The organism is Roseomonas fluvialis (assembly GCF_022846615.1).
Taxonomy (GTDB): domain Bacteria; phylum Pseudomonadota; class Alphaproteobacteria; order Acetobacterales; family Acetobacteraceae; genus Neoroseomonas; species Neoroseomonas fluvialis.
This window is the reverse complement of the sequence record NZ_AP025637.1, coordinates 1786987-1842276: the sequence shown is the minus strand read 5'-3', so window position 1 is coordinate 1842276 and position 55290 is coordinate 1786987. Positions and strand designations below refer to the sequence as shown.

The 55290-nt window shown below is 70.9% G+C and carries 55 protein-coding genes and 1 tRNA gene (2 of these 56 cut by a window edge); 17 read left to right on the top strand and 39 right to left on the bottom strand.

Annotated features, from left to right (window positions below; all coding sequences use genetic code 11):
- From recQ to cydD, 5 genes are all read right to left on the bottom strand, one after another.
- Positions 1–432, bottom strand: partial view of a DNA helicase RecQ gene (gene recQ / locus MWM08_RS08995; protein ID WP_244459107.1) — the start only. The gene continues 1374 nt to the left of window position 1, outside the view; only the first 432 of its 1806 coding nucleotides appear in the window; its start codon is at positions 430–432; its stop codon lies beyond the left edge, outside the window.
- Positions 432–812, bottom strand: coding sequence for an OmpA family protein (locus MWM08_RS08990; protein ID WP_244459106.1), 381 nt, complete (start codon positions 810–812; stop codon positions 432–434). Before MWM08_RS08990 ends, recQ begins: the two co-directional genes overlap by 1 nt.
- 67 nt (positions 813–879) lie before the next feature.
- On the bottom strand, positions 880–1836 hold the full coding sequence (locus tag MWM08_RS08985; RefSeq protein WP_244459105.1) for a radical SAM protein: 957 nt from the start codon (positions 1834–1836) through the stop codon (positions 880–882).
- Positions 1837–1906: 70 nt separating this feature from the next.
- Complete coding sequence (gene cydC / locus MWM08_RS08980; RefSeq protein WP_244459104.1) at positions 1907–3577, bottom strand: thiol reductant ABC exporter subunit CydC; 1671 nt, start codon at positions 3575–3577, stop codon at positions 1907–1909.
- Positions 3577–5253 (bottom strand): thiol reductant ABC exporter subunit CydD, encoded by a 1677-nt coding sequence (cydD, locus tag MWM08_RS08975; protein ID WP_244459103.1) that lies wholly within the window; start codon positions 5251–5253, stop codon positions 3577–3579. The genes cydC and cydD overlap by 1 nt, the downstream gene beginning before the upstream one ends.
- A gap of 96 nt (positions 5254–5349) precedes the next feature.
- On the opposite strand from cydD, the gene MWM08_RS08970 reads away from it, so the two are divergent.
- Both MWM08_RS08970 and MWM08_RS08965 read left to right on the top strand, forming a co-directional pair.
- On the top strand, positions 5350–6243 hold the full coding sequence (locus MWM08_RS08970; RefSeq protein WP_244459102.1) for a polysaccharide deacetylase family protein: 894 nt from the start codon (positions 5350–5352) through the stop codon (positions 6241–6243).
- Position 6244: 1 nt separating this feature from the next.
- On the top strand, positions 6245–6778 hold the full coding sequence (locus tag MWM08_RS08965; RefSeq protein ID WP_244459101.1) for a lipocalin family protein: 534 nt from the start codon (positions 6245–6247) through the stop codon (positions 6776–6778).
- A gap of 4 nt (positions 6779–6782) precedes the next feature.
- Here MWM08_RS08965 and MWM08_RS08960 read toward each other — a convergent pair whose 3' ends face one another.
- The 3 genes from MWM08_RS08960 to MWM08_RS08950 all read right to left on the bottom strand — a co-directional run bounded on the left by MWM08_RS08960 (position 6783) and on the right by MWM08_RS08950 (position 10048).
- Complete coding sequence (locus MWM08_RS08960; RefSeq protein WP_244459100.1) at positions 6783–8384, bottom strand: hypothetical protein; 1602 nt, start codon at positions 8382–8384, stop codon at positions 6783–6785.
- Positions 8385–8453: 69 nt separating this feature from the next.
- The gene (locus MWM08_RS08955; RefSeq protein WP_244459099.1) at positions 8454–9302 is read right to left on the bottom strand and encodes a GNAT family N-acetyltransferase; all 849 of its coding nucleotides are present in this window, start codon (positions 9300–9302) and stop codon (positions 8454–8456) included.
- Entirely contained in the window at positions 9299–10048 is a 750-nt protein-coding gene (locus MWM08_RS08950; RefSeq protein ID WP_244459098.1) for an SDR family NAD(P)-dependent oxidoreductase, read from the bottom strand. Before MWM08_RS08950 ends, MWM08_RS08955 begins: the two co-directional genes overlap by 4 nt.
- 123 nt (positions 10049–10171) lie before the next feature.
- On the opposite strand from MWM08_RS08950, the gene MWM08_RS08945 reads away from it, so the two are divergent.
- Positions 10172–10597 (top strand): PaaI family thioesterase, encoded by a 426-nt coding sequence (locus MWM08_RS08945; protein WP_244459097.1) that lies wholly within the window; start codon positions 10172–10174, stop codon positions 10595–10597.
- 7 nt (positions 10598–10604) lie between these two features.
- Here MWM08_RS08945 and cysQ read toward each other — a convergent pair whose 3' ends face one another.
- The gene (gene cysQ, locus MWM08_RS08940; protein WP_341482863.1) at positions 10605–11387 is read right to left on the bottom strand and encodes a 3'(2'),5'-bisphosphate nucleotidase CysQ; all 783 of its coding nucleotides are present in this window, start codon (positions 11385–11387) and stop codon (positions 10605–10607) included.
- An 84-nt stretch (positions 11388–11471) separates the two neighbouring features.
- Here cysQ and cysD point away from each other — a divergent pair, with 84 nt between their 5' ends.
- Entirely contained in the window at positions 11472–12437 is a 966-nt protein-coding gene (gene cysD / locus MWM08_RS08935; RefSeq protein WP_244459096.1) for a sulfate adenylyltransferase subunit CysD, read from the top strand.
- Position 12438: 1 nt separating this feature from the next.
- Positions 12439–14304 (top strand): sulfate adenylyltransferase subunit CysN, encoded by a 1866-nt coding sequence (cysN, locus tag MWM08_RS08930; RefSeq protein WP_244459095.1) that lies wholly within the window; start codon positions 12439–12441, stop codon positions 14302–14304.
- Positions 14305–14319: 15 nt separating this feature from the next.
- On the opposite strand, the gene MWM08_RS08925 is transcribed toward cysN, so the two are convergent.
- The 7 genes from MWM08_RS08925 to rpsD form a co-directional block, all read right to left on the bottom strand.
- Positions 14320–15288 (bottom strand): hypothetical protein, encoded by a 969-nt coding sequence (locus MWM08_RS08925; RefSeq protein WP_244459094.1) that lies wholly within the window; start codon positions 15286–15288, stop codon positions 14320–14322.
- The gene (locus MWM08_RS08920; protein ID WP_244459093.1) at positions 15288–16145 is read right to left on the bottom strand and encodes a hypothetical protein; all 858 of its coding nucleotides are present in this window, start codon (positions 16143–16145) and stop codon (positions 15288–15290) included. Before MWM08_RS08920 ends, MWM08_RS08925 begins: the two co-directional genes overlap by 1 nt.
- Complete coding sequence (locus tag MWM08_RS08915; protein ID WP_244459092.1) at positions 16138–17436, bottom strand: NAD(P)/FAD-dependent oxidoreductase; 1299 nt, start codon at positions 17434–17436, stop codon at positions 16138–16140. Before MWM08_RS08915 ends, MWM08_RS08920 begins: the two co-directional genes overlap by 8 nt.
- On the bottom strand, positions 17433–18323 hold the full coding sequence (locus MWM08_RS08910) for a DMT family transporter (RefSeq protein WP_244459091.1): 891 nt from the start codon (positions 18321–18323) through the stop codon (positions 17433–17435). Before MWM08_RS08910 ends, MWM08_RS08915 begins: the two co-directional genes overlap by 4 nt.
- 79 nt (positions 18324–18402) lie before the next feature.
- Positions 18403–18924, bottom strand: a complete 522-nt coding sequence (locus MWM08_RS08905; protein ID WP_244459090.1) for a cysteine dioxygenase family protein — start codon at positions 18922–18924, stop codon at positions 18403–18405.
- A gap of 654 nt (positions 18925–19578) precedes the next feature.
- On the bottom strand, positions 19579–20172 hold the full coding sequence (locus MWM08_RS08900; RefSeq protein WP_244459089.1) for a class I SAM-dependent methyltransferase: 594 nt from the start codon (positions 20170–20172) through the stop codon (positions 19579–19581).
- Between the two features lie 118 nt (positions 20173–20290).
- Positions 20291–20908 carry a 30S ribosomal protein S4 gene (gene rpsD / locus MWM08_RS08895; RefSeq protein WP_244459088.1) on the bottom strand — a complete coding sequence of 206 codons (618 nt, stop codon included), beginning with the start codon at positions 20906–20908 and terminating at the stop codon, positions 20291–20293.
- A gap of 202 nt (positions 20909–21110) precedes the next feature.
- Between rpsD and MWM08_RS08890 the strand changes: the two genes are divergently transcribed.
- Positions 21111–21311 carry a hypothetical protein gene (locus MWM08_RS08890; protein ID WP_244459087.1) on the top strand — a complete coding sequence of 67 codons (201 nt, stop codon included), beginning with the start codon at positions 21111–21113 and terminating at the stop codon, positions 21309–21311.
- Here the strand turns inward: MWM08_RS08890 and MWM08_RS08885 are convergent.
- The 10 genes from MWM08_RS08885 to MWM08_RS08840 form a co-directional block, all read right to left on the bottom strand.
- Positions 21308–22129, bottom strand: a complete 822-nt coding sequence (locus tag MWM08_RS08885) for an RNA methyltransferase (protein ID WP_244459086.1) — start codon at positions 22127–22129, stop codon at positions 21308–21310. The two genes, MWM08_RS08890 and MWM08_RS08885, sit on opposite strands and share 4 nt — an antisense overlap.
- Positions 22126–22491, bottom strand: a complete 366-nt coding sequence (copM, locus tag MWM08_RS08880) for a CopM family metallochaperone (RefSeq protein ID WP_244459085.1) — start codon at positions 22489–22491, stop codon at positions 22126–22128. Before copM ends, MWM08_RS08885 begins: the two co-directional genes overlap by 4 nt.
- 61 nt (positions 22492–22552) lie before the next feature.
- Entirely contained in the window at positions 22553–23974 is a 1422-nt protein-coding gene (cysS, locus tag MWM08_RS08875) for a cysteine--tRNA ligase (protein ID WP_244459084.1), read from the bottom strand.
- 148 nt (positions 23975–24122) lie between these two features.
- Positions 24123–25457: a glutamate--tRNA ligase gene (gltX, locus tag MWM08_RS08870; protein WP_244459083.1), complete on the bottom strand. Its 1335-nt coding sequence runs from the start codon at positions 25455–25457 to the stop codon at positions 24123–24125.
- A complete protein-coding gene (locus MWM08_RS08865; protein WP_244459082.1) occupies positions 25454–25759 on the bottom strand; it encodes a hypothetical protein in 306 nt (101 codons plus the stop codon). Before MWM08_RS08865 ends, gltX begins: the two co-directional genes overlap by 4 nt.
- Positions 25756–26088, bottom strand: a complete 333-nt coding sequence (locus MWM08_RS08860; protein WP_244459934.1) for a hypothetical protein — start codon at positions 26086–26088, stop codon at positions 25756–25758. The genes MWM08_RS08865 and MWM08_RS08860 overlap by 4 nt, the downstream gene beginning before the upstream one ends.
- Before the next feature lie 44 nt (positions 26089–26132).
- Positions 26133–27803 carry an NAD+ synthase gene (locus MWM08_RS08855; protein WP_244459081.1) on the bottom strand — a complete coding sequence of 557 codons (1671 nt, stop codon included), beginning with the start codon at positions 27801–27803 and terminating at the stop codon, positions 26133–26135.
- A 34-nt stretch (positions 27804–27837) separates the two neighbouring features.
- Positions 27838–28713, bottom strand: coding sequence for a DMT family transporter (locus MWM08_RS08850; RefSeq protein WP_244459080.1), 876 nt, complete (start codon positions 28711–28713; stop codon positions 27838–27840).
- A gap of 18 nt (positions 28714–28731) precedes the next feature.
- A complete protein-coding gene (locus MWM08_RS08845; protein ID WP_423816044.1) occupies positions 28732–29913 on the bottom strand; it encodes a beta/alpha barrel domain-containing protein in 1182 nt (393 codons plus the stop codon).
- Between the two features lie 53 nt (positions 29914–29966).
- Entirely contained in the window at positions 29967–31346 is a 1380-nt protein-coding gene (locus tag MWM08_RS08840) for a class II 3-deoxy-7-phosphoheptulonate synthase (RefSeq protein ID WP_244459079.1), read from the bottom strand.
- Between the two features lie 106 nt (positions 31347–31452).
- Between MWM08_RS08840 and MWM08_RS08835 the strand changes: the two genes are divergently transcribed.
- Positions 31453–32619: a serine hydrolase domain-containing protein gene (locus MWM08_RS08835; RefSeq protein WP_244459078.1), complete on the top strand. Its 1167-nt coding sequence runs from the start codon at positions 31453–31455 to the stop codon at positions 32617–32619.
- Positions 32620–32623: 4 nt separating this feature from the next.
- Here MWM08_RS08835 and MWM08_RS08830 read toward each other — a convergent pair whose 3' ends face one another.
- Positions 32624–33835 (bottom strand): MFS transporter, encoded by a 1212-nt coding sequence (locus tag MWM08_RS08830; RefSeq protein ID WP_244459077.1) that lies wholly within the window; start codon positions 33833–33835, stop codon positions 32624–32626.
- 1 nt (position 33836) lies between these two features.
- Entirely contained in the window at positions 33837–35213 is a 1377-nt protein-coding gene (gorA, locus tag MWM08_RS08825; RefSeq protein ID WP_244459076.1) for a glutathione-disulfide reductase, read from the bottom strand.
- A 199-nt stretch (positions 35214–35412) separates the two neighbouring features.
- Here gorA and MWM08_RS08820 point away from each other — a divergent pair, with 199 nt between their 5' ends.
- The gene (locus tag MWM08_RS08820; RefSeq protein WP_244459075.1) at positions 35413–35739 is read left to right on the top strand and encodes a hypothetical protein; all 327 of its coding nucleotides are present in this window, start codon (positions 35413–35415) and stop codon (positions 35737–35739) included.
- Positions 35740–35826: 87 nt separating this feature from the next.
- Here the strand turns inward: MWM08_RS08820 and MWM08_RS08815 are convergent, their stop codons facing one another.
- Complete coding sequence (locus tag MWM08_RS08815) at positions 35827–36279, bottom strand: MaoC family dehydratase (protein ID WP_244459074.1); 453 nt, start codon at positions 36277–36279, stop codon at positions 35827–35829.
- The gene (locus MWM08_RS08810; RefSeq protein ID WP_244459073.1) at positions 36276–37754 is read right to left on the bottom strand and encodes an NAD-dependent succinate-semialdehyde dehydrogenase; all 1479 of its coding nucleotides are present in this window, start codon (positions 37752–37754) and stop codon (positions 36276–36278) included. Before MWM08_RS08810 ends, MWM08_RS08815 begins: the two co-directional genes overlap by 4 nt.
- A gap of 116 nt (positions 37755–37870) precedes the next feature.
- Here MWM08_RS08810 and fahA point away from each other — a divergent pair, with 116 nt between their 5' ends.
- Genes fahA through MWM08_RS08795 form a run of 3 tightly spaced genes read left to right on the top strand, consistent with a single transcriptional unit; the run spans position 37871 to position 40917 of the window.
- Entirely contained in the window at positions 37871–39148 is a 1278-nt protein-coding gene (gene fahA / locus MWM08_RS08805) for a fumarylacetoacetase (protein WP_244459072.1), read from the top strand.
- 24 nt (positions 39149–39172) lie between these two features.
- Complete coding sequence (locus MWM08_RS08800; RefSeq protein ID WP_244459071.1) at positions 39173–39961, top strand: cyclase family protein; 789 nt, start codon at positions 39173–39175, stop codon at positions 39959–39961.
- Between the two features lie 5 nt (positions 39962–39966).
- Positions 39967–40917 (top strand): tripartite tricarboxylate transporter substrate binding protein, encoded by a 951-nt coding sequence (locus MWM08_RS08795; RefSeq protein WP_244459070.1) that lies wholly within the window; start codon positions 39967–39969, stop codon positions 40915–40917.
- Here MWM08_RS08795 and glmS read toward each other — a convergent pair whose 3' ends face one another.
- Positions 40918–42741, bottom strand: a complete 1824-nt coding sequence (glmS, locus tag MWM08_RS08790) for a glutamine--fructose-6-phosphate transaminase (isomerizing) (protein ID WP_244459069.1) — start codon at positions 42739–42741, stop codon at positions 40918–40920.
- Positions 42741–44156 carry a bifunctional UDP-N-acetylglucosamine diphosphorylase/glucosamine-1-phosphate N-acetyltransferase GlmU gene (gene glmU, locus MWM08_RS08785; protein ID WP_244459068.1) on the bottom strand — a complete coding sequence of 472 codons (1416 nt, stop codon included), beginning with the start codon at positions 44154–44156 and terminating at the stop codon, positions 42741–42743. The genes glmS and glmU overlap by 1 nt, the downstream gene beginning before the upstream one ends.
- 115 nt (positions 44157–44271) lie before the next feature.
- Between glmU and MWM08_RS08780 the strand changes: the two genes are divergently transcribed.
- A complete protein-coding gene (locus MWM08_RS08780) occupies positions 44272–44919 on the top strand; it encodes an HAD-IA family hydrolase (RefSeq protein WP_244459067.1) in 648 nt (215 codons plus the stop codon).
- Here MWM08_RS08780 and MWM08_RS08775 read toward each other — a convergent pair.
- Positions 44897–45706: a DUF3108 domain-containing protein gene (locus tag MWM08_RS08775; RefSeq protein ID WP_244459066.1), complete on the bottom strand. Its 810-nt coding sequence runs from the start codon at positions 45704–45706 to the stop codon at positions 44897–44899. The genes MWM08_RS08780 and MWM08_RS08775 overlap by 23 nt on opposite strands.
- A 90-nt stretch (positions 45707–45796) precedes the next feature.
- Here MWM08_RS08775 and MWM08_RS08770 point away from each other — a divergent pair.
- Positions 45797–45871: transfer RNA gene (locus MWM08_RS08770), tRNA-Val, on the top strand.
- Positions 45872–46123: 252 nt separating this feature from the next.
- Here the strand turns inward: MWM08_RS08770 and MWM08_RS08765 are convergent.
- From MWM08_RS08765 to MWM08_RS08750, 4 genes are all read right to left on the bottom strand, one after another.
- Positions 46124–46738: an EF-hand domain-containing protein gene (locus tag MWM08_RS08765; protein WP_244459065.1), complete on the bottom strand. Its 615-nt coding sequence runs from the start codon at positions 46736–46738 to the stop codon at positions 46124–46126.
- 109 nt (positions 46739–46847) lie between these two features.
- Entirely contained in the window at positions 46848–48236 is a 1389-nt protein-coding gene (locus MWM08_RS08760) for a M20 family metallopeptidase (protein ID WP_244459064.1), read from the bottom strand.
- Positions 48237–48249: 13 nt separating this feature from the next.
- Positions 48250–49218 (bottom strand): D-2-hydroxyacid dehydrogenase, encoded by a 969-nt coding sequence (locus tag MWM08_RS08755; protein WP_244459063.1) that lies wholly within the window; start codon positions 49216–49218, stop codon positions 48250–48252.
- 82 nt (positions 49219–49300) lie between these two features.
- Complete coding sequence (locus tag MWM08_RS08750; protein WP_244459062.1) at positions 49301–49612, bottom strand: hypothetical protein; 312 nt, start codon at positions 49610–49612, stop codon at positions 49301–49303.
- A 305-nt stretch (positions 49613–49917) separates the two neighbouring features.
- Here MWM08_RS08750 and MWM08_RS08745 point away from each other — a divergent pair, with 305 nt between their 5' ends.
- The 3 genes from MWM08_RS08745 to MWM08_RS08735 are packed head-to-tail and all read left to right on the top strand — an operon-like array spanning position 49918 to position 53055.
- Positions 49918–51084: an acyl-CoA dehydrogenase family protein gene (locus tag MWM08_RS08745; RefSeq protein ID WP_341482862.1), complete on the top strand. Its 1167-nt coding sequence runs from the start codon at positions 49918–49920 to the stop codon at positions 51082–51084.
- Position 51085: 1 nt separating this feature from the next.
- Positions 51086–51919 carry an HAD family hydrolase gene (locus MWM08_RS08740; RefSeq protein ID WP_244459061.1) on the top strand — a complete coding sequence of 278 codons (834 nt, stop codon included), beginning with the start codon at positions 51086–51088 and terminating at the stop codon, positions 51917–51919.
- 5 nt (positions 51920–51924) lie between these two features.
- The gene (locus tag MWM08_RS08735; RefSeq protein WP_244459060.1) at positions 51925–53055 is read left to right on the top strand and encodes a CaiB/BaiF CoA transferase family protein; all 1131 of its coding nucleotides are present in this window, start codon (positions 51925–51927) and stop codon (positions 53053–53055) included.
- Here the strand turns inward: MWM08_RS08735 and MWM08_RS08730 are convergent, their stop codons facing one another.
- On the bottom strand, positions 53056–53847 hold the full coding sequence (locus MWM08_RS08730) for a transglycosylase SLT domain-containing protein (protein ID WP_244459059.1): 792 nt from the start codon (positions 53845–53847) through the stop codon (positions 53056–53058).
- Positions 53848–54240: 393 nt separating this feature from the next.
- Positions 54241–55113: an N-formylglutamate amidohydrolase gene (locus MWM08_RS08725; RefSeq protein ID WP_244459058.1), complete on the bottom strand. Its 873-nt coding sequence runs from the start codon at positions 55111–55113 to the stop codon at positions 54241–54243.
- 101 nt (positions 55114–55214) lie between these two features.
- Between MWM08_RS08725 and MWM08_RS08720 the strand changes: the two genes are divergently transcribed.
- Positions 55215–55290 carry the beginning of a flagellar motor protein MotB gene (locus tag MWM08_RS08720; protein ID WP_244459057.1) on the top strand. It continues 980 nt past the right edge of the window, so only the first 76 of its 1056 coding nucleotides appear in the window; its start codon is at positions 55215–55217; its stop codon lies off the right edge, out of view.

The following is a 55290-nucleotide window of genomic DNA, read 5'->3' as shown; positions in this document are numbered from 1 at the left end:
GCAATGCGCTTCATCGACCGCGAACAGCGCGATCGGCAATTCGTCGAGCCGCTGCAGCGTGCCATCCAAGGTAAGCCGCTCGGGAGAGACATAGAGCAGCTTCAGCCGCCCGCCATGCAGGTCGCGCAGCACGCCGCGCGCCTCATCCGGCGGCAGGTCAGAATGCAGGGCGGCGGCGGCCACGCCCTGCTGGCGCAAGGCGGCGACCTGGTCCTCCATCAGCGCGATCAGCGGCGAGACAACCACGCCAACCCCGGCCCGGCACAGCGCCGGCACCTGGAAGCACAGGCTCTTGCCGCCGCCGGTCGGCATGAGCACCACGCCCGACCCGCCGTCGGCGGCGTGGCGGATGATCTCCTCCTGCCGGCCGCGGAAGCCTTCGTGGCCGAAGACCCGGCGGAGGACCTCGGAGGGATCCTCCAGCGCGCGCATCAGCCGCCGGCGCGGATCTCAACGCGGCGGGACTCGGTGGCGACGGATTCGAAGGGCACCGGCCCGCGCGCCACGATACGCACGCGATCGCGCGCCACGCCGTTGCTGATCAGGAGGTCCGCCACATGCTGCGCGCGCGCTTCCGACAGGGTGCGGTTGTAGGCCGCGCCGCCCGCGGGGCCGGCGAAGCCGACCACCACGATCGGGCCGCTGGTGCCGCGCGCCCGTTCGGCGGCACCCCGCACCACGGTCTGCGCCTCGGCATCGAGGGTGGCGCTGTCGGCCGTGAAGAAGACCGACACCGTCTGCATGGCGGCCTGCGGTGCGCAGGCCGCGGCCAGCGCGGCAGGGGCGGCGGCGAGGAAATGGCGGCGGCGCATCGGGACGACTCCGGGGTTCGCGATGACCCTAGGTCGCGCGAAGTCCCTGGTGGCGTCAACCGCCGCTTCAGCGCGAGCAGGCGGCCCCGCCCAGCACGCAGAACTTCGCGCAGTGCGCATGGTTCAGCGCCACCGGGCGCGCGGCCTCCGCCAGCGTCGCGCCCAGTTCGAAGGCCGGGTCATGCGGCAGCAGCGTGCAGGCCACGACCGCAGGGCGGTCTTCGCCGCGGCGCTTCACCACCATGCGGGCGGACGCGCACATCATGCGGTCGGGAGATTTGCCCAGGATACCCCAGCAGGCTTCGGTGATCTCAGGGACATCGACCTCGGCGTCCATTTCGGGAAACAGCATCAGCGCCACCGGGTCGGCCGCGTCGATCGGCACGCCATGCGCGGCGAACAGGGCGGCGTAGCCGGCACGCATCGCGGCTTCGTCCCCGCCGAAGCCGGCGCGGCCGGCGACATGGACCCGGAAGCCCTGCTGCGCCAACCAGACCAGGCCTTCCATGGTGCGCGCGAAAGTGCCCTCGCCACGCTCGAGGTCATGCAGCGCCGCCTCGTGGTGGTCGATCGACACACGCAGCGTCAGAGCGTCGCCGAAGGCCTCGCGCAGCGTCAGCAGCGCCTGCGCGTGGTTCATCATTGGCTTCATGGCATTGGTCAGCACCAGCGCGGACAGCCCGCGCCCGAGCACATCGCCCAGCATCGCCGGCAGGTCGCGGTTGAGGAAGGGCTCGCCGCCGGTGAAGCCGACCTCCTCGAGCGGTGCGCCGATCGCCGCGGCCTCATCCAGGTAGCCCCGCACCTCCTCGGCGCGGATGTAGGACAGCGCGTCGTTCTTCGGGCTGCTCTCGATGTAGCAATTGCGGCAGGTGATGTTGCACAGCGTACCGGTATTGACCCACAGGGTGCGCAGCGCGACCAGGCCCACGACGGCGCGGCGTTCGCCCTTCGCGGTCAGGGCCGGGTCGCGAAACTTCGCCGGGTCGAGCCGCTTCTGCGCAATCGCCATCGGTGCCGTCATCAAGCCGCCCCTCTCATCGCCATGCTGCGCAGGTCGGGTTCGCTGCCGGATCCGGCAAGGTTACGCACCCTCATCCGGCCGCCGGGATGGCGCGCCCGCCGGCCAGGCGCAGGATGCGCGTGGGGCGCTCGACGCCCAGCAGATGGTGCTGGATCAGGATGACGCTGCGCCCGCCCAGCGCATCGTCCAGCGTCTCGAGGAAGGCGCGCTCGGTATCCGCATCGAGGCCCGCCGCGGGCTCGTCCAGAATGACGATCGAGGCGGGCGCGAGGAGCGTGCGCGCAAGCGCCAGCCGCCGCGCCTGCCCGCCGGAGAAGCGCAGCCCGCCCTCCCCGCACATGGTTTCGAGCCGGTCGGGCAGCGCGCGCACCACCTCGCCGACCTGCGCGCGGTCAAGTGCCGACCACAGCGCGGCGTCGTCCGCGGCGGGTGCGGCGAGACGCAGGTTGGCGGCAATGGTGTCGTCGAACAGCCGGGCATCCTGGGTCAGCCAGGTGACGCGACGGCGCAATTCGGCGGCGGGCAGTGTCGCGATGTCCACCCCGCCCAGCGTGATCCGCCCGGCCTCGGGCTCGGCCAGCTTCAACAGCAGCGCGGCCAGCGTGGACTTGCCCGAGCCGGACGGCCCAAGCAGCGCGATGCGTGCGCCCTCCGGCAGTTCGAGGTCGAGACCGTCGAAGACCAGCGGCCGGTCATCCGCCCAGCGGAAGCGCAGCCCGGTCACCCGCAGCGCATGGCCGGCGGGCGCCGCCGCGGGTGCGACGGGATCGGGCACGGGTTCGGGCGTGTCCGCAGCCTCGAACAGGCGGCGCGCACCGGCGCCGGCGGCGGCCATGGCGGCGCCCGCGCGGGGCATGAGGCCGAGTGCCTCGGCCGCGGCGATCGCGAGGAACACGCCCATCAGCCCGGCTGCAAGGCCCTGCTGCCCCGCGATGAGCGCCCAGCCGAGCGCCCCCAGCAACGCCACCTGCACCAGCAGCGACCCGGCGGCCCCGCCCCAGGCGGCGCGCCGCGCGAGGTCGCGCTGCGCAGCAGCCAGCGCCTCACCTTCGGCCGACACGCGGGCGCCCGCCCGGGCCTCGGCATTCGCGGCCAGGGTATCCTCGATGCCGCTCAGCGGATCGACCACGGCGTTGCGCAGGCTGCCCTGCGCGCGCGCCACATCGTTGCCCGCGCGCGCCGCGGCGGGGGCCAGCAGCAACGGCAGCAACAATGCCGCGGCCAGCGGCAGCGCCAGCAGCGCGGCCAGCCCGGCATCCGCCGCGCCCACCACGAAGACGATCGCGACCACGACCGCCAGGGAGGACGCCGCCGGCACGATCACGCGGAGGTACAGCCCGTCGAGCGATTCGACATCCGCCACCAGCCGGCCCAGCAGGTCGCCGGCCTGGCGCAGGCCGATCCCGCGCGGCAGACGTGCCGCGAGCCGCGCGAAGAACCAGACACGCATGTCGGCGAGCGCGCGGAACGTTGCCTCGTGCGTGACAAGGCGTTCGAGATACCGCGCAACCGGGCGGAACAGCATGACCGGGCGCAGCCAGAGCAGCGCGGCGAAGCCCAGGCCCGCCAGGGCGAATGCGCCCGCTTCGCCCGCCGCGACCGCGCCGCCCACCACTCGCCCCGCCAGCACCAGCAGGGCCACGCCGGCCAGGGTGGAGGCGACGGCCGCGACCATGCCGGCCAGCAGCCACCAGCCGCGCCCGCGCCACAGACCCAGCACACGGATCAGGTCGCGCAGCATCAATTCCCCGCCATGCGGTCAGCCGCGTCCCGCCCGGCCGAGAGCTGCAGCACCTTGCCGAAATACCCCCGCGCCGCGCGGGCATGGGTGGCCACGATCGCCGTACGCCCGACACACAGGCGGCGCAGCGCGTCCAGCACCACCGCTTCCGTCCCTGGGTCGAGATGCGTGGTGGGTTCGTCGAGCAGCACCAGCGGCGTGTCGCGCAGGAAGGCGCGCGCCACGGCCACACGCTGCGCCTGGCCGCCGGACAGGCCGAAGCCGCCCTCGCCGACCAGCGTGTCGAGTCCGGCGGGAAGGCCGGCGGCGAATTCCATCACCTGCGCGGCGCGGGCCGCGGCCTCGATCGCGGCATCGTCGGCATCGGGGCGGGCGAAGCGGATATTTTCGCGGATCGTGCCACGGAAGATGTGCGCGCGCTGGCCGACATACGACGACAGGCGCCGCAGTTCGCCCGGCGCAAGCAGCGTGATGTCGTGCCCGTTGATCGCGACGCGCCCGCCATCGGGCCGGCGGAAGCCCATCAGGATCCGCAGGATGGAGGTCTTGCCCGACCCCGATTCGCCGGTCAGCAGCAGCGTCTCGCCCGGCAGCACGCGGAACGACACGCCATCGAGCGCGGCCGGACGCGAGGCATCGTAGGACAGGCGGACCTCGTGGAACGTTACCGTGACCTTGGGCGGCACTTCCTCGAGCAGCAGCCCCTGCGGGCCGGGGGCTTCGAGCAGCGGTGCGAGGTCGGCCGCCGCGCCGCGCGCGGCGAGTTGTTCGTGATAGGCGCCGGCGAAGGCCCGCAACGGCGCAAAGAAGACCGGCACCAGCAGCAGGCAGAACAGCGCGGTGACGGGTGCGGGATGCGTTCCCGCCACCAGGTGTCCGTGGCGATAGGCCAGCGAGGCCAGCGCGATGCCCACGATGAGTTCCATCGCGCCGGTCGAGATGAAGGCAAGGCGCAGCACGCGCATGGTCCGCGCACGAAGTTCCTCGGCCGCGGCGCCGAGTCGCTTCGCCTCGGCGTCTTGCTGGTTCAGCAGCACCAGCACCGGCAGGCCGCGCATCCGGTCGAGGAAGCGCCCAGACAGGCGCTGCAGCGCGGCGAATTGGCGGCGGCTCGCGACGCCCGCGCCGATGCCGCTGATCGCCTGCGCGACCGGCACCAGCAACCCGGCGCCGAGGAGGATCATCCCGCTGACCGGGTCTGCCAGCGCCGCCGCGCCGGCGATCAGCAGCGGTGCCAGCATCGCCAGCGCCGCCGCCGGCAGCCAGCGAGCGAAGTAGCCCTCCAGCGCCTCGATCCGTTCCACCACCAGGGCTGATTTCTCGCCGACCGCGCGTTCGTCCTGCGGGCCGGCCGCAAGCAGGCGTTCGAAGACCGCCGCGCGCAGCCGCGCCTTGGCATCCTCGCCCACCGCGACCTGGGCGCGTTCCTGGGCAATCGCGAGGCCGGCCATCAGCACCGCCAGGACGGCGGCGGCCGCGAGTTCGCCCCACCCCGCCTCGGCGCGGCCGAGCAGCGTGGCGAGCAGCCGCGCGACAAGCAACGCCTGCGCGATGCCGCAGGCGGCGATGCCGAGGCCGAGCAGGATCGGCGTGCGAAGCCGGGCGCGTTCGGACCGTGCCTCACGCTTCAACAGCGCGGCGGCGGCGGCCTCCGCGCCCGCCGGAAGGGAAGCCATGGGATCAGATTAAGGGATCGTTCGCCGCACCGCCACGGGGGGTGCCTTGTCGGCCCGCTGGACCGGCCCCATCACGGGTCCAGCAGGAGGGCTGACATGCTGCCGACCCACGGGCGCTACGACTACCACGACTGGCCGACGCGCCGGGCCTATGCCTGGCCGGGTGAGGCGCGGCTGGCGGTCTACTTGGGTTTGAACCTGGAGCACTTCGCCTTTGGCGAGGGGCTGGGGGCGGAACTTGCACCCGGCGGGCCGCAGCCGGACGTGCTGAACTTCGCCTGGCGTGACTACGGGAATCGGGTGGGCGCATGGCGGCTGCTGGGGCTGCTGGACGAGCTCGATCTGCCTGCGACCGTACTGCTGAACAGCGCCATGTACGACTATGCGCCGGCGCTGGTCGCGGCGCATCGCGCTCGCGGGGACGAGATTGCCGGCCATGGCCGCACCAATTCCGAACGCCAATCCGTCCTGTCCGAGGCCGAGGAACGCGGGCTGATCGCCGCGAGCACCGCCGCCATCGCACACCACGAGGGTCGCGCTCCGCGCGGCTGGCTGTCCCCCTGGATCGCCGAGAGCCACACCACGCCCGACCTGCTGGCCGAGGCCGGCTACGCCTATACGCTGAACTGGTGCGCCGACGACGCGCCGATCTGGATGCGCACGCGCGGCGGGCGGCTGCTTGCCATCCCCTACCCGCAGGAGGTCAATGACATCCCCTCCATCGTCGGCCGCAAGGATGGCGCGGAGCAGTTCGCCGACATGGTCGTGGACGACTTCGAGGAACGGCTGCACCAGACGCGCGACGGCCTGGCGCAGGTGATGGGCATCGCGCTGCATCCCTACCTGGTCGGTCAGCCCTACCGGATGCGGCACCTGCGCCGCGCGCTGACGCATCTTTCGGCGCGGCGCGACGTTGTGTGGTTCACCACGGCGGGCGGCGTGCTGGACCATGTACTGACGCTGCCGCCCGGCACGATCCCCGGAGAATGACATGCGCCGCGCCCTGATCGCCCTCACGCTTCTGCTGGCCGCCTGCGGTGGCGAACCAGGTCCCGACGCACCGCGCACCGTCGGGCAGGTGGATCTCGCGCGCTATGCCGGGACCTGGTTCGAGGCAGCGCGCTTCCCGACCTCCTTCCAGGACAGCGCGCGGGTGCGCTGCGAGGATGTGAGCGCCACCTACACGCCGCGGCCGGATGGCGAGGTCACGGTCGTCAACCGCTGCCGCAACGCGCTGGCGGGCGGGGCGGAGCGCGTGGCCGAAGGGGTCGCGCGCAGCGCCTCGCCGGGCAATGACCGGCTGCGCGTCAGCTTCTTCTGGCCATTCTTCGGGGATTACTGGGTGATCGGGCTCGACCCGGACTATCGCTGGGCGGTGGTCGGCGCCCCGGGGCGCGACTACCTCTGGATCCTGTCGCGCACGCCGGAGATCGCGCAGGCCGATTTCGACGCGGCGGTCGCGATCGCGCGGCGCGAGGGCTTCGACACAACGCGGCTGCGGAGCACCGCGCAGGGCGGCGCATAGCGCGCTAGCGCCGCCGCGCCGGCTCGACCACCAGGTCGAAGGCGCCGGGACCGCCGCCCAGCACGCCCGCGCGAACGAAGGCCTCACCCTTGCGCGCGGCGTCCACGACCAGGCGCGAGGCAAGGCCGCCGCCGCCGTCATCATCCTCGGCGAGCACGCGCCCGGACTCGTCGAGGATCTCGAGGATGGTGTCGGTCCCGTCGCGCAGCCCCTCGGTGCGCACCACCAACGCGCCGGGCGGCAGGCGGAAGAAGGCGGATTGCCCGCGGCGCAGGCGGATCGCCACGCCGGCGCCGGGTTCGATTGGCCGCGCCGCCGCGGCCGCGCTGATCGAGGTCGGGAAATCCGGCGGACCCTGGTTGTCGGCCTCGACGGCCAGGTCGAAGGACCCGCCGCCATCGCCAAGCAGCCCGGCGCGCACGAAGAGCGGCCGCGGGTCGCCGCCAGCGACCTCGATGCGCGAGGCAAGGCCGCCGCCGCCGTCATCATCCTCCGACAGAACGTTGCCGTCAGCGTCGAGCAGCGCGAGCACGGTATCGGCGCGGCGCTGGAGATTGCGCGTGACGACCGCGATATCGCCATCCGGCAGGCGGAAGAAGGCGGTCTGGCCGCGACGCAGCGTGAGCGGCACCGACTGGCCGACAGCAAGGGCGGGGGCGGCATTCGCCTCGCGGATGCTCGCCGGGAAGGCGGGCACGGGGGGCGATGTGTCGGGCAGCACCACCAGGTCGAAGCTGCCCGTGCCGCCCAACAGGCGTGCGCGCACATACAGCGGCCGGCGCTGTCCCGAGGGCACTTCGATGCGCGAGGCGAGTTGTTCCTCGCCGCCGTCGTCATCCTCGGTGATCTCGCGGCCATTGGCATCCAGCAGCGCAAGGGCCGTGTCGGTACCGGCCGAGAGGTTGCGGGTGATGACCACCAAATCCTGCCCGCCCGGCGGCAGGCGGAACCAGGCCTCGGCGCGGCCGCGCAGGCGGATCGTGACCGCCTGTCCGATGGTCATCGGAACCTGCCCGGCGGCCTCGGTGAGCGTTCGCGGCGCGCCGGATGGCTCGGCCGGCGGGGCCTGGCGCAGGAGCACTTCGAACTGGCCGCCGGCCTGTTCCAGCACGCCCACGCGCAGGAACAGCGGGCCGGCCTGGTCGGCGCCGATCTCGATGCGCGAGGCGAAGCCTTCCTCGCCGCCGTCGTCATCCTCGCCCAGGATGCGCCCCTGGCGGTCGACCAGCGCCATGACGGTGTCGGTCCCCTGGGCGAGGTTGCGCGTCAGCGCCTCGACGTCGCCGGCCCCTTCGGGCAGGCGGAAATAGGCCACCTGGCCACGGCCGAGGTCGAGCTTCACCGGCGCACCCACGGTCAGGGCCGGTCCGGCCGCAGCCTCGGCGAGGTCGAGCGCGACGGACACGCCACCGGTGATGGGTCGCGCCTGTACGAGTTCGATCGCGGGAGCCAGGCCCGGCACAGCAGTCGCGACAGGCGCGCGCTGGGGTGCCGCAGACGCCGTGCCGAGCGCACCCGCCGTGCCGAGCGCCGCGAGCAAGGCCGCCGCCGGCAACAGGGCCGAACTGGCCCGGGGACCGGCAAGCCGGTCGTGGCGCTGGGTCATGGGTATGCTCCGTGCTGTCGCCGAGTGGAGAGCGCTAGACCCTGCGGGTCGGCACGGTCAACCGCAGCGTCAGCCGAGTTCGAAACTGGTGATGCCGTAGATGCGATCGATCGGCAGCGCAGGTGCCACGCCGGCATACATGCGCGCGGTCTCGAACGCCGGGGTCATGCCCGCGGCGACGGCCATGGCCACGGCATCGGCATTAGGTTCGGGCAGGTCGAGGAATATCGGCCCGGGCGGGGCCGCCCGCAGCAGGGCGGCGAAGATGGCGCGCCCGGTGGCGCCGTCCTGGGCGAAAAGCGGGCCGATCTTCGAACCCTCGCGGCAGGGGCGCAGCACGCCCAGCCCAAGGACGCCGCCTGGCCCCGTCGCCACGCGCGCGACATGGCCCGGCGCGGAAAGCCAAGCACCCAGGAAGCCATCGCGCGCGGTGGGGAAGAAGTGTCGGTCGAAGGCGGCGACCGCGGCAAAGGGCAGATCGGCGGCGGGGCTGATCGCGGGGGCGTCCTGAACGTGCGGCGCGTGCGGCCGCGCGGCCCCGTAGCGGATGTTCCGATGCAGCAGCGCGAAGCCCGAGCGCCGGTAGTTATCCTGCTGCGCCACCACGCCGTCGAGCCCGACGGTGCCCGGCTGCAGGCGCGCCATCGCCGCGCGCCACAGCGCCAAGCCATGCCCGCGCCCACGATGCTCCGGCCGCACGATGTAGAAGCCGAGAAAACCGAACGCGTCGCCGTATCGCACGGCGGAGACGCAGCCCACCGGCTCGCCCGCCAGTTCGGCCAGCAGGAAGCCGTCCGGGTCGGCGGCGAGGAAGCAGGCGGCGTCAGACAGGCCAGGGTTCCAGCCCTCCGCCGCCGCCCAGTCGAGCGCCAGGGCGAGATCCTGGGGCCGCATCCGGCGGATGGTCGCGGTGGTCAATGCATCACGTCCCCGCCATTGGGCGACAGGCACGCACCCACGTAGAAGTCGCCGCCAGGGCCGGCCAGCAGCAGGGCGGTGGCGGCGATCTCCTCCGGCCGGCCGAGCCGCCCGGCGGGCAGTGCCGCTTCGATCGCCGCGCGCCATTCCGGCCCGCGCGATTGCGTCAGCGCGGTATCGACCGGCCCGGGTGCAATCGAATTCACGCGCACGCCACGCGGGGCTGCTTCCAGCGCGAAGGACCGGGTGAAGGACAGGATCGCGCCCTTGGCCGCGGTATAGGGCGTAAGGTTCGCCGCGCCCTTGAAGGCCAGCTGCGACGACAGCGTGATGATCCGCCCACGCCCCCGCGCCGCCATGCCCGGATAGACCGCCTGCGCGGCAATGACCGTGTGCATGAAGTGCACATCGAGGATGCGGCGGAAGGTCGCCTCCGGCAGGGTCTCGAGGGGCCCGCGCAGGTTCATCCCGGCATTCGCCACCAGGATGTCGATGGGGCCGAGGGACGCTTCCGCCGCGGCGATGAAGCCGCGCAGCCGGTCGCCATCGGCGACGTCGAAGGATTCCGCATGGCAGCGACGCCCCAGGGCCGTGACCGCCGCGGAGGTCTCGGACGCGCCTTCGGCGTCATCCAGGTGGCAGAAGGCGACATCGGCGCCGGCTTCGGCGAAGGCACGCACGATGGCGCCGCCGATACCTCGGCTGCCGCCGGTGACGATCGCGACCTGGCCGGCGAGTTGCGTCATGTCCCTGCCCTTTCGATGCAGCGCCCTTGTTCGCGCATCGCCGCGGCGGCGGCAACCTGGGCCGCGTGGCGCCACGGTCCGGCATGGGGCAGGCTGCGGCACGACCGAACGGGACCCCGCCTGATGACCGACGACACCCCCGAACCCGCGGCCATACAAGCCATCGTGCATCGTGGCGTGCCGCTGGCCGCCGCCTGGAGCATCGAAGTGCTGGCGGCCGCGGGCGGCAGCGCGACCTGTCGGCTGCCCTGGCAGGAAGCGCTGCTGCGCCCCGGTGGGACGGTCTCGGGCCCCGCGCTGATGGGTCTCGCGGATGTGGCGATGTGGGCGGCGTTGCTCGGCGTCACCGACGGGCGGGACGAGAGCCTTACGACGAGCCTGACCATCCACTTCCTGCGTCGCCTGCCGCCTGGCCCGGTGATCGCGGAGTCGCGCGTGCTCAAGCGGGGGCGGATCATCGTGGGCGAGGTGCTGATCCGCTCCGAGGGTTCGGGCGATATCGCCGCGCATGTGACCACCAGCTGGGCGGCCGTTGTGCCGCGCGCCTGACCGCGGTTCAGCGCTGGCCGCCCCAGGCGACGAAGCCGCCGTTGCGCCAGGCCGCGCCAGCCTTGCCATAGCGGAAGGCCGCGCCATCCGGGCAGACCACGCGCCCGCCGGCGGCTTCCAGAACCGCCTGGCCGGCGGCCGTATCCCACTCCATGGTCGGGCCGAAACGGGGATAGACATCCGCCTCGCCTTCCGCGACCAGGCAGAACTTCAGCGAGGACCCGACCGAGCGCAGCCCGGCGACCGGCAGGCCGCCGAGGAACGCTTCGGTCTGCGCATCGCGATGCGACCGGCTCGCCACGGCGACCAGGCCTGAGGGATCCGGCCGGCGCACCGCGATCGGTCGCATCGGCGCGCCATCCGGGCCGCTGGCCGTGGCACCGGCGCCGAGCGCGCCGAGCCACAGCCGCCCGAGCGCCGGCGCATGCACCACGCCGGCGACCGGCACGCCGTCGTCGATCAGCGCGATGTTCACCGTGAATTCGCCATTGCCGGATATGAACTCGCGCGTGCCATCGAGGGGATCGACCAGAATGAAGGGCCCGTCCGGCGCGGCGTCGGCGCGGACCGCATCCTCCTCGGACACCACGGGCAGGTCTGGGCAGGCGGCTGCGAGGCCGGCCAGGATCGCGTCATGCGCCGCGACGTCGGCCTGGGTGAGCGGGCTGCCGTCATCCTTCGCCGCGACGCGTGCGGCACCATAGAAGGACATGATGCGCGACCCGGCATCCTGCGCGATCGCGGCGAAGTGTTCCGCCAGGCGGTGGCGCAGCGACGTGTCGGTCATCATCGGCGCGGCTCCGGCCCTGTCCTGGCGCAGAACTTGCGCGGGTCGTGTCGCCATGGGAAGAGCCCGCCATCGCTGCAGCGCGCCATGGGCCGCTGCACCACGACGCATCTGGAGCCCGAGGGGTCCGTGACCATCACCACACGCAAGGCCGCGCTGACGCCGCATCTGGCGCGGCTCGAGGCGGAATCCATCGCGATCATCCGGGAGGTCGCCGCGTCCTTTCGCAAGCCCGTGATGCTCTACAGCATCGGCAAGGATTCCGGTGTGATGCTGCACCTGGCGCTGAAGGCCTTTGCGCCCGGCAAGCCGCCCTTTCCGCTGATGCACATCGACACGACGTGGAAGTTCCGGGAGATGATCAGCTTCCGCGACGCCATGGCGAAGCAGGTCGGCATGGAACTCCTGGTCCATACCAATCCCGACGGCATCGCGCGCGGGATCAACCCGATCGCGTCGGGCTCCGCGCTGCACACGCAGGTGATGAAGACCGAGGCGCTGAAGCAGGCGCTCGATCTGCACGGCTTCGACGCGGCCTTCGGCGGCGCGCGGCGCGATGAGGAGAAATCCCGCGCCAAGGAACGCATCTTCTCTTTTCGCGGACCGGGCCATTCCTGGGACCCGCGCGCGCAGCGGCCCGAATTGTGGTCGCTCTTCAACACGCGCATCCGCGAGGGCGAGAGCATCCGCGTCTTCCCGCTGTCCAACTGGACCGAATACGACGTGTGGGACTACGTGCTGGCCGAGGATTTGCCGGTGGTGCCGCTGTATTTCGCGAAGCCCCGCCCGGTGGTGAAGCGCGCTGGCACTTGGATCATGGTCGATGACGACCGCCTGCCGCTCGAGCCCGGCGAGACGCCGCAGATGCGCATGGTCCGCTTTCGCACGCTCGGCTGCTACCCGCTGTCGGGCGCGGTCGAGAGCGAGGCGGCGACCCTGCCCGACATCATTACCGAGATGCGCGCCGCCAAGACCTCCGAGCGCCAGGGACGGCTGATCGACTCCGACGAGGAAGCCTCGATGGAGAAGAAGAAGCGCGAGGGCTATTTCTGAGATGACGCAGCACCGCGCGCCCGAGAACCGGGAACTGCTCCGCTTCCTCACCTGCGGGTCGGTCGATGACGGCAAGTCCACGCTGATCGGGCGCCTGCTGTTCGACAGCCAGCTGATCTTCGAGGACACGCTGGCCGCGATCACGCGCGACAGCCGCAAGCACGGCACGACGGGCGATGATGTGGACCTCGCCTTGTTGGTCGATGGCCTGGAGGCCGAGCGCCAGCAGGGCATCACCATCGACGTCGCCTACCGCTTCTTCCAGACGCCGCGGCGCGCCTTCATCGTCGCCGATACGCCTGGCCATGAGCAGTACACGCGTAACATGGCGACCGGTGCCTCGGGTGCGTCGCTCGCGGTCATCCTGATCGACGCCCGCAAGGGCGTGCTGACGCAGACCCGGCGGCATTCCTACATCTGCTCTCTGCTCGGCATCCGCGACATCGTCGTGGCGGTGAACAAGATCGACCTGGTGAAGTTCGACCAGGACACTTTCGACCGCATCGTCGGCGACTATGTGACCTTCGCTTCGGAACTGGGCTTCCGTTCCATCGTGCCGGTGCCGATCAGCGCGCGCTTCGGGGACAACGTCACGGCGCGGTCGGGCAACATGCCCTGGTACAAGGGGCCGACGCTGATCGAGCACCTCGAACAGGTCGATGTCGCGCAAGACCTCGGGTCGAAGCCCTTCCGCTTCCCGGTGCAGTGGGTCAACCGGCCGAACCTCGATTTCCGTGGCTTCGCGGGCACCATCGCGTCGGGGCGCGTGGCACCCGGCGACCAGGTGATCGTCGCCGCTTCGGGCAAGGCGTCGCGCATCGTGCGCATCGTCACCGCCGATGGCGACCTGGACGCGGCCGAGGCCGGGCAGGCCGTGACCATCACGCTGGAGGACGAGGTCGATGTCGCGCGCGGCGATATCCTGGTCCGCCCCGCCGAACGCCCGCCCGTCGCCGACCAGTTCGCCGGGCACCTGCTGTGGATGGATGAGGAGGCGATGCTGCCCGGGCGCGGCTACCTCATGCGCATCGGCAATATCTGGACGCCGTGCTCGATCACCTCGATCCGGCACCGCGTGGACGTCAATACGCTCGAGGAACACGCCGCACGCCGGCTGTCGCTGAACGAGATCGGCTTCTGCAACTTCTCCGCCGGCCAGCCGATCCCGCTCGACGCCTACGCCGAGAACCGCGCGACCGGCGCCTTCATACTGGTGGATCGCTTCACCAACCGCACCGCCGGCGCGGGCATGGTGGCCTTCCCGCTGCGCCGCGCGTCGAACATCCACCACGAGCACTTCACGGTGGACAAGGCGGCGCGCGCCGCGCTGGTGGGCAACCGCCCGATGGTGCTGTGGTTCACCGGACTGTCGGGGTCGGGCAAGTCCACCATCGCCAACATCGTCGAGCAGGCGCTGCACAAGGCCGGGCGCGCGACCTATTCGCTCGATGGTGACAATGTGCGCCACGGGCTGTGCCGCGACCTCGGGTTCACCGCCGCCGACCGTGTCGAGAACATCCGCCGCGTCGGTGAGGTCGCGAAGCTGTTCGTCGATGCCGGGATGATCGTGCTGTGTTCCTTCATCTCGCCCTTCCAAGCGGAACGGCGGATGGTTCGCGACCTGCTCGGGCCCGGCGAATTCACCGAGGTCTTCGTGGACACGTCCATCGAGGCGTGCATCGCGCGCGATCCGAAGGGCCTCTATGCCAAGGCGCAGGCGGGGCAGATCCAGAACTTCACCGGCATCTCGAGCCCCTACGAGCCGCCCGAGAACCCCGAATTGCACATCCTGACCGCCGGCCGCACGGCCGAGGAATGCGCCGCGGATGTGCTCGACCGGCTGCGCAGCGCCGGCATCGCCTGCTGAAGCCGCCGCGACGCGTCAGCCCGCCGCCGGCCAGGTGAAGGGCGCGGTCGGGTCGATGGCGAAGGCATCCACGCCATCGGCCAGCGCCACTGCCAGCGCCCCCTCCGCCGCACGCGCGACACGCGCGAGGTCGCAACGCCAGAGCGCCAGCAGCGCCGCATCCGGCGACGCGCCGGCCATTGCCTCGTCCAGCCAGCGACCGAAGGCTTCGGGCAATGCGGCAAGCAGCCGCGCGACCAGCAGCCCATCACGCGGCGACAGCGCGCCCGGCAGGGGCATGGATCCGGTGGCCGCGACGCGCGCCACCACAGGGACCGTCCCCGGAGCGCCAAGTGCAAGGTCCACCCCGCCGGCGCCGGCCTGTAGCGCAAGCACCAGTTGCGGCTGCGCCGTCGGGCCAAGCCGTGCTGCCTCGAGCCGCACATCCAGGACGCGGGCATCGGCGTCGGTGCGGAAGGCGAAATGCGCGCGGCCGGTCGCGACCGCCAGGCGCTCGAACAGGAAGCGCCGGCCCAGAATGAGCGCAAGCGCCTCAGCCGCCGGCGCGGGACCGCCCGCCGCACCGGTCAGTGTCAGGGTGGACAGGCGGAATCCCACCGCGCGCATGCGTCCGCCGGGCACCGGCAATTGCGCCAGGCGCTCGGCATGGAACCAGAATTCCGCGCGGCCCTCGGCGGCCATGGCCGCTTCGTCCCAGGCGAAGTCGAGGATGCCGAGCAGGCCCTGCCGCCGCGCCGTGACCGCGAGCCGCTGGCCATTCAGGAAGACCGCAACCTCCGGCAGGGCCTCGCCCTGCAGGACCAGCACGCGCGCCTCGCCCCGCCCGGCGCCGGCGGGTGCGGGCATCCGCAGCACCGAAAAGCGGCCCGGGCCGGACCAGCGATAGCCGATCGATTCCTTCATCTCCGGTTCGTGCCAGCCCGTGCCGTCGACCGCGAAGAGCAGGTCGTGCACGTACTGCCGCCGCCAGGGTCCGGCATCCATCAGGGCTTCTCCAGCCGCCAGGCATTGCGTTCGGCCATGCGCACCAGCTCGATGCCGAAGCGCGTACCGGAAATGACCATCAGGTCGTCGACCGGGTAGCCGGCCTCGCCTTCGGGTGCGACGGCCAGCAGCAGGTCCGCCATGGCCTCCGCAACCGGACCGGGCGCGAGGCGCGACAGGTCGGCACGGCGCGGCGCGAGGCGTCGCATCAGCATCGCCAGCGCGAGGCGCCAGCCGGTCCGGTCCCAGGCCGGGACATGCGCCAGGTGGCGGATTCCTTCGCATTGGGCAGCGGTGACCGGCAGGTCCTGCAGCATCGCGTCCAGCACGATCCAGTAGTCCCACCACGGCACGCCGAAGGCGAAGCCCGACACGTCGAGCCGCAGCGCAAGCGCGCGCGGCATCAGCACCAGGTCGTAGCCGTAGCGATAGGCGATGCCTTCGCCCTGGTGGCGATGCAGCACGTCGGTCCGGTTGCAGGCGACCATGCCCTGCGCCGCACGTTCGACCAGCGCGGCGCGCTGCACTGGGTCGAGGTCGAACAGGATATCGGCGTTCACCAGGCCCACGACCGGCGCGCCGGTGGCGATGGCACGGCCAAGCGCATCACTGATCCATGCACCGGGGCGGCCGTAGGTCTCGGCCACGCCGGGTTCGGCCGCGACGGTCTCGAGCCCGGGCGGCAAATCGCCGAGGCGGCCGATCTCCGCTTCGGGATTGACCGTCATCACCCGCCAGCCGGCGGCGCACCAGGAGGCCGCGCAGGCTGCGCGCCAGGCCGGCCCGGCCTCGATGCCGCCAGGCCCGGGGCGGCGCATCATCGGCGGGATGGAGGTGGCGAGGGCGACGTCAGTCACGCGCATCCGCGCGCCGCAGCTTGGCGACGTTCCAGGCGATGCCCGCAGCGCGGAAGGCGTGGCCGGGGATGGTGCGCATCCGTGTCTCGACCGGCGCGGCGATGTCGCGTAGCGCAGTGCCGCTGCTGGCCTTCGCCAGTTCACGCCCGAGGATGGTGGCAAGCGCCACCCCGCGCCCGTTGCAGCCGGTCCAGGTCAGCACACCGGGCGCGAGCTCATAGACATGCGGCAGCTTGTCCGCCGTGCCGGCGACGTAGCCGTGCCAGATGTAGTCGAAGCGCACCTCGCCGATCTGCGGAAACACGCGGCGCACGCGATCGGTGATGCGGGCGCGGATGCGGTCCTCCCAGCCGAAGGGCACGATCAGGCCGCCGCCGGTGACCAGGCGACCATTCGCATCGAAGCGGTAAAAATACAGGTCGCCGCGCGTATCCGACAGCGCGTGGCCTTCCGGCAGGATGGTCTTGCGGATGTTGTCCGAGAGCACCGAGGTGGCCATCTGGTATGACCGCACGGGCACGATGGTGCGCTTCAGCGCCGGCCAGAAATCACCGGTGTAGGCATGGGTGGCGATCACCACGCGATCAGCGGTGAGGCTGCCGCGCGGCGTGGTCACCACCCAGCCGGCGGGTGTGCGTTCAATGGCCGTGACGGGGCTGCCGGTGTGCAGCATGGCACCGGCGCCGATCGCCGCCTTCGCCAAGCCGCGTGCCAGTCCGAGCGGGTTGATCCGCCCGCCGGTCGCATTGCCCCAGCCGCCGAACCAGTGGTCGGTGCCGGTCAGCGACGCCATCTCGGCACGCGAATACATGCGCGTGGGCGCGCCGCGGCGGCCCCAGGCCTCGGCGCGCGTTTCCGACAGGCGCAGGCGGGATTCACGGTGGGCGGGCTGGATCCAGCCGTTCTGCACCGCCTCGGCCGCGATGCCGTGGCGGCGGATCAGGTCGAAGGTGAAGGCCGCGCTATCGCGGATCAGCCCGACGAACGCCTCGCCCTTGTCGCGGCCGCCATGCTCGGGGGCGACCGACGCGACGATCTCGTCCGGATCGACGCGCGAGAGCGTTGGGATGACCTGGCCATTGTTGCGGCCGGAGGCACCCCAGCCGATCTCGTTCGCCTCGACCAGCGTGACGGGCACGCCCGCCTCGGCCAGATGCAGCGCGGTGGACAGGCCGGTGAAGCCACCACCAATGACGGCGACCGCGCAGCGTGAATCGCCGACCAGCGGCGCGGTCACGGGTGGTGGCGGCGCCGTCGCCGCCCAAAGGCTCGGCGGCATCGGTGCGGTCATGCCGGCTTCCTTCCGGTGAACAGCACGGCCGCGAGCATGCCGCCCACGGCCAGCGACGCACCCATGCCCTGCAGGAGGGAGATCGGTTCGTGCAGCAGCAGGGCGGCGAGCAGCAGAGCGGTCACGGGTACCATGATCGACAGGGTGGCCGCGCGCGTCGCGCCGAGCAACTCCACCGCGCGCGCATACAGGAACATCGCCACTGCGCCGAGCACGAGGCCCTGCGTCGCCAGATGCAACAGGATCGAGGTGGTGGGCAGCGCCGCTACCTCGGCGGCGCGCCAGGGCAGCCATACCGGCAGAACGACAGCGGCCGAGACCAACGTGACCGCGGCCGTCGCTGGAATCGCAGGCACCTGCCAGCGGCGCAGCAGCAGCGTGAAGACCGCCCAGGTGGCCCCCGCGGCCAGCAGCAGCAGGTCGCCGCGCCAGGCGCCGGGATGCGCGCCGGCCACGCCATCCCAGCCGATCATCAACACGCCGGCGGCCATGACCGAGAGCGCGGCGCCGCGCCCGCGGCTCGGCCATTCGCGCAGCAGGGGGATCGCCAGCAGCGCGCCGGCGATCGGCACGGTCATGGGCGCGATGGTCCCGCCATGCGCGGCCGGCGCATAGACCAGGGCAGTGAGGAACAGCATCAGGTTCGGCACGCCGCCGAACAGTGCCAGCAGCAGGATGCGCCGCCAGCCGATGCTCGCCAGCGCCGCGCGCGCCTGCCAGGCCAGCGGTGCCAGCAGCAGCGCCGCCGGCGCATAGCGGAACGCCGCAAGGTCGAGCGGATGGAAGCCTTGCCCCGCCAGTGCAGGGCGCGCCACCACTGCGTGACCGCCCCAGATCACGGAGGAGCCGACGCCGAGTGCCAGGCCCAGCAGGATTTTCGGGTTCATCGCTGGCACCCTGCCCTGCCCCGCCGCCGCGCGATACGGCAGCGGCGCGGGCCAGCCATGCGCCGCGGCTGGCGGGTGGTCAGGCCGGAAAAACGCGGTTCAGGTCGGTGCAGAAGCGGGCATAGGGCAGGCCGTAGGCGTGGATCGACACGGCGGTCTCGTTGCCGAGATTTGCCAAGCGGTGGATGGCATCCGGCCGGGCCGGGCCGTGCGAGGTGTCGCCCGGACGGCGCAGCACAGCGGCGGTCTGGACGGGCCGGTCGGGGTCGACGCCGGGGGCGTAGAAGGTCTCGGTCAGGTGGCCGCGGTGGATGCCGACGGCGCACCAGGCCTTGTGAGCGTGGATGGGCGACATCTGGCCGGGCCGCCAGACCAGGGCGGCGACAGCCCAACCCTGGGAGGCGTCCTCATGCAGGAGGTGCCGGACATAGCCTTCGGCGCGGCAGGGGCAGTCGTGGCCGATCAGCAGCATCGGGTCCGCGGCATGCACGCCGAGCACGGCAGCGACCGCCGCCGAGGGATCGTCCCGTTCGGCCAGGAGCGCGGAGGAAATGCCGGCAAGCATGGCATCGAGGCTGCGGCGGGCGGTGATGGCGTTCATGCGCGATCCTGCGACACGAGGCGGCGGGCGCCGCCACGGACGGCGCGGCGCAGTCCAAACACTACCTCAGGAGAGAAAACAACTTCAAGAGATCATTCATGAGAAAGATGTATCCCCCATTTTGATGTCAGGGAGATACACCTTCCCCTCAGATCGCTATCAGCCCGCCCGGGGCGCGACCGAAGCCGAGGCGATGATACGGGTCAGGGGGCATCCGGTGCCGACGGTGCGTCCGATCGACGACGCTGCGGGCCAATAGCGCGTGCGGGAGCCACGCCTCGGGTGGGGGCGGCGCTGGCGCGTTTTCCAATCAGACCACTGACGCCCGCGCCGCCACCCCCGGCCATCCACCGACCCCATTTCTGGAAGCGGCTGGCAGGGTGGGGAACAACGCCGATGCCGATATCGACACGTCGGACATCGCACGCGAGCAGATCCTCATCAGATCGGCTCCCTGATCGAGTGCGGACGCTTTCGAAACAACAAGCTGGATCGTTGCCGCGCGCCAAGCGGGCGGAAACGCCTCTAGCCGGCCGGCAGCTGCAGCAGGTTCTTCTTGTGGTCCGGTGCAAAGGCGATGACCATCGGGGCGGACCCTGCGAAGACCGTGCGCGCCACGATGCTGCCAGGCATGGATAAGCGCAGCGCTTCCTCTTAACGCGGCACATCGTCGCGCCGCGCCAACAGCATCTTCGCGCCGCCACGCATCAGGTCGGCCTCGCGGTCGATGATCGCGAAGGCCCGGAATTCAGGTTTGGCTTTGAGGAAGGCGGCGACCGAAAGAGTGATGTCCGGGTACCAGGCGTGCAGCACGTCATCCACCACGATCACGCCACCCGGCGCGAGGCAGGACGCGGCGAGCGCCACGTCGTGCGCCGCCGCGCCCCTGGTATGCTCGCCATCCACATGCACCAGCCGCGCCGGGGCGCCGAGCAGTTCGCTCCAGGCCGCCGCGCCAAGGTCGGTCGATGAGCCGCGGTGTAGGCGCAAGCGCGCATCAGCCAGGCCGGCCTTGGTCCAGTTGCTGCGGACGGAGGCTTCGAAATCCTCGCCGCCGACGACAAACAGGTCGACACCGAGAACCGATTCATCGGCCAAGGCGCCTAGGCCGAAGCCGACCAAGCTCATGCCCTGGAAGGTGCCGACCTCGGCGATCGGCCCGCGGATCCCGTCGCGACGCTGGACTTCGAGCAGCGTGAGAAACGCGAAGCCGCTGCCCTGCGTCAGGAAGCCGCGAACAGCGTGCATGACGGCCGCGAACTATTCGATCGCGGCCCGCAGCGGGCGGTCGGCACTTAACTGCGTCTGGCTCATGCGCGCCAAACCCACGCGTGCCGCGGGCACGGTGGCGTGACGCGCATGGACATCAGCGGCTGTAGAACTCGACGACCAGGTTCGGTTCCATCTGCACCGGATACGGCACGTCCGACAGCTTCGGCGCGCGCAGGAACTTGCCGCGCATCGCGCGGACGTCGATCTCGAGGTATTCCGGCACGTCGCGCTCGGAGGACTGCACCGCGTCCAGCACGGCGGCGAGCTGCTTCGACTTTTCCTTCACCTCGATCTGGTCGCCGTCCTTGACCAGGTAGGAGGGGATGTTCACGCGCTTGCCGTTCACGGTGACATGCCCGTGGTTGACGAACTGGCGGGCGGCGAACGGCGTCACGGCCAGCTTCATGCGATAGATCACCGCGTCCAGCCGGCGCTCGAGCAGCTCGATCAGGTTCTCCGAGGTGTCGCCCTTCCGGCGCACTGCTTCCTCGTAGTACTTGCGGAACTGCTTTTCGCCGATGTTGCCGTAGTAGCCCTTGAGCTTCTGCTTCGCCATCAGCTGGATGCCGAAGTCGGTCGGCTTGTTCTTGCGGCGCTGGCCATGCTGGCCGGGGCCATACTCGCGCTTGGCGAGCGGCGACTTGGCGCGACCCCAGAGGTTCACGCCCAGGCGGCGATTGATCTTGTACTTGGATTCGGCGCGCTTGGTCATACGCTGCTTCCCGCCGCGTTGCGCGGTCGGGCCTTCTGTCTTGTGCCCGATATGGGCTGTTGTCCCGGTAGTCCTTGGTCCCGGTCGGGGCCTCGGCGGGCGCGGACCCCGGGGGGCCGTCCACATTCCCGGAAGGAGGCCGCCTGATAGGGGCAGCGCCCTGGGCTTGTCAAACCGCGGCCCCCGCCCCTACTCCCGCGCCATGGTGACGCGCGAAGAGATTCTGGTGCTCGGCCTGACGGCCGGCGTGGTGGGTTCGCTGGTGGGCGGGCTGATGCTCGGCGTGGGGCTGGGGCTTGCGGTCAATGGAGCGCATGCGGGCTGGCTGCTGGTGCTGCCGGCGGCGCCGGCCGCCGGCGGCCTCGGGCTGCTGCTGGCGCGCAAGCTGGCGCGCAAGCTCTAGCCGCCCCAGGGCGGCGGCGCGTCGTCCTTCTCCGGCCGGCCGCGGCGCATCCGTCCGCGCGAGAGTTCCGTGACCACGCCGTGCAGCGTGCGCAGTTCCTGTTCGGTGACTTCCCCGCGCTGGAACCAGTGGCGCAGGTTGCGCACCATGCCCGGGCGCTTCTCGATGTTGTCGAGAAAGCCGGTCGCGTCGAGTTCGGCGACCAGCCGGTTAAGGAAGCCTTCCAGCTCGCCTTTGGTGGCGACGTGCGTCTCGTTGGTCATCAGCACGCGCGGGGGCGTGGTCTCGGCCGCGGTCCACCATTCATAGGCCAGGATCATCACCGCCTGGGCTAGGTTCAGCGACATGTGCTCGGGGTTGAGCGGGTAGCGCACCAGGGTGTCGGCGCAGGCCATGTCCTCGTTCTCGAGGCCGGCACGTTCGGGGCCGAACAGCACGGCGGACCGCAGGCCGCGGGCGGTGATGTCGCGCAGGTCCTCGGCCGCGGCGCGGGCGGTGCGGACCGGCACCACCACGTGGCGCGGGCGCGGGCAGGTGGCGAGCACGCGGTGGCAGTCGGCGACGGCGGCCGGCACGCTGTCGAAGACCGTGGCGGCGTCCAGGATGGCATCGGCGCCGGAGGCCGACGGGTAGGCATCGGCCTGCGGCCAGCCATCGCGCGGGGCGACGATCCGCAGATGGAAAAGCCCGCCATTGGCCATCGCGCGCGCCGTGCTGCCGATGTTGCGCGCCATCTGCGGGCGCACCAGGACGACGATCGGCGTCTCGCCTTCGGGCGGTGTCAGCGCCGCGCGGCCATCCTTGCGTCCGCCGGTCATCGCGGCGGGGTGCGGGCGAGGAAGGCGCGCAGTTGCGCAATCTCCGCCTCCTGCGCGCGGATGATGGCCTGCGCGAGGGCGCGCATCTCGGGATCGGAGCCATGGCGCAGCACGACATTCGCCATGTCGATGGCGCCCTGGTGGTGCGGGATCATGCCTGCGGCGAAATCGCGGTCGGCACTGCCGGTGTAGCGGATGGCCATGTCGCGGTGCATGCGGTCGTTGGCGGCGCGGAATTCGCGCGTCGAGGCAGGTTCCTGCGCGCCGCGCGGGGCGGGCGCGCCGTGGCCCTGGTGGCCCTGCTGCGCGGCGGCAGGCAGCGCGACCAGGGCGGCGGCAAGGGCGATGGCGATGCGGTTCATGGGCGTGTCTCCCGGCGGGTTGCGGCCGCCGGGGAGGCTGGGGTTTCCCATCGTCGGAAGGTCAAGCGCGGCGCCAGGTGGTGCCGCCGGCGCCGTCCTCGAGGATGATGCCGCGCGCCTTGAGCTCGTCGCGGATGCGGTCGGCAGCGGCGAAGTCGCGCACCTTGCGGGCGGCGAGGCGCGCGGCGATGGCGGCTTCGACCTCGGCGCCGTCATCGCCGCCCTGCAGCCAGGCGGAGGGGTCGCCGGTGGCGACACCCAGGATGCCGGCGGCCTCGCGGAAGGCCGCGGCGGCCACGCCCGGCGCGGGCGGCGTGGCGAGCCCGGCGCGCTCCATCGCCACCGCGGGGGACCCGCCGACGGTGACCGCGTTCTCCAGCGTGCGCAGGTCGCGCAGGCGCATCAGCGCGAGCGGCGTGTTGAGGTCGTCGGTCAGCGGCGCGATGGCCCATTCGGCCAGCGACGACGCCGCGCTGCCGCCAGGCGCGGCCGGCGCGCGCGACAGCATGGCGTAGTGGTCGTCCAGTTCCGCCTTCGCCTCGCGCAGCCCCTCCAGCGTGAAGTCCAGCGACTGGCGGTAGTGCGTGCGCAGCAGCAGCAGGCGGAAGGCCTCGCCGGCCCAGGGGCCCTCGGCCAGGATGTCGCGCAGCGTGCGGAAATTGCCGAGCGACTTCGACATCTTCTCGCCATCCACCAGCAGCATGCCGTTGTGCAGCCAGTAGTTGGCGAAGCCATGGCCGGGGAAGGCGCAGACCGATTGCGCGACCTCGTTCTCATGGTGCGGGAAGATCAGGTCGTGGCCGCCGCCATGGATGTCGAAATGCTCGCCCAGGTGCTTCCAGGCCATGGCGGAGCATTCGATGTGCCAGCCAGGCCGCCCGCGCCCCCAGGGGCTGTCCCAGCCGGGGGTCTCGGCATCGGACGGCTTCCACAGCACGAAGTCGCCGGCATCGCGCTTGTAGGGCGCGACATCGACGCGCGCGCCGGCGAGCAATTCATCCGGGCTGCGTCCGGACAGCTTCCCGTAGTCGGCGAAGGACGACACGCTGAACAGGACATGCCCATCGGCGGCGTAGGCGTGGCCGTTCGCGATGAGGCGTTCGATCAGCGCGATCATCTCGCCGATATGCCCGGTGGCGCGCGGTTCGACGTCCGGCGGCAGGGCGCCGATGGCTTTCATGTCGGCGTGGAAATCGGCGGTGGTGCGGGCAGTGATGGCGGCGATGGGCTCGCCCGATTCACGCGCGCGCGCGTTGATCTTGTCGTCCACGTCGGTGATGTTCCGAACGTAGCTGACCCGCGGGTAGATCCGCCGCAGCAGCCGCGCCAGCACGTCGAAGACCACGACCGGGCGCGCATTGCCCAGGTGGGCCAGGTCATAGACCGTGGGGCCGCAGACATACATCCGCACATGGGTCGGGTCGATCGGCACGAAGCGGCGCTTCTCGCGCGCGGCGCTGTCGTGGAAGAAGATGTCTGTCATGGCGGTCCGTCAGCGGCGATAGGTCGGGGGCGTGGCGCAGGCGCGCGGGGAAGGACCTTCCCCGGTGGGGCGGTTCAGCGACAGAGCGCGGACGCGAAGGGCCTGGACGCGGACATGGGATGCTTTGTGCGCCGAACGCCGGCGCGGTTCAAGCGCCCGATGACAGGCGCAGGCGAAGGGCCGCGCGGTCGCGCCCGATCAGCGGCAGCAGGGTGGCGAGGTCCGGGCCGTGTTCCTCGCCGGTCAGGGCCAGGCGCAGCGGCAGGAACAGCGCCTTGCCCTTGCGGCCGGTGCTGGCCTTCAGCGCGCCGGTCCAGGCCCCCCAGGTCGTGCCATCCCAGGGTTCGGGCGGCAGCGCGGCCAGCGCGGCGGCAAGGAAATCCCCTTCCCCCTCCTGCACTGGCGGCACGATGGTGCCGCGCACGATGTCGAACCAGGGCCGTGCCTCGCGCAGCAGGTCGAGGTTGCCGCGGATCGCGAGCCACCAGGCCTCGTCCGCGCCCTCGGGCAGGCGGTCGCGCATGGCGTCGAAGGGCGCGTCGTGCAGCACGCGGCGGTTCAGCGCCAGCATCTGCCGGGTGTCGAAGCGTGCGGTGGCATGGGAGACGCGGGTGATGTCCCAGTGCTGCGCGAGGGCCGTCGGCATCCCAGGCACCGGGTCGGCCGATGTGCCGAGCGCCGCCAGATACCCCGCCAGCGCGGCAGGCTCGATCCCGTCCTTGCGGAGATGCCGCAACGAGATCGACCCCAGGCGCTTGGACAGCGCGCCGCCATCCTGGTCGGTCAGCAGCGGCAGATGCGCGAAGTTCAGGTGCATCACGTTGCCGCCGAGGGCTGCGAACAGGTCGAGCTGGATGCCGGTATTGGTGACGTGATCCTCGCCGCGGATCACATGCGTGATGGCCATGTCGAGGTCATCCACCACGCTGGTGAAGGTATACAGCGGCGACCCATCGGCGCGCACCAGCACGGGGTCGGAGATCGCGGAAAGCTTCACGCTGCGCTCGCCCAGCACCAGGTCGTGCCAGGCGACGGTGCGGGGCGCGAGCTTGAAGCGCCAATACGGCTGCTTGCCGTTGGCGATGGCGCGCTCGATCTGGTCGGGCGTCATGCGCAGCGCCTCGCGGTCGTACAAGGGCGGCTTGCCCTCGCGCCGGCGGCGTTCGCGCTTGTAGGCGAGTTCCTCCTCGGTCTCGAAGCAGGGATACAGGCGGCCGGCGGCCTTCAGGGTTTCGGCGGCGGCAGCGTAGCGGTCGAGCCTGTCCGACTGCGCGACACGCTCATCCCAGTCGAGACCAAGCCAGCGCAGATCCTCCTCGATCGCCGCGGCGAATTCGGGCTTCGAGCGTTCGAGGTCGGTGTCGTCCAGGCGCAGGATGAAGGCACCGCCATGCCGGCGCGCATGCAGCCAGTTGGCGAGGGCCACGCGGGCATTGCCGACATGCAGCAGCCCGGTGGGTGACGGCGCGAAGCGGAGTTTCATTGGTTGGGATCGATCGCCTGGTAGTCGGTGTCGGCACGCTTCGTGGCCGGGTTCGCGATGCAATGCGCCAGCCAGGCCTGCAGGTCGAATCCCGGCGCGATGGCGTATTCGCCGAAGGACAGGTAGGCGTCGCGCAGCGCATCGGTCGTGGCGTATTCGCCGCGCAGCGCCTCGACCTGGTCGCGCACGAAGCGGCGGGCGTATTCGGCGGCGGCCTCGGCGGTGGCGAAGCCGTCCACGCTCCATTCCTCGTCCGGGTCCTGGTAGTGGGCGAAGTCGCCGCAGAGCACCGTGTGGCTCACGCCTCGTCCTCGTCGGCGTCGTCGTCCTCGTCGCGGCGGGGGTCGAGGGCGCGCCAGTTGCGGTCCTCGGCATCGCGCACGGGCTGATCGGCGAAGTCCTTCAGTTCCGACCGGCTGACCCAGCCATCGTCGCCGGCACCCAGCACCTCGGCGTCCTCGCCAAAGGCGAACCAGGCGTCGAGCACGGCCTTGGCGTCCAGGCCTGGGGCGCGGCAGCGCTCGACGGAATCGCGCACGTAGCGGCGGGCGAAGGCGTTGGCGTGCTCGATGTCCTCGAAGCCGGTGACGGTCTCGACGGGGTCGGAGCCGTTCGCACCCGACATGTCCATGATCTGCACGGCGAGGTCACCATCGCCGGCCGGAGCGTCGCCGCTCACGACACCAGCGCCGTGAAGCCGTTGGTGATCGGATACCGCCGGTCGCGGCCAAACGCGCGGGGCGTGATCTTCACCCCCGGTGGCGCCTGGCGGCGCTTGTATTCGGCGCGGTCCAGCAGCTTCCAGACGCGCAGCACCAAGGCGCGATCATGGCCCTCAGCGACCAGCGCATCGACGGATTTCTCGCCCTCGATCAGCCCTTCGAGGATCGCGTCCAGCACCTCGTACGGCGGCAGGCTGTCCTGGTCCTTCTGGTCAGGGCGCAGTTCCGCGCTGGGTGGCTTGGTGATGACACGCTCGGGCATCACCAGCCCATCGGGGCCCTTCGCATCGGCCAGGCGGTGCGCGTTGCGCCAGCGGCACAACGCGAAGACCATGGTCTTGTAGACATCCTTCAGCACGGAATAGCCGCCGGCCATGTCGCCATAGATGGTGGCGTAGCCGGTGCTCATCTCGGACTTGTTGCCGGTCGTCAGCAGCATCGATCCGAACTTGTTCGACAGCGCCATCAGCGTGACGCCGCGGATGCGCGACTGCAGGTTCTCCTCGGTGATGTCAGGCGGGCGATTGCCGAAGGCCGGCGCCAGCATCGCGCCGAAGGCCTCCATCGCCGGGCCGATGCCGATGGTGTCGTAGCGGATGCCCAGCAGGCGGGCGCATTGCGCTGCATCCTCCAGGCTTTCGCCGCTGGTGTAGGGCGATGGCATCATCACCGCATGGACGCGGTCCGCGCCCAGCGCATCCACCGCGACGGCGGCCGAGATGGCGGAATCGATGCCGCCCGACAGGCCCAGCACCACGCCCGGGAACCCGTTCTTCTCCACATAGTCCCGCAGGCCGAGCGTCATGGCGCCATAGACCTGCCCGAGCCGGTCGGGCGTGCGCGCGACCTCGCCGGGCGTGCAGACCAGCCGTTCGCCTTCGCGCCGCCATTCGGTCAGCACCACGCGTTCGGCGAACATCGGCAGCAGATGCGCCAGCGACCGGTCGGGGTTCAGCACGAAGGAGGCGCCGTCGAAGACGATCTCGTCCTGCCCACCCACCTGGCCGAGGAAGACGAAGGGCAGCCCGGTCTCGACAACGCGGGAGACCGCCAGAGGCAGGCGCTGCCGGTCGTGCTTGTCGGCCTCGAAGGGGGAGCCGTTGATCGACAGCAGCATCTCCGCGCCGGTCTCGCACAGCGTCTCCGCGACGGTCGGCAGCCACCAATCCTCGCAGACCATCAGGCCGATCCGGAAGCCGCGGAAGGCGATGGGGCCGGGCACCGGGCCGGCGTCGAACACGCGCTTTTCGTCGAAGACGCCGTAGTTCGGCAATTCGTGCTTGGCGCGGCGCGCGGCGATGCGCCCGCCCTCCAGCAGGAAGGCGGCGTTGAACAGCTTGTCGCCGTCCTGCCAGGGTCCGCCCACGATCAGGCCCGGGCCGCCATCGGCGGTCTCGGCGGCGAGTTCAGCGATGACCTCGGCGGAGGCGGCGACATAGGCCGGCTTGCGAACGAGGTCCTCGGGCAGGTAGCCGCCCACCGAGAATTCCGGCGTCACCACCAGGTCCGCGCCGAGGCGCGCGCCCTCCGCCCGCGCCGCGCGGATGCGATCCGCATTGGCGCGCAAGGCACCGACATGCGTGGTGTTGATCTGGGCAAGCGCGATCTTCAGCGTGTCGGCCATGGTGGGCGGAACCTAGGGATGGGGGGGCACAGGGTCAACGCGAAGCCGCGACGCCGAACACCATGCCCGCCGTCACCACCGCGACGCCGGCCAGCCCCGCGACGCCCAGCGGTTCGCCCAGCAGCGGCCAGGCCGCCAGCGCGGTCATGCCCGGCACCAGGGAGGTGATGGTGCTGGTCGTCACCGCGCCCAGCGCGTTCATCGCGCGGGTGAACAGGAAGCCGGCCACCAGCACGGCGAAGACGCCCTGGTAGACAAGCTGGAAGGCCAGCGCGCCCTGCGAGACGCCGGCGAAGCCCTCGATGCCCGAAAACCACCACCACGCCACCAGCGTGAAGGGCGCGGAATACAGCGCCACTGCCAGCGTCGCATCCAGCGCCAGCACGCCCCAGCGCCGCACGAAGGCCATGTAGATCGCCCAGGACAGGCCGCCGGCCAGGAAGATCAGGTCGCCCCGCCAGGCGCCGGGATGGTCGCGGAAGGTGTCCGACGCCAGCAGCCCCACGCCGGTCGCGACCAGCGCCAGGGATGCGAGGCGCCGCCCCGTCCAGCGCTCGCCGAAGGCGATCCACCACACCAGGGCGATGTGGAACGGCAGCATGCCGGGCAGCATCACCCCGCCATGCGCCGCCGGGGCAAAGGTGAAGGCCAAGTAAGCGGCATAGGGGAAGCCGAAGCCGGCGAAGACCGTTAGCACCAGCGCATGGCCCGCCGGCAGGCGGGGCCAGCCGCGCACCGCGACCAGTACCAACGCTGCGATGAAGGCCCCGCCATGGCGCAGCATCAGCGTGTCGATCGGCGCCAGGCCCTGGCTTGGCGACAGCCGCGCGGTCAGCAGGAAGCCGGTCCAGACGAACAGCACGCCGAAGGCGCAGGCATAGCCGATGCGGCGCTCGTGGGCATCGGCCATGGCGCGGTCAGCGGCGCCTCAACCGTGGCCGCCGTTCTTCTTCCGTGCCTCGCCGTGCCGCAGCAGGAATTCGCGCCCGACCTTCACGCGCGCCGCGCCGTCGTAGTCGACGATGTCGGCGGTGGCGTAGGTCTCGCTCCAGATGTCGGGAATGAACGACCCCGTGCCGACCACGTCGATCGGCGCCTTGGCCTCGTGCATGACGCGGCACTTCACCACGCCGAAGCCGGAGGACGCGACGATGCGGACCTTCGGGAAGCCGGCCTCGTCCAATGCCTCGCGCATGCGCCAGACGGCGGCGGCGGACACGCCGGTGCCGACCAGGTGGCGCAGCTCCGTCTCGTTGCGGTAGCGGCGGATGGCGCCGGGCGCGTGGCGTTCCAGCACCGCATAGGATTCCGCCGGGTCGAGCCCTTCCAGGAAGCGCCCGCCATGGGTGTCGAGGCGCATCGCCAGCCGGCCTTCCGCCGCCAGCGCGGGGAAGCGGCGCGCCACCTCCAGCCCGTCCGTGACCTCACGCCCGAAGTAATCCACCAGCACGGTCAGCGCCTCGGACGGGAAGGCCTCGTGGAACATCTCGGCGGCACGCACGGTGGACCCGGCATAGCCGATCAGCGCATGCGGCATGGTGCCGCGCCCGGCATCCTGGCCGAACCAATGCGCGGTCGCGTCGTTGGCATTGCCGATGAAGCCGCGCGCGCCTTCCTTCTGCGCGGCGCGCGAACCCACCGCGGCGGCATAGGCCATCATTTCCTGCATCTCGGCGCCGGCGCAGTGCCGCGCTTCCATCGCCAGGAACGCCACGCCCGGCAGTTCCAGGCACATCTGGTAGGCGTTGTGGGCAGCGACACAGGCTGCACCCAGCTTCTGCAGCAGGATGGTCTCGAGATCCGCCAGCGCGACGAAGGACCCTGTGACATAGAGCAGCGGATCGCCTGCGCCGACCCACTGCCCTTCCTCGTGCATCAGCTCGATGTCGATGTCCGCGCCGCGCGCCTTTGCGACCGCCCGCAGCCAGTCCAGCATCAGCCGCGGGGCCGAGACGACCGGCCGGCGCAGGAACACGGCGTAGGTCACGCGCGCATCGCCGAAGTGCTGCACGATCGCCTTGGTGCGGTTGAAGTAGGAATCCGTGCGCGCGGCGATCGCCGCGTCGGAGGTATCGGCCGCCGGCGCATCGGGCGCCGCACGCCGCGCCACCCCGGTCGCCAGCGCGGCACCGAGGGTGGTGCCGCCCAGCGGAGGCGGCTTGTTCACTGCGCGGCCTGGGCCGGCGCCGCCTGGCCGGCCGACTTGCGCGCCTTCAACTCCTCCGCGATCAGGAAGGCCAGCTCCAGCGACTGCTCGGCATTCAGCCGCGGGTCGCAGAAGGTGGCGTAGTTGGCCGACAGGTCGGTCTCGCTCAGCCGATGCGCCCCACCCAGGCATTCCGTGACGTCCGAGCCGGTCATCTCGACATGCACGCCACCAGCGATGGTGCCCTCGGCCTCATGCGCGTCGAAGAAGCCGCGCACCTCGGCCAGGATGGAGTCGAAGACGCGGGTCTTGTAGCCGGCGACGGTGGTGGTGTTGCCGTGCATCGGGTCGCACAGCCAGGTGACGTTGCGCCCGGCCTTCTGCACTGCGCGCAGTAGCCCCGGCAGCTTCGCGCCCACCTTGTCGTGGCCCATGCGGGAGATGAGCGTGAGGCGCCCCTTCTCATTCGCCGGGTTCAGGATTTCGGTCAGGCGCACCAGCTCGTCCGCGTCCATTGACGGGCCGACCTTCATGCCGATCGGATTCTTCACGCCGCGCAGGAATTCCACATGCGCGCCGTCGGGCTGGCGGGTGCGGTCGCCGATCCACAGGAAGTGGGCCGAGCACGCATAGGCATCGCCGGTGGTGGAATCGATTCGCGTCAGCGCCTGCTCATAAGGCAGCAGCAGGCTTTCGTGGCTGGTGTAGAAATCCGTCTCGCGCACCTGCGGCAGGTCGGACATCCCACACGCCTGCATGAAGTGCAGCGTCTGGTCGATGCGCGTCGCGAGGTCCGCATAGCGGCTCGCCAACGGGCTACGCTCGACGAAGCCAAGGTTCCAGCGGTGCACGTGATGCAGGTCGGCATAGCCGCCGGTCGCGAAGGCGCGCAGCAGGTTCATCGTGCCGGCCGACTGCATGTAGGCGAATTCCATGCGCGCCGGGTCGGGGATGCGGGCTTCCGACGTGAAGTCCGGCCCGTTGATGATGTCGCCGCGGTAGGATGGCAGCGTCACGCCGCCGATCGTCTCGCTGTCCGACGACCGCGGCTTGGCGAATTGCCCAGCCATGCGACCGAGCTTCACAACCGGCACCGACCCGCCAAAGGTCAGCACCACGGCCATCTGCAGCAGCACCCGGAAGGTGTCGCGGATGACGTTGGCGGTGAAGTCGCCGAAGCTCTCGGCGCAGTCGCCGCCCTGCAGCACGAAGGCCTGGCCATCACCGGCCCGCGCGAGTGCAGACCGGAGGCGCCGGGCCTCGCCTGCAAAAACCAGAGGGGGAAATCGCGCGATCTTCCCTTCCATCGCGGCAAGCGCCGCCTGGTCCGGATAGTCCGGCACCTGCCGGATCGGCATCGCCCGCCATGAATCGGGGCTCCAGCCACGCGCGGTCATTGTCTGGCACTCTCCCTCGGGAAAGCGGTCACCTTAGCCGCGCGGCCGGGGATGGGGGAAGTGCGCCGTCCGTGCGAGGCTTGCGGGGCCGCCATGAGAGGATGCCATGGACCTGAACGACGATGTCGCGATCCTGATGCAGCGGGCCGTCCAGGCCGGGGAGGTCCCGGGCCTGGTGGTGGCCGCCGGCGGGCGGGAGCAGGCCGGCTTCGTCGCCGGCTACGGCGTGCGGCGCCTTGGCGCGCCCGAGCCCATGGCGCCCGACACGGTGGTCTGGATCGCGTCCATGACCAAGGCGATCACGGCGACAGCGGCGATGCGCCTGGTCGAGGCCGGGCGTCTCTCGCTCGACGCCCCGGCCGCCGAGGTCGTACCGGCGCTGGGCGCGGTGCAGGTCCTGGCAGGCTTCGATGCGGCCGGACAGCCCATCCTGCGCGCGCCGAAGCGCGCCATCACGCTGCGCCACCTGCTGACGCATACCTCCGGCTTCGCCTACGACATGTGGAGCCAGGAGATTGCCCGTTACCGGAAGGCGACCGGCACGCCGGCGGTGACCACCTGCCGCAACGCCGCGCTGGACCTGCCGCTGTTGTCCGACCCTGGCGAGGGCTGGTCCTACGGCATCGGCATCGACTGGGCCGGCAAGATGGTCGAGGCCGTCACCGGCCAGCGCCTGGGCGTGCACCTGGCCGAGACGATCTTCGCCCCGCTTGGCATGACAGATACCGCGTTCAGGCTGCGCCCGGACATGCGCGACCGCCTGGCGGGCATGCATGCGCGCGGTGCCGACGGCGCGCTCACGCCTATTGCCTTCGAAGTCGAGCAGGATCCGGAATTCGAGATGGGCGGCGGTGGCCTCTATTCGACCGCGGGCGACTACATGGCCTTCGCGCGCATGATCCTGAACGGGGGGCGGCATGGCCGGGAACGGTTGCTCAAGGCCACGACCGTCGCCGAGATGGCGCGCGACCAGATCGCGCCGCTGTCGGTGCAGCCGATGGTCTCCGCGGTGCCGGCGGCTACCAACGACGCCGATTTCTTCCCCGGCCTGTCCTGCGGCTGGGGCCTGTCCTTCCTGGTCAACCGCGCGCCCACGCCGCAGGGCCGCTCGGCCGGTGGGCTGGCCTGGGCCGGGCTGGGGAATACCTACTACTGGATCGACCACGGCCGCGGGACGGCGGGGGTATTCCTCACCCAGATCCTGCCGTTCTTCGACGCGAAGGCGGTGGAGCTGTTCCGCGGGTTCGAGGCGCAGATGAACGGCGTGGCGTGAGTCGCTACTCCGCCGCAGCCAGCCCGCGTGGTACGGGCGCAGCCTCGCGCGGCAACAGCAGCGCGGCCGCCAGCATCACCGCCGACATCGCCGCCAGGATGCCGAACAGCGCCGGCGCACCGCCCGCCGCCTCGCCATAGGCCCAGGCCACCATGTTCACGCCGATCGGCGCGGCGGCGAAGCCGATCGCGAACTTCATCCCGAAGGCGAGCCCGCGCCGGCGGCCTGAGGAATAGCGCGCGAGCAGCAGGTTCTCGACGGGCGCCGACATGTCGAAGGTCAGGCCGATCACGGCGGCCAGCACCACCGCGACGGGACCACCGATCAGCGCCGCCAGCGCCAGCGGCACCAGCTTCAGCGCGAAGGTCGCGACATAGAGCCACTTGAACGGCAACCGATCCGCCAGCCGCCCGCCGATGAGCTGCCCGACGCTGCCCAGGAGCAACGTCGCACCCACCACGACACCAAGCCGCGCCGCGTCGGTCGCATCGAGCGACAGCGAATCGCTCAGCCACTTCGGCAACGCCGTACTGAAGGCGGTGTAGGCGACCGACCCCAGTGTGAAGGTCACCACCAGCACCGCCAGCACGCCGAAGGGCGCGCGGGCCTCGATGGGCGCCGCGCCAGGTGCGGGCTGTTGCGCGGCGACCTGCACGACGCGCCCGGCCAAAATCGCCATCACGAGCGCCACGCCGCCCGCGATGGTCACGACGCCAGGGACGATCATCGCCATGCGCCAGCCCGCCAGCGCCGCAATGCCGCCCGCGATCACCGCCGCGAGAGCCACGCCGATGCTGCCCGCGATACCGACCCAGCCCATCACGCGCCCACGAATCTCGACCGGTGCAGCCATCGAGACCCAGGCGAGCGCGACCGGATGGTACAGCGCGCCGAACAAGCCGATGCCCGCCAGCGCCGCCGCCATGCCGGTCGGCCCACTGACCAGTCCCGCCACGACGGACGCCGCGCCGATGCCCAGGAAGAACACCGCCATCATCCGCGCATGGCCGAAGCGATCCGCCAGCCACCCAGCCGCCGGCGCGCCAAGGCCGATCAGCGCGGCACCGATGGTCCAGAGCGTGATGATCTCGGCATAGGGCATCTCCCAGGCGCGTTCGAGCACCACGGCGAGGGTCAGGAAAAGCCCCGTCAGCACGTGGTGCAGGAAATGCCCCGTCGCGGCGAAGACGATCGGCAGGCGCGCGGCGGGTGGCACGCTATTGCGCCGCGGCCGCCACGCCCGCCACGCGGGTGCGCGTGCGCAGCGTCACGAATTCCTCGGCCGCCGTGGGGTGGATGCCGATGGTGCGGTCGAAATCCTGCTTGGTGGCACCCATGCCGATGGCGATGGCGATGCCCTGCATGATCTCGGCGGAGTCCTCGCCCAGCATGTGCGCGCCGAGCACGCGCTGGCTCGCCTGGTCCACCACCAGCTTCATTAGGGTCTTGCGGCCCTCGCGCTTGCTGATGGTGTGGCGCATGGGCGTGAAGCGCGTGACGTAGACATCGACGGGCCCGGCCGCCGCGGCCTCGGTTTCCGTCAGCCCCACCGTCGCGATGGGCGGAGACATGAACACCGCCGTGGCGACATTCTTGTACGACGCGCGGCGCGCATTGTTGCCGAACAGCGTATCCGCCAGCGCGTGCCCGACCGCAGTCGCCATCGGCGTCAGGTTCACCCGGTCGATCACGTCGCCGATCGCGTAGATGTGCGGCTGCTCGGTCTGGTGATCGTCGTTCACCGGGATGGCGCCGGTGGACATCGGCGTGATGCCAGCCTTCTCAAGCCCCAACCCCGCGGTGTTCGGCGCGCGGCCGGTGCAGAAGAACACGGCATCCGTCTCGCGCATGAAGTTGTTGGACATCGCGACCATCAGTTCGCCGGGCAACTGCGTGATGCGGGTGGGCCGGGCATCGGGGTTAAGGCGCATGCCCTGCGCGGCGAGGGCTTCGGCGGCGGCGCCGCGCACATCCTCGTCGAAGCCGCGCAGCGGCAGCGGGGCGCGGTACATCAGGTCCACCTCCGACCCCAGGCCCTGCAGGATGGTGGCGAATTCCACCGCGATGTAGCCCGCGCCGATCACAACGGCGCGCTTGGGCAGCGCCTTCAGCGTGAACAGGTCGTCCGAGACGAGGCCGAGTTCCGCACCCGGGATATCGAGGCGCATGGGCGTGCCGCCGGTGGCGATGACGATGCGCTCGGCGGTGACGCGCTGCCCCCCGACGTCCAGCGTATGCGGGTCGAGGAAGGTCGCGCGTGCATCGAAGGACGTCACGCCCGCGCCGGCCAGCAGCTTGCCGTAGATGCCCGACAGGCGCGCGACCTCGGCATCCCGCGCGGCGGCAAGCTTCGCCCAGTCATGGCCCGCCACCGCCATGTCCCAGCCGAAGGCCGCGGCATCCTGCGCCCAGGCGCCGTACTCGGCGGCGTTCACCATGATTTTCTTGGGCACGCAGCCGACATTAACGCAGGTGCCGCCCCAGAAGCGCTCCTCCGCCACCGCCACGCGCGCGCCATGGCCGGCGGCGATCCGCCCGCAGCGCACGCCGGCCGAGCCGCCACCGATGACAAACAGATCGAAGTCGTAGGACATGGCGGGCAGGCTCCTTGCAGGGTCGCACAGGATATCGGCGAACCCGGCTGTTGGGCCAATAGCATCCCTTGGCATGGCTGCCTTGCCTGGCGGCGCTCGCGTCCAGGCACTACGTCCCGATGGTGCATGTATCTGCGCGGCGTTAGGGTGTCCTGGCACCACGACGCCCGGCACGCCCTCATGCAACGGGGAACCCGCCATGCCACGCCTGCCTGTCCTGGCTACGCTGCTGACCGGCGTTATCGCCGGACCCGCGCTGGCCTGCGCGCTGCCCGGCAGACTGGAACTGCACAACGCAACGGGACAGCGCATTCATCGTCTGGCGATCACCGAGGACTTGCAGCCGAGCCCGGCCCAGCCAAGCGAAAACCAGCTGCCGTCAGGGGGACTATTGGCCGGGGAGAGGGTTACGGTGTTCATGCCGTACTGCGTGGGGCGCTACACGGTCACCGTGCAGCTCGCGGACGGCACTCTGCGGAGTTTTCGCAGCATCGATGCGGCCCGCGGGACGCTCGATCTCAAGTGAGCGCGAGACAGGAGCCTGGCGTGAGCCCGTGCCGCCTCAGGCGCCTGGATGCGCACCGCATCCGCACGCCGGTGTTGCGCCGAACCTTCAGCCCTGCGGACGTCGCGGCACCACGGCGCGGGCCGTGAAGACCTGCACTTCCTCGCCGGCCTGGTTGAGGGTGCGGTAGCGGATCAGCGCGGATCCGCGTTCGGGGCGCGAGCGCGAGGGCGTCGCTTCCAGCACCTCGACATCCAGCGTCAGCATGTCGCCGGGGCGCGTCGGGCGCGGCCATTGCAGGTCGCCGCCACCGCCGATGATGCCACCGGCGATGCCGCCCATGGCGTCGACGATCATGCGCATGGTGAGTGCGGCGGTGTGCCAGCCGCTCGCCGCCAGTCCCCGGAACAGGGCGTGGTCCTGCGCCGCGGCGGGATCCGTGTGGAAGGGCTGGGGATCGTAGCGGGTCGCGAAGGCGATGATCTCCGCCTCGGTGACCGTGACCGGGCCGGCGGCGAAGCGCCGCCCCGGTGTCAGGTCCTCGAGGTAGAGCGCGCTCACGTCCCAATACCGCCGATCGCGAGGTACTTCACCTCGAGATATTCGTCGATGCCATGGCTGCTGCCCTCGCGCCCCAGGCCCGACTGCTTGAAGCCGCCGAAGGGCACCTCGGCGGTCGAGATGATGCCCTCGTTGATGCCGATGATGCCGTATTCCAGCGCCTCCGCGACGCGGAAGATGCGACCCACGTCGCGCGCGTAGAAATACGAGGCCAGGCCGAACTCGGTGTCGTTCGCGAGCTGGATCGCTTCCTCCTCGGTCTTGAAGCGGAACAGCGGCGCGACCGGGCCGAAGGTCTCCTCGCCGAAGATCTTCGCCCCACGCGGCACGTTCGCGAGCACCGTGGGTTCGAAGAAATTGCCGCCGCGGGCGTGGCGCTTGCCCCCGGTGACGATGCTCGCCCCCTTGGCCAGCGCGTCGGCGATGTGTTCCTCGACCTTCGCCACCGCATCGGCGTTGATCAGCGGGCCCTGCGTCACGCCAGGTTCCATGCCCGGGCCGACCTTCAGCCCTTCGACCGCCTCCTTCAGCTTGGCGGTGAAGGCGTCGTAGACGCCGTCCTGAACCAGCAGCCGGTTGGCGCAGACGCAGGTCTGCCCGGTGTTGCGGTACTTCGACGCCATCGCACCCAGCACCGCTTGATCCAGGTCGGCGTCATCGAAGACGATGAAGGGCGCATTTCCGCCGAGTTCCATCGAGGTCTTCTTGATCGTCTCGGCGCATTGCGCGAGCAGCACGCGCCCGACTTCCGTCGACCCGGTGAAGGACAGCTTGCGCACGATCGGGTTGGCCGTGAGCTCGCGCCCCGTCTCGCCCGACGGCCCGGTGATCACGTTGCACACGCCGGCCGGCATGCCCGCGCGTTCGGCCAGCACGGCGATGGCCAGCGCGCTGAAGGGCGTCTGGCTCGCCGGGCGGATCACGCCGGTGCAGCCGGCGGCCCAGCCGGGGCCGGCCTTGCGGGTGATCATGGCGGCCGGGAAGTTCCAGGGCGTGATGGCGGCGAAGACGCCGATCGGCTCCTTGGTCACGATGATGCGCCGGCCCTTGGCGTTCTGTGGGATGGTCTCGCCATAGACGCGCCGGCCTTCATCGGCGAACCACTCGATGAAGGACGCGGCATAGACCACCTCGCCCTTCGCTTCGGCGAGCGGCTTGCCCTGCTCCGCCGTCATGATGGCGGCCAGGTCGTCGGCATTCTCGTGCATCAGCTTCGCGAGCTTGTGCAGGATGACGGCGCGGTCCTTCGCAAGCATCGCGCGCCAGGCCGGCCAAGCGGCGTTGGCTGCTTCGATCGCGCGGCGGGTCTCGGCACGGCCCATGGCGGGGACGGAGCCGATCACCTCGCCGCTGGCGGGGTTGCGCACGGCGATGGTCTTGCCGCTGTCCGCCTGCACCCAGGCGCCGGCGATGTGGTTCGCCTGGCGGAAAAGGTCGGGATCCTTCAGCGGGATCTTGGCGATGGCGTCGAGCATGGCTGGCCCTCCTCGTGGTTGTACCGAAGATAGGGCGCGGGCGATGCCATGTCAGCCGTGGCGCCTTGCACGGTCCCGCGACGCGGGCATGATTGCGCCACCAGGAGGAAACACCGATGGCGGTTCGGGACGCGACGCATGACCCGGCGCTGCGCAGTTGGGTCGCGACGGCACAGGCATCGGGGACGGATTTCCCCATCCAGAACCTGCCGTTGGCGGTGTTCGCCACCACCGGGGCCGGACCGCGCTGCGGCGTGGCGATCGGCGACCAGGTGCTGGACCTGCGCGCCGCCCATGCGGCGGGGCTGGTGAGCAACGCCGCCGCGGCGGCGGACAGCCTGGCACCGCTGATGGCGGCCGGGCGCGGTGCCTCCGCCGCGCTGCGCGCCGAGGTCTCGGCCCTGCTGCGCGCCGATGCGCCGGCACGCCCGGATCTGCTGGTGCCGATGGCGCAGGCGCGCATGCATCTGCCCTGCAGCGTCCGCAATTTCTCCGACTTCATGGCAAGCTACGACCACTGCGCGCGGCTCGGCGCGCGGCGAGACCCGAACAACCCGCTGCCCCCCGCCTTCCGCCACCTGCCGGTGGCGTATCATTCCCGTGCCTCGTCGGTGCGCGTCTCGGGCGAGGACGTGGTCCGCCCGCATGGCCAGTGGCAGCGCCAGGACGGCACCGTGCATTTCGGCCCCACCGAGGCGATGGACTACGAACTGGAAATGGCCGTCTGGATCGCCGGAGACAATGCGCTCGGCGAACCCGTGACCATGGCGGCCGCGCCGGATCGCATCTTCGGCTACGGTCTGCTGAACGACTGGTCGGTACGCGACGTGCAGCGCTGGGAGATGCCGCCGCTCGGGCCGTTCCTCGGCAAATCGGTCTCGACCTCCGTCTCGCCCTGGATCGTCACGGCGGAGGCGCTGGCCCCCTTCGAGACCGCCGCGCCCCCGCAGGACCCGCCCGCCCTGCCCTATCTCGACAGCCCCTGGAACCGCAGCAGCGGCGCGCTGTCGGTGCGCATGACCGCCGCCATCGTGACGCCCCGCATGCGCGCGGAGGGCGCGGCCCCCTTCATCCTGACCGACACGCAGTTCGGCGCCATGTACTGGACCGCCGCGACGATGGTGGCGCACCACGCGACGAACGGCTGCAACCTGCTGGCCGGCGACCTGCTCGGCAGCGGCACCGTCTCCGGCCACGAGGACACCGCACGCGCGTGCCTCGCCGAGATCGGCCTGACCGGCCCCGTGGCGCTGCCCAACGGCGAGACGCGCCGCTGGATCCAGGATGGCGACGAGATCATCTTCCGCGCCCGCGCCGAAGCCCCCGGCGCCGTGCCGATCGGGTTCGGCGAATGCCGCGGCACCCTACTGCCCGCCATCGCCTGGCCGGCCTGACTCAACGAACCAAGGGAACGCCCCATGCCCCGCCGCATCGTCGACATCTCGGTGGCACTCAAGGCCGGCATCGCCTCCGACCCGCCGCGCATGCTCCCGGCGATCGACTACATCGACCACCACATGAGCGCGCCGGCGATGGCCGAGGAATTCAACATCCCCATCGATGCGCTGCCCGAAGGCCAGTACGCCGCGGTCGAGCGCGTGCGCATCAGCACCCACAACGGCACGCACCTCGATGCGCCCTACCACTTCTTCTCGCGCATGAACGAACGCCTGGTGCCCGGCGGCGAACCATCGTGGCGGATCGACGAGGTGCCACTCGACTGGTGCTTCCAGCCCGGCGTGAAGCTGGATTTCCGGCACCTGCCCGATGGCTACGTGGCGACGCCCGAGGACGTGCAGAAGGAACTCGCACGCATCGGGCACACGCTGAAGCCGCTCGAGATCGTGGTGGTGAACACCCGCGCGGCCAGCCGCTATGGTCAGGACGACTACATCCACAGCGGCTGCGGCGTCGGCAAGGCGGCCACACTTTGGCTTCTCGAACAGGGCGTGCGCGTGACCGGCACGGATGGCTGGTCCTGGGATGCGCCCTTCTCGCTGACCAAGAAGAAGGTGGCCGAAACGGGTGATGCGGGCCTGATCTGGGAAGGCCATCGCGCGGGGCGCGAGATCGGCTACTGCCACATGGAAAAGCTGACGAACCTCGACACGCTGCCTGGCGACGGATTCATGATCGCCTGCTTCCCCGTAAAGGTGCACCGCGGTTCCGCCGGCTGGACGCGCGCGGTCGCGATCTTCGAGGAGTGAGATCCATGCGTCGCATCATCGCCAGCCTGGCCCTCGCCGCCGCCGCCCTGTTGCCAGGCGCCGCGCGAGCGCAATTCCCCGAGCGGCCGGTCACCGTGATCATGCCCTATTCGCCAGGTGCGGCGGATGCGCTGATCCGCGCGATCGGCGAGCATTTCCAGCGCAGCCTCGGCCAGCCGCTGGTGCTGATGACGCGCGACGGCGCCTCGGGCGTGGTCGGCATGCGCGTCGTCGCCAGCGCCGCGGCGGATGGCTACACCATCGGCCACACGCCCATCACCGCCATCGCGGTGCAGCCGCATTTGCTTCGCAACGCCGGCATCGGTCCTGACAGTTTCGAGGGCGTGTGCGGCACCAACGAGAACGTCATCACCATCGCGGTGCGCGCCGACAGCCCAATCCGCGACCTGCCGGGCCTGGTGGCCGAGGCGCGCCGCCGCTCCCTGACCTTCGGCAGCCCGGGCCCGAACTCGCTGCCGCAGCTCGCCGTGGTGCGCGTGCAGCGGGCAACCGGTATCGAGCTGAACCACGTGCCCTACCGGGGCGAGGCACCGCATATCAACGACACGCTGGCCGGGCGGCTCGACTTCTCCGCCGCGATCGTGAGCTCGGCGGCGGAGCTGGTACAGGCCGGCCGCATGCGGCTGGTGGCGGTGTTCTCCGCGAACCGCCATCCGGACTTCCCTGACGTGCCCACGGCGCGCCAGCAGGGCATCGATGCCGAGCTGTTCTCCCAGGTCGGCATCTATGCGCCGAAGGGCACGCCGGCACCGGTGCTCGACCGTCTCGAACAGGCCTGCCAGGCGGCGCTGCAGCAGCCGGCCGTGCTGCGCGTGCTGGCCAATAGCCGGTCGCCGGTCAGCTTCGTGCCGCGCGCTGCGCTGACGCGCCTGATCCACGACGAATACGCCAATTACGGCCGCCTGCTGCGCGAGCTCGGCGTGCAGCCGGAATAGCTATTCGACCGTCACACTCTTGGCCAGATTGCGCGGCTGGTCCACGTCGGTGCCCTTCAGCACCGCCACGTGATAGGCCAGCAGCTGCACCGGGATGGCGTGCAGGATGGGTGCCGCGAAGGTGCCTGCATGGGGCAGCGTCACGACGCGTTCGGCGAAGCGGGACAGCGGCCCCGCCCCGGCCTCATCCGTGAAGGCCATGACGCGCCCGCCGCGCGCGGCGGCTTCCTGCAGATTCGACGCGGTCTTCTCGAACAGCGGGCCCGAAGGACACAGCGCGATCACAGGCACGTCCTTGTCGATCAGCGCGATCGGGCCGTGCTTCATCTCGCCGGCGGCGTAGCCCTCGGCGTGGATGTAGCTGATCTCCTTGAGCTTCAGCGCGCCTTCGAGGGCGATCGGGAACAGTGGCCCGCGGCCGAGGAACAGCACGTCGCGCGCCTTGGCGACCTCGGCGGCCATGGCACGGATCTCGGAGTCGCGTTCCAGCACCGCGGCGGCCTTGGCCGGGACTTCCAGCAGTTCGGCGGTCAGTTCGGCTTCGGCGGCAGCGGACAGCGTGCCCCGCGCGCGCCCCAGCCCGATCGCCAGGCACGCCAGGACCGCCAACTGCGCCGTGATCGCCTTGGTGGAGGCGACCGAGATCTCCGGCCCCGCCACCGTCAGCACGGTCGCGTCGCTTTCGCGCGCCATGCTGCTCTCGGGCACGTTCACGATGGACAGGATCTTCTGGCCGCGTTCGCGCAACATCTTCATCGCGGCCAGGTTGTCGGCGGTCTCGCCGCTCTGGCTGATCAGGATGGCCGCGCCGCCCTCGGGCAGGGGCGGGTCGCGGTAGCGCAATTCGCTCGCCACATCCGCATCGACCGGGATGCGCGCCACTTGCTCGATCCAGTAGCGTCCGACCATGCCGGCCAGGAAGGCGCTGCCGCAGGCGCTGATGGTCAGCCGCGGGACGCGCGCCGCGTCGAAGGGCAGCGCTGGCAGCGTGACGGACCGCGTCGAAGGTTCCAGGTACTGCTGCAGCGTATCGCCGAGCACTACCGGGTGCTCGTGCAGTTCCTTCTCCATGAAGTGACGGTAATTGCCCTTGCCGACCGCGGCACCCGAGACCGCGGTCAGTTTCACCTGCCGCTCCACCACGGCGCCGCCGGCATCGTGGAAGACCGCGCCGGTGTCGCTCACGACGGCCCAGTCGCCTTCCTCGAGATAGGCGATGCGGCGCGTCAGCGGGGCCAGCGCCAGCGCGTCGGAGCCCACGAACATCTCGCCCTCGCCGAAGCCGACTGCGAGCGGCGCGCCCTGGCGCGCGCAGATCAGCTTGCGCGGATGGCCGGCGAAGACCATGGCCAGCGCGAAGGCGCCATGCACGCGGCCAAGCGCCGCCGCCGCCGCCTGCTCGGGATCGGCGCCTTGCTGGAGGTGCCAGTCGACCAAGCGGGCGAAGGTCTCGGTGTCGGTCTCGGTCTCGAAGACCTGGCCCTTGGCTTCCAGCTCGTCGCGCAGCTCCGCATGGTTCTCGATGATGCCGTTGTGCACCACGCTCACGCGCGACGTGCCGTGCGGATGCGCGTTGCGTTCCACGGGCGCACCATGCGTGGCCCAGCGGGTATGGCCGATGCCGGTCGTGCCGGTCAGCGGGTTCGCCTCCAGTACGGCGGCGAGGTTCGTCAGCTTGCCTTCGGCGCGGCGGCGATCGATGTGGCCGTTCACAAGTGTCGAGATGCCAGCGCTGTCATAGCCGCGGTATTCCAGGCGCCGCAGCGCTTCCAGGATACGCGGTGCCGCTGCCTCGCGCCCGACCACGCCGACGATGCCGCACATTACGCTTGCTCCTCCGGAACTGCGGGCCGATCCGGACTTTCGCGCCCGGCCCCGTGGTCCCCGCGAAGCGATGCTTCGCGGGGTGGGTCTGCGCTACGGTCATCGGGCCGCGACTTCTCCTTGCCCTTGAATCCACGCCCCGCGTAGACGGCCTGCCGCCCGCGCGCGATCGCCAGCGCATCGTCCGGGACATTCGCGGTGATGACGCTGCCGGCGCCGATCAGCGCGCGCACGCCGATCTTCACAGGGGCCACCAAGGCGGTGTCGGAGCCGATGAAGGCGCCCTCGCCGATCTCGGTGCGATGCTTGTTCACGCCGTCGTAGTTGCAGGTGATGGTGCCGGCGCCGATGTTCGCACCTGCGCCGATCGTCGCATCGCCGAGGTAGGCCAGATGGTTGGCCTTCGCCCCCTCGCCCAGCGTGGTCGCCTTCAGCTCGACGAAATTGCCGACATGCGCCCGCGCTTCCACCACCGTGCCCGGGCGCAGCCTCGCATAGGGGCCGATGATCGCGTCACGCTTCACGACGCAGCCTTCCAGGTGGCTGAAGGCGCGGATCACCGCACCCTCCTCGATGCTCACACCGGGGCCGAAGACGATGTGCGGTTCCAGCGTGACGTCGGGCGCGAAGCGCGTGTCATGCGCAAGGTGCACCGTCTCCGGCGCCAGCATCGTCACGCCGGCGTCCATCGCCGCGGTGCGCAGCGCGGCCTGGAGTTCCGTCTCGGCCGCCGCCAATTCCGCGCGGCTGTTGATGCCGCGCAGTTCCGCCTCGGGCGCTTCCACCGCGCGCACGCGCCGGCCCTGCGCGCGCGCCAGCGCGACCACGTCCGTCAGATAGTATTCGCCCTTGGCGTTGTCGTTGCGCACCGCTGCCAGCCAGCGCGCCATGTCGGCCGAGGCCGCGCAGACTACGCCGGCATTGCACAGGCCGATGGCGCGCTCGGCATCATCGGCATCGGCCCATTCGACGATGCGTTCCACCATGCCGTCCGCGGCGGTCACCACGCGCCCGTAACGCCCCGGATCGGCCGGGCGCATCGCCAGCAGCACCAGGTCGGCCTCGGCCCGCGCCGCGAGCAGGCGGCCGAGCGTCGCCTCGCTCACCAGCGGGTTGTCGCCATAGAGCACGGCGACGTCGCCATCATGCCCGCCCAGTTGCGGCATGGCCTGCAGGGCCGCATGCGCAGTGCCCAGTCGTTCGCGCTGCACCGCCACGCCATGCGGCGCGACGGCAGCTTCCAGTTCCGCCATGTCGGGCCCGACCACCACGACCACGCGCCCGAATCGCGCCTCCACCGCCGCCAGCAGGTGGCGGATCATCGGCCGCCCACCCAGCGGGTGAAGGACCTTCGGCCTTGTCGATCGCATCCGGGTGCCGAGGCCGGCGGCGAGGATGATGGCGGCGGCAGACATACGCCTGCCGTAACGCGCCGGCCCGCGCCGCGTCCAGCGTGGCGGTGCTCAACATGGTTTGCCGGATGTGTCCGGCCGTGTTCCCAGGGCGTCGAATCAGGGCTACGCCCGCGCCATGACCCGGATCGCAGTCTTCGACCTCGATGGCACGCTGGTGGACAGCGCGGCCGACATCCATGCCGCGCTCGACCGGCTGATGGTCAGCCGCGGTCTGCCCGGCTTCGCCCGGCCCGAGGTGGTCGGCATGATCGGCGATGGCGTGCGTATGCTGGTCACGCGCGCCCTGGCCGCCCGCGAACTGCCGTTCGACGAGCGCGCGCTGGCGTCCTTCATGGCGGACTACGAGGCTGAGGCCGCCGTGCTGACCCGCCCCTTCGCGGGCATCCCCGCCGTGCTCGATTCGCTGGCTGCCGATGGCTGGCGCATGGCGGTTTGCACCAACAAGCCCGAGGCCGCGGCGCGCCGGCTGCTCGACGCGCTGGGCCTGTCGCCGCGCTTCGCAGCGCTGGGCGGGGGCGATTCCTTCCCTGTGCGCAAGCCCGACCCGGGCCATCTGCGCGCCACTCTCGCCGCCGCGGGTGCCGCACCCGAGCAGGCGGTGATGATCGGCGACCACCACAACGACGTGCGCGCCGCCGCCGGCTGCGGCGTGCCCTGCATCTTCGCCGGCTGGGGCTACGGCCCGGTGCACATGGCGGAGGGCGCGCCGGTGGCCGCGGCGCCGTGCGACCTGCCGGCCCTTATGGCCGCGCTGGCGCGCTGACGCGGTCGGGCAGCGGCGCCGGCACCACCGCCCCCGCCCGCACCAGGTCGAGCCGGAGGGCGCCGACGAAGGTCGAGGGGAACTCGACCCTCAGCGGCAGCGGCGGCAGGCCGGGGCCCAGCACCGCGAGCCAGGCCTCGGCCTGGCGCGGGCGGCCCGCCGTCGCGGGGTCGTCACCGCGGCGGAAGCCCGCCACCAGGCGGCTTTCGAGCCCGCATCGCAGCGCCTCGCCGGAAATCCCGCGCACCGGGGAGGCACCGACGCCAATGGTGCGGGACGTCCATTCCAGCCGCCGGCGCCCATCGAAGATCGCCCCCTGGATGTCGCAGCGCCCGGTCGCCGCCACGTCGCGCGACAGGCGCAGCAGGGCGGACAGGCCATCGATGGTGCCGGCGGCCTCCTCGGCGCTGACCGGGATCCGGTCTGGTCCCTCGGGCGGTTCCAGCACCGCAAGGCGCGGCGTGCCTGAGAGGTATTCCATCACGGTGCGCCGCGGCGTGCCGCGCCATTCGCCCTCCGTGCGGTAGCGCGCGGGCATGACGTCCCGCCCGCGCAGGCCGCCCTCGGCCTCGGCGATCTGTTCGCGCGGCAGGAACAGCCGGCCGACCCCGCGCGACCGCGACACGGTCGCGAGACGATAGCGGTCGCCGGCCTGGTCGATGGTGATGCGGATGTCCATGACCGTGACGCCCATCTGGCTGACGGCGTAGTCGGCTTCGACCGGGTTCGCGTGGGCGTATCCGACGGACAGGCCGGCCAGCAGGGCGAGGACGGGCGCGCGGGTCATGGACAGAAAATGGCGCGCGGTGCGCCCGAGGCAAGGGCGGTGCGCTTGACACCCGCCCCCGGCCGAACGTATTTCGCCCTCCCCGACGGCGGGCGCGTAGCTCAGCGGTAGAGCATTCGCTTCACACGCGAAGGGTCACAGGTTCAATCCCTGTCGCGCCCACCATTTTTGGATCCCTCAGACGCCAAGCGGCCAGCATCCGCGAGCCTTGGCTTCGCGCCGTGCGCTGTTGCGTTGGCGGCAGCGGGCGGGCTGGGCGCGGTCGCGCGCTGCGCTCCCGGCCCGAGCCAGGGCCTCGACCCGCTTGGCCTTGGACACTGCGGTCCTGCGGCCATCAAAAGCGTGTCCCACACGCCAACGGCCCGGGACCGAAGCCCCGGGCCGCGTGGTCACGTCACGGCAACCTGCCGCGCCGGATCAGCGCGAGGGCTGCGCCGGCTGGGCAGGCGCGCCGGGCTGTCCAGGCTGGGCCTGCGCCGGGCGGTCACCCCGGCCACCGCGGCGCAGTTCGTCACGCGCCAGGGCGCCGTCTGCGTTGCGGTCCGCCGCGCGGAAGGCGGCCTCGGCGATCGGCCGCAGTTCCTCGAAGGTGATGCGGCCATCGCCGTTCACATCGATGAAGCGGAACATCGCAGCGCCACGCTCCTGCATGCGCTCACGCATACGCTCAGGCGGGCCGCGGCGGCCTTCGGGGCGCTGCGCCTCGTAGTAGGCGCGCAGTTCCTCGATGGTCACGCCGCCGTCGCGGTTGGCGTCCATCTCGGTGAAACGCGCCTGGAGCCAGATCACGCCTTCCTCGCGTGTCACGCGGCCATCGTTGTTGGTGTCGGCGCGGGCGAAGGCCTCGCCCACGGCGAAGCCGCCGCCGCCGCGGCGGCCGTGGTGGTGGTAGCCCGGGCCGCCCTCGCGCCCCGGACCGCCCGCCGCGGGGCCACCGGGGCCGGCGCCGGGCGCGGGCTGGGCCATCGCCAGGCTCGCGGTGCCGGCCATGAGGGCCGCGGCCAGAGCCGCGATCGTGGTCTTGCGCATCATCTGCGTCCTTTCTCACCAGCGGCAGGGCGCCGCTGGGGGAAACATGCGCGGCTTCTGTAACAGCGGCATTGCCCCCCTCATCGCAGGGGGTGAGGAAGAGTAACGCCGGTCAGGGCGTGCCGGCTTCGCCCAGGTCCCACCACATGCCGGCGAAGGCCAGGATGCCTTCGCGCGCGGGTGCGATCAGCAGGTGTTCGTCTGGCCCGTGTTGCTTGCAGCCATTGTAGGAATGCGGAACCCAGACCAGCGGCACGCCGAGGTGGTCCACGAACACGTCCCCCGGCAGCCCGCCCGAGGCATTCGGGATGATCTGCACCTTCTTGCCCAGCGACTTCGCCATGGAGGCCTGCGCCCAGCGCACCCAGGGGTGGTCCGGATCGGTGCGCGAGGCCGACATCCGCATGAAGGAGGTCTGCATCTCGACCTCGGGGAAGCCGTGCGCGTCCAGGTGGTCGCGTATGGCCTTGCCGAAGGTGGCGGGGTCGGAATCGACCGTGTAGCGAATCTGGCAATGCGCGCGCGCATCGGGCGCCACGGCATTCACGGGGTTCTCGGGCCGCCCCGAGATCATCGACAGCACGATCAGGCTGTTCCAGCCGTAGATCTTCTCGGCGCTCGTCAGGCCGGGTTCGCCCCAGCCCTCGTCGATGGTGGCCGCATCGCCGCCGCCGCCGACCGGGCAGCCGGCCAGCACCGAACGAACGGAATTCGGCATGGTCGGCGGCAGGATGCCGCGCACCAGCACGCGCCCGTTGCGGTCCATCATGGAGGTCAGCGCATGCGCCAGGATGATCGCCGGGTCGCGCGTGAGCCCGCCCCAATGGCCCGAATGCACCCCGCCCGGGCGCAGCTTGATCACCAGGTCGAAGTGGAAGGTGCCGCGCGTGCCGGTGGCGATGGTCGGCACCTCGGGCTCCACGCGCGGGCCGTCGGAGGCGATCAGCACATCGGCCTTCAGCTCATCGGCATGGGCGGCGACGAAATCGCGTAGGCCTTTCGAACCGCGCTCCTCCGCCATCTCCAGCACGACCTTGACGTTGAAGCCAAGCTTGCCGCCGCGTTCGGCCAGCACGGCCTCAAGCGCCGCGATGTTCAGCGCGTGCTGGCCCTTGTTGTCGGCGGTGCCGCGGCCGTACCAGAGGCCGTCCTCCTCGGTCAGCACCCAGGGCGTGAGGCCGGCGCGCCACTGGTCTTCCAGCCCGCGCACCGTGTCGCCGTGGCCATATAGCAGCACGGTCGGGCGCGCGGCGTCCTCGACACGCGTCGCGGTCAGGATCGGCCCGAAGCCTTCCAGCGGGTTGGGGCGCACCTGCACATCGAAGCCGAGGCGTTCCAGCCAGGGCCGGATGGCGCCGTTCAGGTAGCGGTCCAGGTCGGCCTCGCGCCCTTCCTCCTGCGCGGTGGACGGGATGGCGACCAGGTCGGTCAGCAGAGCCTTGAATCCGCCGGTGTCGAAGAAGGTGGCGGCACGGGTCAGGGCGCCTTCGCGGCTGGGCATGGCGTAGGCTCCGTCAGACGATCTGGTTCACCAGCGCGGCCTCGCCACGCTGCAGACGCGCGATGTTCTCCATCATGAAGTCCAGCACGTTGTCCTCGTACATATGCGTCTCGCCGCCGGTATGCGGCGTGATCAGCACGTTCGGCATCGCCCAGAGCGGGCTGTCCTGCGGCAGAGGTTCGTCCGCCGTCACGTCCAGCGCGGCACCCTTGATGCGCCCGGCCTGCAGCGTGGCGACCAGCGCCGCCTCGTCCACCACGCGCCCGCGCGCGACATTCACCAGGTGCGCGTCCGGCTTCATCGCCGCCAGTGCGGCCGCGCCCATCAGCCCGCGGGTGTCATCCGTCAGCGGGCAGGCCAGCACCACGAAATCCGCGCGCGGCACCAGCGAGACGAAGTCGCGGAAGGAATGCACCTCGTCCGCGCCCTCCGCGCCGCCCGCCACGTTCTGCCGCACGCCAATGACGTTCATGCCGAGCGCCTTGCACAGCCGCGCGATGCGCCCGCCGATGCGGCCCAGGCCCACCAGCAGCACGGTCTTCCCGCCCGCCTCGTCCTCGCGCTTGGCGAAGTCGCCCTGCATGCCGCGCCAGATGCGCTTCGCCTGGTTGTCGCGCGCTTCCGGGATACGCCGCAGGATCGAGAGCATCAGCGCGATGGCGTGCTCGCTCACCGCATTGGCGTTGATGCCCTGCCCGCTGGCCAGGCGGATCCCCGCACCGCGCAGCACGTCGCGGTCATACTGGTCGGTGCCCGCGCTGGCCGACTGCACGAAGCGCAGCTTCGTCGCGATGGCCGGCAGGTCGTTGCGCCACATGCCCGAGCACACCAGCACATCCGCCTGGCCCACCTGCGCGTCGAGCTCCTCGCGCGACCGCACCTCGATGGCGCGGATGCCGGTGTTGCGCAGCGCGAAGCGGTCCCCGAAGCGGTAGGCCACATGGGCAAAGCAGATGGTCAGTTGGTCGCGCGGCGGCAGCATCGGCGGCTCTCTCCCGGGGGTCGTGTCCGGGCGCGACCGTGACCCCGGGCGGGGTACGGCGCAAGGGGCCTGGGGCGGGGCGTCAGCGCGTGCGGCTGGGGGCCGCGGTGGTCGATCCGCCGCCGCCGCTGCTGCCGCCCGATCCGCCGCCGAGCACCACTGCCAATGCCGCTGCCGCAGCCAACCCCGCCGCGGCCGCGACGCTTGGCCCGGTCAGCGTGTCCCCCTGCGGGTTCGTCACCACGAAGCGCTGCTGCGGCCGTGCGGGCGGTGCCAGGGTGCTGCGCGGCGCGGCGTGGCTGCGCGGGCCGATCACCACGCCAGACCCGCCGGGCACGACCACCGTCTGGGGTTGCGCCAGGGCCATCGCGGGAGCGAGCAGCAGCAAGGCCAACGAGGGGAGATATCGCCACATGGTTGATTAACAGTAGATGACCACGCGCCTCTGGTGCAATGGCGCCTTTCACGCCCGCACCGGCGGGAGGGCGTGCCAAAGCCTCTCCGCCGCGCGCCCCGACCACCGCGGCGAGCAGGGCGAGCACCGCCTCGGTCGCGTGCCCCGGTGGTGCCGCCGCGCGACGGAGCGCTGCTGCGTCCGCGGCCGCCGACAGCGGTTGGCGCGGCCGCGTGAGACCCGCCGCGCGCCTTGTCAGCCGGGCCGTGCGGCCTTAATCCCTCGCAGCACGGGAGAGACGACCCATGGACATGCAGATGCCGACCGACGCCCATGCCGAGATCCGGGAGGAGGTGCGCAAGCTCTGCAGTCGCTTCCCCGGCGAGTATTGGCGTGAACTCGATACCCGCCGCGGCTACCCGACCGAATTCGTGCAGGCGCTGACCGAGGCCGGCTGGCTCTCGGCGCTGATCCCCGAGGAATATGGCGGGTCGGGCCTGCCGCTCTCGGCGGCCGCTGCGATCCTCGAGGAAATCCACGCGACCGGCTGCAACGCCGCCGCCTGCCACGCCCAGATGTACATCATGGGCACGATCCTGAAGCACGGCAGCCCCGAGCAGAAGGCGAAGTACCTGCCCAAGATCGCCACCGGCGAGTTGCGCCTGCAGGCCTTCGGCGTGACGGAGCCGACGTCGGGGACCGACACCACGTCGCTGCGGACCTTCGCGAAGAAGGAGGGCGACAAGTACATCGTCAACGGCCAGAAGATCTGGACCTCGCGCGCCGAGCATTCCGACCTGATGCTGCTGCTGGCCCGCACCACGCCGAAGGACCAGGTCGCCAAGCGCACCGAGGGCCTGTCCACCTTCATCGTCGACATGAAGGCCGCACTCGGCAACGGGCTGACCATCCGCCCCATCCGCACGATGATGAACCACAACTCGTGCGAAGTGTTTTTCGACAACATGGAAGTGCCGGCCGAGAACCTGGTCGGCGTCGAGGGCAAGGGCTTCCGCTACATCCTGGACGGCATGAACGCCGAGCGCCTGCTGATCGCGAGCGAGAGCATCGGCGACGCCAAGTGGTTCATCAACAAGTCGGTCGAGTATTCCAAGCAGCGCGTGCTGTTCGGCCGCCCGATCGGCCAGAACCAGGGCGTGCAGTTCCCGATCGCCAAGGCCTATGCCCAGATGCGCGCCGCCGAGGCGCTGATCCAGAAGGGCCTGCAGAAGTTCGAAGCCCACCTGCCCTGCGGCGAGGAAGCCAACATGGGCAAGATGCTCGGCGCCGATGCAGCCTGGGCGGCGGCGGAAGCCTGCGTGCAGACCCACGGCGGCTTCGGCTTCGCCGAGGAATACGACGTGGAGCGCAAGTTCCGCGAGGCGCGGCTGTACCAGGTCGCGCCTATCAGCACGAACCTGGTGCTGTCGTATATCGGCGAGCATGTGCTGGGGATGCCGCGGAGCTACTGACGTGACGGGCCTGCCCGTCGCCATCGCCTACGACTTCGATGGCACGCTGGCGCCGGGCAACATGCAGGAACACGTCTTCCTGCCGCAGCTCGGCATCGAACCCGCGCAGTTCTGGGCGGAGGCGAATGCCCTGGCGGTCGACCAGCAGGGCGACCGCATCCTCACCTACATGCATCGCATGCTGGAATGGGCGCGCTTCAAGCACCTGCCGGTGCGCCGCGCCGACTGGATCGCGCAGGGCGCGGGCATCAGCCTGTTCCCCGGCGTGGACGAATGGTTCGACCGGATGAACCTCGCTGCGGCCCGGCGCGGCATTGCGCTCGAGCACTACGTCATCTCCTCCGGCCTGCGCGAATTGATCGAGGGCACGTCGATCCGCCGGCAGTTCCGCGCCGTCTTCGCCTCGGGCTTCCTGTATGACGGGTCGGATGTCGCCATCGCGCCGGCCATCGCGGTGAACTACACCACCAAGACGCAGTACCTTTTCCGCATCAACAAGGATGCGCTGGACGTTGCCGACGATGCGGCGGTGAACGCCTTCGTGCCGCAGGACCGGCGCCGTATCCCCTTCCCCAACATGATCTTCATCGGCGACGGCGACACCGACATTCCCTGCTTCCGCACGGTGAAGGAAATGGGCGGGCACTCCGTCGCGGTGTTTCCCGAAGGCGATGCCGGCCGCGCCGCGCGCACACGGGCGCTGATCGCAGAAGGGCGCGTGCATTGCGCGGTGCCCGCCGACTACCGCGAGGGGGCCGCGCTCGAAGCCCGCATCCTCGCCATCCTTGACCTGCTGGCGGCGCGCGCACGCGTCACCGCACCGATGCCGGAGTGAGAAGCATGAGCGGTTCGCGCCCCCTCGAGGGCCTTCTCGTTGTCGCCATGGACCAGGCCGTGGCCGCGCCCTACTGCGCCTCGCGCCTGGCGGATGCCGGCGCGCGCGTCATCAAGATCGAACGGCCCGAGGGCGATTTCGCGCGCGGCTACGACAGCGTGGCGAACGGGCTGTCGTCGTATTTCGTCTGGCTGAACCGCGGCAAGGAGAGCGTCTGCCTCGACATCAAGGCGCCGGAGGACAAGGCGCTGCTCGAACGTCTGATCAGCAAGGCCGATGTTTTCATCCAGAACCTCGCCCCCGGTGCAATGAAGCGCGCGGGCTTCGGCTCGGCGGAGCTCCGCGCGAAGCATCCGCGGCTGATCACCGTGGACATCTCCGGCTATGGCGAGGAAGGCGACTACGCCACCATGAAGGCCTATGACCTGCTGGTGCAGGCGGAATCCGGCCTCGCCTACGTCACCGGCCGTGCGGAAGGCCCGGGCCGCGTCGGCGTCTCCGCCTGCGACATCGCCTGCGGCATGCATGCCTATGCCGCCGTGCTGGAAGCCCTGCTGAGCCGCGGCATCACCGGCCAGGGCAAGGGCATCGCCGTCAGCCTGTTCGACGGCATGGCGGACTGGATGTCCGTGCCGCTGCTGCAATACGAGGGCACCGGCAAGAACCCGCCGCGCATCGGCCTGGCGCACCCCTCCATCTGTCCCTACGGCGCCTTCACCACGAAGGACGGGCACGAGGTGCTGATTGCCATCCAGAACGAGCGCGAATGGGCCACCTTCTGCGCGCATTTCCTGGACGAGCCCGACCTGCCCAGGACCCCGGGCTTCACGGTGAACAACGACCGAGTCGCGCATCGCCCGATGGTGGATGCGCATATCGGCAAGATGTTCGCCGGCCTGACGCGCGACGAATGCGCTGCCAAGCTGCGCCGCGCGAACACCGCCTATGGCTTCGTGAACGATTGCGGCGGGCTGCAGAACCACCCGGCGCTGAAGCGCGCCCCGGTCCAGACCGAGAAGGGGCCGGTGCCGATCGCGCTGCCGCCCGCGCGCCTGTCCGATGGCGTGCGGCCGTTCGGTCCGGTGCCAGCGCTCGGACAGCACACCGATGCGGTGCGGGCGGAATTCGCGGCCTGATCAGCCCGACCGTCGGAAGAAGGCGAAGGGCCCGCGCGGCGGCGGGATGTTCACCGCGGGCTGCGCCACCGGTGCGGTCACGGCCGGCCGGCCGACCATCATGATCGGCGCCGATCGGTAGGCATCGAGGCCCCGGCCCTGCCCCGCCCCGGCACCGCCCGCCGGCAGCGGGATGATCCGCGCGCGATCGCCGCCCTGGGCGAGGCCCGTGGCACCGCGCGCAGCGCCCAGCGCCGCCAGCGCCATCGCCTCCGCCGCGCCATCACCGCTCGGCCGGTTCTGTTCCTGCGCCCAGGCGGCGAGCACCCGTGCCCGATAGGGCTCGGCCCGTTCGGGCGTCTGGGAGTGATAGTGGCCGGCGGCGCGCGCCCAGTCGTTCCGAGTCGATTGCAGTTCGGTCAGGAAGCGCGCCGCATAGCGGGCATTCGTCAACGGGTCGAAGGCCTGTTCCAGGGTCGGAAAGGCGTTCGGGTGGTGGTGCAGGTTCACCTGCATGCAGCCGACATCGATGATGCGGACACCACGGGACTGGAGTTGCCGCACCTCGGCAATCGCTGCCTCCCGGGTCGGGAAATACATGCCGCGGCCCTCGGCGTTGATGGTCCAGGGCCAGGGGGCGAAGCGCCCGGTGACGGGGTCTCGGCGGCCCGACTCCACGCGGCCGATCGCCTGCAGCAGGCCGGCGGGGATGGCTGCCTCGCGCTCGGCGGCGCTGATGGCGCCGCGGCAGGCCAGGCCGGGATCGGCAGCTGGCTGCGCCCGAGCCGCCGCCGGGACCGCCAGCGCCAGCATCGTGGCGGCAAGCAGCGCCAGCGTCCGGCGCGATCGATGCGTCGCCGTGACTCGGGAAAATGCGTGTTCAGCAGGCAAGGACGGGGCGGAATCACGCGCATGGCGCGTCGTTGGGCATCGCTGGGCGTCGGCAGGCATGGATAGCCATGCGCAACAGCCGTGCCACGCAACAAATATGCGCTGGCATGGGGTTTCGCGCCTTTATGCTGCGCTGCAAAAAAGCCCTTGCGGCTCCTCCGGCAGGCTCCTATTTTCCTTGAGGCAGCGGTGAGGCCTTGCCTCCCACTGCTTTTCTTGGACGTTTCCTCCCTAAACTTGGCGGTGCCTTCGGGCACCGCCTTCTTTTTTGGGGGCGTCCGGGAGCAAGGCCTTCTCTGGCCATGCTGCACCGCATCATGGGCGCAGGAAGGTCCAGTCCGTCCGCCCGAGCACGTCGATCAGGGTGGTCAGGTCCCGCGCCAGCGGCGCGAGGCCGGGCGCGCGCTCGATCCGCGTCTCGTCCATGTACAGCGCGCGCGCGATCTCGATCTGCAGCGCATGGGTGCCGTCCCGCGGGCGCCCGTAGTGGCGCGTGACATAGCCCCCGGCATAGGGGTCGTTACGCCGGACGCGATAGCCCTGCCCGGTCAACACCTCCTCCACGATCCGCGTCGCGCGGGGGGCGCAGGCGGTCCCGTGCGCATCGCCCAGCACCATGTCCGGCGGATGCGCGGCCTGCGCCGGGTGGGCCGGCATGGAATGGCAATCGACCAGCAGGCACACGCCGAAGCGGGCCCGGGTCTCGGCGATCAGTTCGGCCAGGGCGGCGTGGTAAGGCTCCCAGCAGGCGCGGATGCGGGCCTCGGCCTCGGCGAAGGACAGCCGGCGGCGATACACGGTCTCCCCGGTCGCGACGATGCGCGCGATGGTCCCCAGGCCCGCCCCCACGCGGGGGCTCGATGTGTTCACCCAGGGCGGCAGCGGCCCGTCGAACATGGTGGGGTCGAGTTCCCAGGGTTCGCGGTTCACGTCGCACCAGACCCGCGGGAAGGTGGCAGCGATCAGCGGCGCGCCATGCGCCGGGGCGGCGGCGAACAGTTCGTCGACGAAGCTGTCCTCGCTGCGGCGTAGCGCGAGCGGCGCCAGGCGCGCCTGCGCCAGTAGCTGCGCCGGGTAGTCCTGCCCGGAATGCGGAGAGGCAAAGACGACGGGCATCGTCTGCCGCGCGGGCCGGATGATGACGAGCGGGTCCGCCGCGCGCGCTTCGGTCTGGGCAGGAAGGTCCATGCGCCACCGACCAAACCATAGCGACCGCGTCATGTCACGCGGCCAGCGCGCCCGCGCCCCGGTTAGCGAAATAGTCAGCAGCGCCTGCCACCTTCCGCCCGATGTCCGGCAAGACACGAGGCGCGAAGGGCGGCGGCACGATCGTGATCCGTCGCGAGGAAGGCGGCGAGCACGGCC

Bases quoted from the DNA above. Each gene is read 5' to 3' on its own strand.
- MWM08_RS08965 (WP_244459101.1), top strand. From the start codon at position 6,245: ATGCGCCGCGCCCTGATCGCCCTCACGCTTCTGCTGGCCGCCTGCGGT.
- copM (WP_244459085.1), bottom strand. From the start codon at position 22,491: ATGAACCGCATCGCCATCGCCCTTGCCGCCGCCCTGGTCGCGCTGCCT.
- cysN (WP_244459095.1), top strand. From the start codon at position 12,439: ATGACGCAGCACCGCGCGCCCGAGAACCGGGAACTGCTCCGCTTCCTC.
- MWM08_RS08960 (WP_244459100.1), bottom strand. From the start codon at position 8,384: ATGACCCAGCGCCACGACCGGCTTGCCGGTCCCCGGGCCAGTTCGGCC.
- MWM08_RS08860 (WP_244459934.1), bottom strand. From the start codon at position 26,088: ATGGACATGTCGGGTGCGAACGGCTCCGACCCCGTCGAGACCGTCACC.
- MWM08_RS08820 (WP_244459075.1), top strand. From the start codon at position 35,413: ATGCCACGCCTGCCTGTCCTGGCTACGCTGCTGACCGGCGTTATCGCC.
- MWM08_RS08840 (WP_244459079.1), bottom strand. From the start codon at position 31,346: ATGACCGCGCGTGGCTGGAGCCCCGATTCATGGCGGGCGATGCCGATC.
- MWM08_RS08735 (WP_244459060.1), top strand. From the start codon at position 51,925: ATGAGCGGTTCGCGCCCCCTCGAGGGCCTTCTCGTTGTCGCCATGGAC.
- MWM08_RS08910 (WP_244459091.1), bottom strand. From the start codon at position 18,323: ATGAACCCGAAAATCCTGCTGGGCCTGGCACTCGGCGTCGGCTCCTCC.
- cysS (WP_244459084.1), bottom strand. From the start codon at position 23,974: ATGACAGACATCTTCTTCCACGACAGCGCCGCGCGCGAGAAGCGCCGC.
- rpsD (WP_244459088.1), bottom strand. From the start codon at position 20,908: ATGACCAAGCGCGCCGAATCCAAGTACAAGATCAATCGCCGCCTGGGC.
- MWM08_RS08850 (WP_244459080.1), bottom strand. From the start codon at position 28,713: ATGGCCGATGCCCACGAGCGCCGCATCGGCTATGCCTGCGCCTTCGGC.
- glmS (WP_244459069.1), bottom strand. From the start codon at position 42,741: ATGTGCGGCATCGTCGGCGTGGTCGGGCGCGAGGCAGCGGCACCGCGT.
- MWM08_RS08795 (WP_244459070.1), top strand. From the start codon at position 39,967: ATGCGTCGCATCATCGCCAGCCTGGCCCTCGCCGCCGCCGCCCTGTTG.
- MWM08_RS08950 (WP_244459098.1), bottom strand. From the start codon at position 10,048: ATGACGCAACTCGCCGGCCAGGTCGCGATCGTCACCGGCGGCAGCCGA.
- MWM08_RS08990 (WP_244459106.1), bottom strand. From the start codon at position 812: ATGCGCCGCCGCCATTTCCTCGCCGCCGCCCCTGCCGCGCTGGCCGCG.
- MWM08_RS08760 (WP_244459064.1), bottom strand. From the start codon at position 48,236: ATGCCCAGCCGCGAAGGCGCCCTGACCCGTGCCGCCACCTTCTTCGAC.
- MWM08_RS08985 (WP_244459105.1), bottom strand. From the start codon at position 1,836: ATGACGGCACCGATGGCGATTGCGCAGAAGCGGCTCGACCCGGCGAAG.
- glmU (WP_244459068.1), bottom strand. From the start codon at position 44,156: ATGTCTGCCGCCGCCATCATCCTCGCCGCCGGCCTCGGCACCCGGATG.
- MWM08_RS08970 (WP_244459102.1), top strand. From the start codon at position 5,350: ATGCTGCCGACCCACGGGCGCTACGACTACCACGACTGGCCGACGCGC.
- MWM08_RS08775 (WP_244459066.1), bottom strand. From the start codon at position 45,706: ATGACCCGCGCGCCCGTCCTCGCCCTGCTGGCCGGCCTGTCCGTCGGA.
- MWM08_RS08755 (WP_244459063.1), bottom strand. From the start codon at position 49,218: ATGCTGCCGCCGCGCGACCAACTGACCATCTGCTTTGCCCATGTGGCC.
- MWM08_RS08925 (WP_244459094.1), bottom strand. From the start codon at position 15,288: ATGGATGCCGGACCCTGGCGGCGGCAGTACGTGCACGACCTGCTCTTC.
- gorA (WP_244459076.1), bottom strand. From the start codon at position 35,213: ATGTCCTACGACTTCGATCTGTTTGTCATCGGTGGCGGCTCGGCCGGC.
- MWM08_RS08900 (WP_244459089.1), bottom strand. From the start codon at position 20,172: ATGCACGCTGTTCGCGGCTTCCTGACGCAGGGCAGCGGCTTCGCGTTT.
- MWM08_RS08855 (WP_244459081.1), bottom strand. From the start codon at position 27,803: ATGGCCGACACGCTGAAGATCGCGCTTGCCCAGATCAACACCACGCAT.
- MWM08_RS08745 (WP_341482862.1), top strand. From the start codon at position 49,918: ATGGACATGCAGATGCCGACCGACGCCCATGCCGAGATCCGGGAGGAG.
- cysQ (WP_341482863.1), bottom strand. From the start codon at position 11,387: ATGATGACCGACACGTCGCTGCGCCACCGCCTGGCGGAACACTTCGCC.
- MWM08_RS08725 (WP_244459058.1), bottom strand. From the start codon at position 55,113: ATGGACCTTCCTGCCCAGACCGAAGCGCGCGCGGCGGACCCGCTCGTC.
- gltX (WP_244459083.1), bottom strand. From the start codon at position 25,457: ATGAAACTCCGCTTCGCGCCGTCACCCACCGGGCTGCTGCATGTCGGC.
- MWM08_RS08905 (WP_244459090.1), bottom strand. From the start codon at position 18,924: ATGAACGCCATCACCGCCCGCCGCAGCCTCGATGCCATGCTTGCCGGC.
- cysD (WP_244459096.1), top strand. From the start codon at position 11,472: ATGGGCCGCTGCACCACGACGCATCTGGAGCCCGAGGGGTCCGTGACC.
- MWM08_RS08885 (WP_244459086.1), bottom strand. From the start codon at position 22,129: ATGACCGGCGGACGCAAGGATGGCCGCGCGGCGCTGACACCGCCCGAA.
- MWM08_RS08945 (WP_244459097.1), top strand. From the start codon at position 10,172: ATGACCGACGACACCCCCGAACCCGCGGCCATACAAGCCATCGTGCAT.
- cydC (WP_244459104.1), bottom strand. From the start codon at position 3,577: ATGCTGCGCGACCTGATCCGTGTGCTGGGTCTGTGGCGCGGGCGCGGC.
- MWM08_RS08835 (WP_244459078.1), top strand. From the start codon at position 31,453: ATGGACCTGAACGACGATGTCGCGATCCTGATGCAGCGGGCCGTCCAG.
- MWM08_RS08890 (WP_244459087.1), top strand. From the start codon at position 21,111: ATGGTGACGCGCGAAGAGATTCTGGTGCTCGGCCTGACGGCCGGCGTG.
- fahA (WP_244459072.1), top strand. From the start codon at position 37,871: ATGGCGGTTCGGGACGCGACGCATGACCCGGCGCTGCGCAGTTGGGTC.
- MWM08_RS08780 (WP_244459067.1), top strand. From the start codon at position 44,272: ATGACCCGGATCGCAGTCTTCGACCTCGATGGCACGCTGGTGGACAGC.
- MWM08_RS08730 (WP_244459059.1), bottom strand. From the start codon at position 53,847: ATGCTGGCGCTGGCGGTCCCGGCGGCGGCTCGGGCGCAGCCAGCTGCC.
- cydD (WP_244459103.1), bottom strand. From the start codon at position 5,253: ATGGCTTCCCTTCCGGCGGGCGCGGAGGCCGCCGCCGCCGCGCTGTTG.
- MWM08_RS08800 (WP_244459071.1), top strand. From the start codon at position 39,173: ATGCCCCGCCGCATCGTCGACATCTCGGTGGCACTCAAGGCCGGCATC.
- MWM08_RS08765 (WP_244459065.1), bottom strand. From the start codon at position 46,738: ATGATGCGCAAGACCACGATCGCGGCTCTGGCCGCGGCCCTCATGGCC.
- MWM08_RS08915 (WP_244459092.1), bottom strand. From the start codon at position 17,436: ATGACCGCACCGATGCCGCCGAGCCTTTGGGCGGCGACGGCGCCGCCA.
- MWM08_RS08810 (WP_244459073.1), bottom strand. From the start codon at position 37,754: ATGCTCGACGCCATCGCCAAGATCCCGCTGAAGGATCCCGACCTTTTC.